Below are 56,561 nucleotides of genomic sequence, written 5' to 3'. Positions count from 1 at the left end.
CGAGCTCGCGCCCGGCCTGGCCGACCGCGACCACGAAGCAGAGGTCGAAGAAGAGTTCCAGGGGGGTCGCCACCCGGTGCGGCTCGTCGCGGTCGCGCGGGACCATCCGGCGCACCGGGCGCGGATCGACGTAGTGCGGTCGCGGTGCTGCGGCGGCGGAATCGCTGGCCATCGGTGCTGCTCCACAGGGTGCCGGGGTGGGCTGTCCCGCGCATCCTGGCAGCGGCGGGGGCCGGACGCACGCACCGGCGCGACGCGCCGCAGCGACCCGAACACCCGCGTCAACCCGGCCCGAACACGGTCGAGATGATGGAGAATGTCCCTTTTTTCCTTACCGTCAGCCGTAGTTGACGGCGCGGTGCGCGAAGTGGGTGACAGCCCGGCGGGTTTCCGGGCGCGCCCGGCGCGCGCTGCGGCGACCGGCCGGAGCACCCCGCTACATTCGTGCCCGGTTGGAAGCGAGCGCGGGCCCCGCGGGGCCCCACGACACGGGCGGCCTGCGGGCAACGCGGAAGGTCAAGGCTGGTGGCGGAACGGCGGGGGCGGCGCGACCGACCCTCCGCTGCCCGCGCCACCCGCCTCGTGATCACCGCGCTGCTCGCCAGCGCCCGCCGTGCCGTCCACCACCACCGCTTCCACCAGCACTTCGACCGCCACCCCGGCGTCCGTCGATCACTCGCGGTCACCATCCGGATACGATTCGGCGGATCGGCCGGGCGGCATGTAAGGTCTTCCACGTCAGCAAGCGCCGCTAGCTCAGTTGGTTAGAGCAGCTGACTCTTAATCAGCGGGTCCGGGGTTCGAGTCCCTGGCGGCGCACCCGACAACCTCAGACCGTCCACTCCGGTGGGCGGCCTGAGGCGTTTCCGGGGCGGGTAGTGCTAGTCCCCATGACCTCCTTCGACACGCGCCCCCTGGCCGAGGACCTGCTGCTGCTCTGCGCCGAACCGACGACCGGACGGCTTCGGCTCCCCACCACCTTCCCGACCGTGATCGCCGGCGCCGCCCTCGCCGAGCTGCACCTGGGCGGCGCGATCACCCTCGACGGCCGCCGGATCACCGGCTTCCGGGCGCCGGGCGACCGCGACGAGTTCGCCCCCGGGGTGCTGGCCGAGCTGGAACGGGCGGGCGAGGCCCGGCGGCCGACCACCCTCGACCACGCGCTCCGCAAGCTGCCCCGACGCGCCGGCCCCCGGTACCACCTGGACCGGCTGACCGGGCAGGGCGCGCTCACCGTCACCACCCACCGATTCCTCGGACTGCCCCACCGCCGCTGGACCGCCGTACGGCCGGACACCGCGGCGCTGATCGCCGGGCGGGTGGCGGCGACCCTGGCCCGCACCGCCGACTCCGGCCCCGCCACCCCGGCCGAGGAGCGGGACCACCAGCTGGCCGGGCTGATCGGCGCGGCCCGGCTGGACCGCCGGCTCTACCCGGGAGCGGCGGGCGCCCCGACCCGCCGGGCGGTGCGACAGCTGGCCCGGAGCCTGCCGGTCGCCGGCGCGGTGAAGCGGGCCCTGGACCGGCGCCGGTCCGCGGCGAGCGCCTGAGGCCGGCGTCCGCGTCGCCCCGGGGGCTCAGCCCGTTTCGAGGACGGCGGAGGCCACCGCGTCCGGGCGGTCGAACATCACCAGGTGCCCGGCCGGGGCGGTGCTGCGGTACTCGGCGCCGAGCAGCGCCGCCAGCTCCCGCTGCTCGGCCAGCCGGGCCTCGGTGCGGCGGTTGCGGCAGCCGTCGTCGGCCGCCAGGACGGTGACCGGCAGCCCCGGGGGCAGCGGCCGGGTGCGGCGCAGCCCGTCCAGCTCGGCGGCGACGTCGAGGTAGCGGGCGTTCTCCCGCAGCAGCGCGCGCAGCGCCCGTCCGGTGCGGTAGCAGTGCCGGGCCAGCGGCGCCGGGGCGAGGTCCTCGTGGCGGACGGTGGAGAGCCGGGCCGCCGCCCGGCGGGCGGCCGGGCCGAACAGGTAGGGCACCGCGACGGCGGTGGCGGCCCCGGCGAGCGCGCGGACCGCGAGGTCGCGGGCCCCGGGCGCGGGGTACGGGCGGGCCGCCGGCTCGACGCTGCCGTCGACCAGCACCAGGGCGGCGGTCCGCTCGGGGTGCAGCCGGGCGAAGGCCTCGACGTGGAAGCCGGCCAGCGAGTGGCCGACCAGGGTGCAGGGCCCGGGCAGCCCGAGGCCGTCCAGCACGGCCCGGATCCGCTCGGCCTCGCCGGCCGCCGTGGGCGCGGGCCCTCCCGCGGCGGGCTCGGGGGCGCTCAGCCCGTAGCCGGGCCGGTCGAAGCGGACGACGGTGCGGTAGGGCGTGAGGAACGGGACGACCAGGTCCCAGTCGAACCAGCTGCTGCCGAGGCCGCCGGTGAGCAGGCACACCGGGCCGCTGCCCTCGGTGCGCACGTGCAGCGGCACCCCGCCGATCCGCAGGAAGCGGGCCCTTTCGTCGTGCAGGTCCGGGGAGGGGAGCGACGGCTCGCGGTGTGCTGGCCGGGGGCTGGGCACCGTTCCACCCTAGCCCCGGGCCGACTCCACCCCAATCGGCAGGAAAGGGATGATTCGGACGGCCGTGGCCCCGGATGGTCCGGAGCACCCCTCGGAACCGTGTATTGTTTTCCAGGTCAGCAGGCGCCGCTAGCTCAGTTGGTTAGAGCAGCTGACTCTTAATCAGCGGGTCCGGGGTTCGAGTCCCTGGCGGCGCACAGACATCGGGGAGCCTCTCGCAGCAGCGAGGGGCTCCTCGAATTTTTTTGGCCCTCGACGTCCGTTTTGCGTGTGATGTCGGTCTCGATCGCCGCTCGGGCGGAGCCATTCGGCCCGCCGGGTCGTCCTGGGCAGTACACCGGAATCGGGACGAAGGTCCCCGTACCGTCGCCCCCAGTCTGTGCAGGCCGGCGAGTCCGCCCGCAGGAAAGGCCGCGCTTTGTCCCGAAACGCCCAGGGCGGCCGGATGCCGTCGATCAGTCTCCGGCCGGTCAAGCGGCTCAAGCGGTCCACCGGCCCGGCCGTCGGCGGCAAGAAGCCGCGCCGCCCCAAGCGCACCGGCTGGCGCCGGCTGATACCCACCTGGCGGATGACGCTGCTCGGCTTCGTCTGCGCGCTGCTGCTCGGCGTCGGCCTGTTCGCGCTGGGCATCGCCCTGGTGAAGGTGCCGGACGCGAACGCCACCGCCGTCGCGCAGAGCAACACCTGGCTGTACTCGGACGGTTCGGTGATCACCCGCACCGGCCAGACCAACCGGCAGAACGTGACGCTGGACAAGGTCTCCCCCGCCGCGCAGCACGCCGCGCTGGCCGCCGAGGACCGCAACTTCTACAACGAGGGCGCCGTCAACGTGCAGGGCCTGGTGCGGGCCGCCTTCAACACCGCCAAGGGCGAGGGCACCCAGGGCGGCTCCACCATCACGCAGCAGTACGTGAAGAACACCTACCTGAACCAGAAGCAGTCGATCAGCCGCAAGGTGCAGGAGCTGTTCATCGCCGTCAAGGTGGACGCCACCGAGAGCAAGGACGACATCCTCGCCGGCTACCTGAACACCTCCTACTACGGCCGCGGCGCCTACGGCATCCAGGCCGCCGCCCAGGCCTACTTCGGCCTCGACGCGTCCGCGCTCAACCCGGCCCAGGGCGCCTACCTGGCGACCCTGCTGAACGCGCCGAGCGCCTACGACGTGGCCACCGCGACCCCGGCCGGCAAGCAGAACGCCGTCAACCGGTGGAACTACGTGATGGACGGCATGGTCAAGGAGAACTGGCTGTCCGCCGACGAGCGGGCCAAGGCCGCGTTCCCGGACGTCAAGGACCCGCAGCCCAACCCGGGCCTGTCCGGCCAGGCCGGCTACCTGGTGGACGCGGCCACCCAGTACCTCACCTCGAACGGGATCATCAACGAGACCGAGCTCGCCAAGGGCGGCTACACGATCAAGCTGAGCATCGACCCGGCCCGCCAGCAGGCGCTGCAGGACTCCGTCCAGGCGCAGCTGCACGACACCCTGAACCCGGACAAGCGGAAGAAGGACGCGGCCGCGCAGGCCGGCGCCGCCTCCGTCGACCCGAAGACCGGCGCGGTCGTCGCCCTGTACGGCGGCGTCGACTACGTGAAGCACTACGTCGACAACGCGACCCGGCGCGACTACCAGGCCGGCTCGACCTTCAAGGCGATCGCCCTGGCGGCCGCGTTCGAGAACAACGCCAAGACCCAGGACGGCCGCACCGTCACCCCGCGCACGGTCTACGACGGCACCAGCGGCCGCAAGGTCCGCGGCGGCAAGGGCACCCCGTACGCGCCGCCGAACGAGGGCGACAAGAGCTACGGCCAGATCAGCCTGCAGCAGGCCACCGACTGGTCGGTCAACTCGGCCTTCGCCCAGCTCGCCCAGGACACCGGGCTGCAGAAGGTGAAGGACACCGGCATCGCGCTGGGCCTGCCCGCCAACACCCCGGGGCTCGACCCGGTGCCGTCCATCCCGCTGGGCGCGGCCACCCCGAGCGTGCTGGACATGGCCGGCGTGTACGCCGCGCTGGACAACGGCGGCAAGCAGATCACCCCGTGGATGGTGCAGTCGGTGGACCGCGAGGGCGAGGCCGTCCAGCTGCCCGCGCACAAGACCACCCAGGCGATCAGCACGGACACCGCGAACCAGGTCACCTCGATGCTGCAGGGCGTCGTGAGCGACCCGGGCGGCACCGGCTGGCGGGCGAAGGCACTGGGCCGTCCGGTGGCGGGCAAGACCGGCACCACGGACGACCAGAAGTCCGTCTGGTTCGTCGGCTACACCCCCGAGCTGGTCACCTCGGTCGCGCTGTTCGGCCAGGACCCGGGCACCGGCGCCCAGGTCTCGCTCAGCGGCGTCGGCGGGATCGACGGCGCGGCGGGCGGCCAGTACCCGGCGCAGATCTGGACCAGCTACATGAAGGCCGCGCTCAAGGGCCAGCCGGTGAGCGACTTCGCGACCCCGGCCGACGACGCCGGCGACGCGGGCGCCACCGACCTGCCGACCGCGCCGAGCACGCCGACCGGCACCCCGTCCACCGGCCCGACCGGCGGCGCCAGCACGCCGCCGAACGACGGCACCGGCTGGAGCGGCAACAACGGCACCGGCGGCGGGGCGACCACGGCCCCGACCACGCAGCCGACCACCCGGCCCACCACCCGGCCCACCACCCGGCCGACCCCGACCGGCCAGCCGACCACCCCGCCCACCACCCAGCCGACGACGCAGCCGACCACCCAGCCCACGGGCGGCACGGACACGGGCACCGGCACGAACACGGGTGCCGCGGCGGGCAACTAGGTCCCCCGTAGTGGCGTGGTCGCCGGCCGCCGGCGACCACGCCACTACGGACAGTTCAGAGCAGGACCGAATGACGGAATGGCACCTTACCGAGGTGCCGGTACGACTGTCAGAATGCGTCGGTGCTCAGCTCAACCGCCTCGTCGGCCCGGCCCTCGGGCCGCACCCTCGGCCTCACCCTCGCCCTGGTCTCCGCCGTCGCCTTCGGCGGCTCCGGCACCGCCGCCAAGCCGCTGATCGAGGCCGGCCTGTCCCCGCTGCACGTGGTGTGGCTGCGGGTCACCGGCGCCGCCGTCGCCCTGCTCCCGATCGCCTACCGGCACCGGGACGCCGTCCTGCGCCGCCCCGGCCTGCTGCTCGGCTTCGGCCTGCTCGCGGTGGCCGGCGTCCAGGCCTGCTACTTCGCCGCGATCTCCCGCATCCCGGTCGGCGTCGCGCTGCTCATCGAGTACCTCGGGCCGCCGCTGCTCATCGGCTACGTCAAGTTCGTCCAGCGCAGGCCGATCGGCCGCGGCGCGGCCATCGGCGCCGGCGTCGCGGTGACCGGGCTGGCCTGCGTGGTGGAGGTGTGGAACGGCCTGAGCTTCGACGCGCTGGGCGTGCTCTTCGCCCTCGGCGCGGCCTGCTGCCAGGTCGGCTACTTCGTGCTCGCCGACGCCGGGCGGCGCGGCGAACGCCCCGTCGACCCGCTGGCCGTCAGCGCGTTCGGGCTGCTCATCGGCGCCGTGCTGCTCACCGCCTTCACCCGGCCCTGGCAGGCCGACTGGAGCCCGCTCGGCGGGTCCGTGGTGATGAACGGGCACACCCTGCCCGCGCTGCTCCCGGCCGCCTGGATGGTGCTGGTCGCGACCGTGCTCGCCTACCTGACCGGCGTGGTCTCGGTCGGCTACCTCTCGCCGCCGGTCGCCGGGGTGGTGGCCAACCTGGAGGCGGTGGTCGCCACCGTGCTGGCCTGGGTCCTGCTCGGCGAGCACCTGGGCCTGCCGCAGATCGCGGGCGGCCTGCTCGTCCTGGCCGGCGCCTTCGCCGCCCAGACCGGCAAGGCGCCGGAAACGACGGACGTCCCGGCGCCGGAGCGGGCTTCGGTCTAGGCGATCAGCCAGGCGATCAGCCAGACGATCAGCCAGGCGGTCAGCGACCGACCCAGCCGAACCAGTCGAAGTGGCCGACCGGCCACACCACGGCCGCGACCGGACCGACCACGTTGTCCACCGGCACGGCGCCGCCGCCCGGGCCGCGCTGGTGGTAGCGGGAGTCCGCCGAGTCGCTGCGGTGGTCGCCCTCGACCCAGATGTGGTCCGCCGGCACCGTCACCGGGCCGAAGTCCAGGCCCGCGCAGGAGTCGTCGCCGGGGTGCAGGTACGGCTCGTCGACCTTCTTCCCGTCCACGGTCAGCGTGGTGCCCGAGCACTGCACGGTCTGGCCGCCGGTCGCGATCACCCGCTTGACCAGGTAGTTGTCGTCCTTCGGCGGGACCAGCCCGACGAAGGAGAGCACCGAACTCGCCGCGCCGGTCAGCGGGTTCGAGTCGGCGGGCTGCGGCGGCAGCCAGCCGCCCGGGTCCTTGAACACCACCGGCTGCCCCGGCTCCGGCTTCCAACCGGTCAGCGGCGCCAGCTTGTTCACCCCGACCCGGTCGCCGACCCGCAGCGTGTTCTCCATCGAGCCGGACGGGATGGTGAACACCTGGAACAGGCAGGTCTTGATCAGCAGCGCGACCGCCAGGCCCACCACCACCATCACCGGCAGCTCGATCCACCACGGCCGGGGCCTGCGCCCCGGCCGCCCGGCCTTCCGGCCGCGGATGCCGCGGGCACGGCGCCGGGCCTCGGCCCGGCCACCGGGAGCGGGACGCCCGGCGGCCTCGGCGGCGACGTCCGGGGCCGGACCGGGGTCGGACCCGCTGGGCGTTTCGGGCAGGTTCACCGCCATCGTCGCTGCTCCACCTCTCCGGCTGGGGAAACCTGCACGCTACGCCAACCCCGGAGCGTGGAGAAATCGGGCGTTTAGCCGCCCCCGACATCCCGGGGCGGGTCAGGCGCGGGCGATGGCCTCGTGGTGCCGGATCACCTCGGCGATGATGAAGTTGAGGAACTTCTCGGCGAAGACCGGGTCCAGCTTCGCCCCGGCGGCGAGCTCGCGCAGGCGCTTGATCTGGTCCCGCTCGCGCACCGGGTCGGCCGGCGGCAGCTTGTGCTCGGCCTTCAGCCGGCCCACCCGCTGGGTCGCCTTGAACCGCTCGGCCAGCATGTGGACCACGGCCGCGTCGATGTTGTCGATGCTCTCGCGCAGGCTGGTCAGCTCCGCCCGCACGGCGTCGTCGATCCCCTCGGTCGGGCCGGCGGCGGGGGTCGTGGGGTGGTCCGTCATCGGGGCGGCTCCCGGTGTCTGGGTGGGGCGCCCGACCGTACGGCGGCCGGGCTCGGGCCCGGGCAAATCTAACAGGGCACCCGCTCCGGATCCCCATGCCGGACGGCCCGGTTCCAGCATCCGGACACGTCGCTGGACCGGTGGTGCGCGCACGGCCCGTAGGCTGTTGCGCGCATGACCGGATGCGACGACCCCGCAGTCCCCGTATCAGCAGTCCCCCCAGTGATGGAGGTACCGATCGTGGCAACCACCCGCACCGCGCACACCGAGTGGGAAGGCAACCTGCTCGACGGCAAGGGCCTGGTGACCTTCGACTCGTCCGGGATCGGCGAGTTCCCCGTCTCCTGGCCGGCCCGCGCCGAGCAGCCGAACGGGAAGACCAGCCCGGAGGAGCTGATCGCCGGCGCCCACTCGGCCTGCTTCTCGATGGCCCTCTCGAACGGCCTGACCGGCGCCGGCACCCCGCCGGCCAAGCTGCACACCAAGGCCGACGTCACCTTCCAGCCCGGCAAGGGCATCACCGGCATCCACCTGACCGTCGTCGGCGAGGTGCCCGGCCTGGACGAGGCCGGCTTCGTCAAGGCCGCCGAGGACGCCAAGGCCAACTGCCCGGTCAGCCAGGCCCTGACCGGCACGACCATCACCCTGACGGCCTCGCTGGGCTGACCCCTCCGGGGGGGGCGCGAGCCCCCGCCGGACGCGCCCGTCCGATCCGGCCCGTTCCGGCGCGCGACCGGCGCCCGGGGGCGCGGCTTCGGCGCGCACACTCCCGGCGCACGTCATGTGATGTGCACCGGGAGCGTGCGCGCATACCGCCACACATGATCACAAAGCGGTTGAATCACCCTGGCGGCGGTCACCGCGCGTTGCCGTCGCGGCCTATGATCGGCCGCAGCGCCCTGTTCTTCACGCGGGTCACCGCGCGACAGCGCCCCACGGCGGGCGCCCCGCCGGCGGACCGACTCCGAGGACCGCGACAGAGTGCGGAGCCGGCCGCCGGAGCCCCGTTCGGCCGGCCTGACCAGCATCGAGCGTCAGCAGCGGACGGGAGCATGCCGTGCCGGGCCAGAACGAGGGGGCCGACGCACACCACTCGGGCGTGCAGCACGAGGAGCCACCACACCACCGCCCCGGCACGGCCGGCGCGGGCGCGGCCTGCGGCACGCTGGAGGAGCCGGAGGTGCTGCTCTGCCCCACCTGCTCGGCCCCGCTCACCGGCGGCGCGCACCCCAGCCCGTCCGACCCGTCCGGCGAGGCGGCCCCGCTGGCCGCGCTGCGCGCCAGCGAGTCCCGGTTCCGCGCCGCCTTCTGCGACGCCGTCATCGGCATGGCGCTGATCGGGCCCGACGACCGGATCATCGAGGTCAACCCCGCCTTCGCCGCCCTGGTCGGGCGCAGCGTCGGCGAGCTGGTCCGCACCCACCTGCACGAGATCGTCGACCCGGAGGGCATGCCGAGCAGCCTGTTCCCGGAGCTCGTCGACGGCGGGCGGGAACGGTTCCGCGTGGAGAAGCAGCTCCGGCACCGGGCCGGCCACACGGTGTGGAGCAAGCTCACCGTCTCGCTGATCCGGGACGGCGCCGGCGAACCGCTCTACATCCTCGCCCTGGTGGAGGACCTGACCGAGCAGCGCCGGCTCGGCGACCGCCTGGAGTACCAGGCGCTGCACGACCCGCTGACCAGGCTGCCCAACCGGACGTCCTTCTTCGAACGGCTCGACGCCGCCTGCCTCACCGCCGCGGACGCGACGGCCGACGGCTCCGGAAGCGCGGACGGGCGCCGGGTGGGCGTCTGCTACCTGGACCTCGACGGCTTCGCGGCGATCAACGAGACCCTCGGCCACCACATCGGCGACCAGCTGCTGATCGCCGTCGCCGCCCGGCTGCGCAGCGGCTTCACCGGCCCCGGCGCCCCGCTGGTGGCCCGGATGGGCGGCGACGAGTTCGCCCTCCTGGTCACCGACAGCCTCGGCAACGAGCAGCTGACGGCGGTGGCCGCCCGGATCCTGGAGCTGCTGGAACGTCCCTTCGACATCGCCGGGCACCGGCTGGTGGTCACCGCCAGCGTCGGCGTGGTGGAGCGGTCCGTGCACGAGACCACCCCGACCGACCTGGTCAAGGACGCCGACGCCACGCTGTACTGGTCGAAGGCGGACGGCCGCGCCCGCTGGACGCTCTACGACCCGGACCGCGGCGCCCACCAGCTCACCCGCCAGCTGCTCGCCACCGCGCTGCGGCCGGCCCTGGAGCGGGGCGAGTTCACCATCGAGTACCAGCCGCTGGTCGGCCTGGCGGACGGCACCGTGCACGGCGCCGAGGCCCTGGTCCGCTGGCGGCACCCCCGCTACGGGACGCTCTCGCCGGACCGTTTCATCCCGCTCGCCGAGGAGTCCGGCGCGATCGTGCCGCTCGGGAAGTGGGTGCTGGAGGAGTCCTGCCGGCAGGCGCGGCGGTGGCTGACCGAGTTCCCCGAGACGGAGACCTTCGTCAGCGTCAACCTGGCCGCCCGGCAGATCTGGGACTCCGACGTGGTCGCCGACGTGGCCCGGGCGCTCGAGCGGACCGGGCTGCCGGCCCGGCTGCTCCAGCTGGAGATCACCGAGAGCGCCCTGCTCGGCCCGGGCGGCCGGCCCTCGCAGGCCCTCCAGGCGCTCGCCGACATGGGCGTGCGGATCGCGATCGACGACTTCGGCACCGGCTACTCCAACCTGGCCTACCTGTCCCGGCTCCCGGTGCACGTGCTGAAGCTCGACGGCACCTTCATCAAGAGCTTCCGGGACCCGGCCCCGGCCGCCCGGCCGAACCTCCCGGGGCCCGGGGCCCGGCGCAGCGACGCCGACGAGCAGATCGTCGGCGCCATGGTGCAGCTGGCCCACACGCTGGGCCTGACCGTCACCGCCGAGGGGATCGAGAGCGCCGCCCAGGCGGAGCGCCTGCGGCTCACCGGCTGCGACACCGCCCAGGGCTGGTACTTCGCCCGGCCGGGCGAGGCCGAGCTGGTCGCGGCCATACTGCGCGAGGGCCGGCCGGCGGCCGCCTCCTAAGCGGACGCCTCCGCAACGGACGCGGTCAGGCCGTACGCCTCGGCGATCAGGCCGTAGGAGCGGAGCCGGGCCTCGTGGCCGTGGACGTGCGAGGTGACCATCAGCTCGTCCGCGCCGGTGCGCTTGCGCAGCGCCTCCAGGCCGTCCGCGACCCGGCCGGGGGCGCCGAGCACCACGTTCTCGAACCAGGTGTCGACGAAGTCCGCCTCGGCCGGGCTGTACGGGTACTCCTCCGCCTCCTCCGGGGTGGGGATCGGGCCGGGGGTGCCGCGCCGCAGCCGGAGCATCGCGAGGGCGGCGGAGCGGGCCAGGCGGCGGGCCGCCGGTTCGTCGTCGGCGGCGACGGCCGTCACGCCGATCAGCGCGTACGGCTCGGAGAGCACCGCGGAGGGGCGGAAGGACGAGCGGTAGAGGTCCAGCGCGGGGATCGTGTTGGCGCCGCTGAAGTGGTGGGCGAAGGCGAACGGGAGGCCGAGGCGGCCGGCCAGCTGGGCGCTGAAGCCGGAGGAGCCGAGCAGCCAGACCGGCGGGCGGCCCTCGCCCTTGGGGACGGCGGTCAGCCCGCGGTACGGGTGGCCGGCGGGGAAGTCGCCGTCAAGGAAGTGGGTCAGCTCGGCGAGCTGCTGCGGGAACTCGTCCGGGCCGTCCGTGCGGCCGCGGCGCAGCGCCCGGGCGGTGGCCGGGTCGGTGCCGGGGGCACGGCCGAGGCCGAGGTCGATCCGGCCGGGGTGCAGGGCCTCCAGCAGGCCGAACTGCTCGGCGACGGTCAGCGGGGCGTGGTTGGGCAGCATGACGCCGCCGGAGCCGAGCCGCAGGGTGGTGGTGCGGGCGCCGAGGTGGGCGAGCAGGACGGGCGGGGAGGAGCTGGCCACGCCGGGCATGCCGTGGTGTTCGGCCACCCAGAAGCGGTGGTAGCCCCAGCGCTCGGCCTCCCGGGCCAGCGTCGTGGTGGCGGCCAGGGCCTCGGCGGGGGTGTAGCCGGAGCCGACCGTGGCGAGGTCGAGGATCGAGAGCGGGGCGGGGGCGGTGCCGCGCGCGGTGCCCCGGATCGCCGCCTCGGCTCCCGGCCCGGTTCCGTGCGTCTGCTGGTCCTCGCTGGTCATGCCGTCCGTCCTCCGGGCTGTCCTCGGGCCGGCCTGGCCGCCGGCTCCCGTCGTCGGCGACCGCACGGGCTCGGGTGGCCCCGCGGTCGCTGCTGCCGACCGGGGTCAACCACCGCCGCGGGCCCGCTGTTCCCGCCGTCCGGCGTCGGACCCGGCAAGGATCCGGAAGGGCGGGCGTTGCGTGCGGCACCTCGCCCCGGGGGGGGGCTCGTGCCGTGGTGGAGGGGACGTGTGGGAACACCGCGCAGGAACACCGCGCCGGGACCGTCCGTTCACGCATTGGCCGGGAACCGCGGCTTCCCCGGGGTGCTTCAGGGCATGAAAAGTCGAGACGCTAGCGTTGACCCAGCAGCCACCTGCTCCCCCGGGCGGCGGTGGAGGGAGTTAGGGCCTTGGACTTCGTGGCGGCGATCGGATCCTCGTGGATCTGCGCCCTGGCGCTGTGCGCCGTGCTCGGGGACGCCCTGCTGCCGTTCCTGCCCAGCGGGACGCTGGTGATCCTGGCCGTGCTCAAGACGGCGCGGATCGACGGCGCCCCGGTGCTGCTCGGCCTGGGCGTGGCGGTGGCCTCCTTCCTCGGCGACGTCCTGCTGCTGCACCTGGCCAGACGCGGCGCGCCGCTGCTGCAGCGCCGGCTCGCCCGCCGGCCGAAGCTGGCGGCGAGCGTGGCCCGGGTCCAGCAGGCGCTGGTCGAGCGCCCGCACGGCGGGGCCGCCGCGATGGTGGTGATCGCCCGGTTCGTCCCGGGCGGGCGGACGGTGCTGGACGTGGCCATCGGGCACTCCCCCGCGCATCCGCACCGCTTCCTGCGCTGGTCGGCCGTGGCGGCGCTGGTCTGGGCCGCGTACATCGTGACGCTGGGCTGGCTGAACAGCCACTGGTTCGACACGGCCTGGCTGAGCATGGCGGTGTCCTGCGCGGCGGCGACCGCGATCAGCACCGCGATCGCCCGCGTGGTGCGCCGCAACCGGCGGCTGGCTGCGCTCTGAGGCCGGCCCCGGGGGCCGCGGCCGGAAGTCTGCCCGGACGGGCGACGGATCCTACCGGCCGCTGACGAACCCTGACCGATCCGGACGGACCGGCGGTACCGTACTGCCCTGGCGGTGCGGCGAGCGAAGCGTCACAGGACGGCAACAGACGACCGGTCGCCGCAGCCCGGACCGGCCCGTCCGGCGTGTACACCGTCGTCGGAGCCGTACGACCCCGGGCGACCCCCGGGCGACCTCGGCCGAGCTCGGGCGACCCCCGGGCGGCCTTGGTGGCGGCTTCGACCACATGACATGCTTGCGGCGGAATGTTCATCAATTGCCCGATTTGACCGGTGCGGCCCCCGCCGCCTCACCCACCGGCGTCGGCAACCAGGGGAGACCATGACCAAGATCTCGCGCAGGACGGTGCTCAGTGCGACCGCCGCGACCGCCGCCCTCGGCGCGGTCGCGGCCTGTTCCAGCGGCGGGTCGGGTTCGGGCCAGGGCTCCTCGTCCGCGCCGCCCGGCGGCGACGCGGGCACCCCGCAGGGCGCCACCGGCGACCCGACCAAGGCGCAGGTGCCCAAGGGCACCCCGATCGGCGACGGCTCCAACGCCGACACCGGCCCGCAGCCGAACCAGCCCAAGCCGGAGAAGCTCAAGCCGGGCGAGCGCCCGCCCCAGTTCGTGGTGTTCTCCTGGGACGGCGCGGGCGGCACCGACGACGGCCAGTTCCCCCGGTTCCTGAAGCTGGCGGAGCAGTACAAGGCCACGATGACCTTCTTCCTGTCGGGGATCTACGCCCTGCCGAAGGGCAAGTCCGACCTGTACCACCCGCCGAAGCACTCGGTCGGCGCCTCGGACATCCCGTACCTGTCGGACGGCGCGGTCAAGAGCACCCTCAAGCTGGTCAGCCAGGCCTGGCTGGCCGGGCACGAGATCGGCACCCACTTCAACGGGCACTTCTGCTCCAGCCGCCCGGACAAGAACGGGGTCAACATGTGGACCCCGGAGGACTGGCAGAGCGAGATCGACCAGGCGATCGGCTTCGTCACCCAGTGGCGGACCAACACCGGCTTCACCGACGTCGACCCACTGCCCTTCGACTACAAGAAGGAGCTGATCGGCGGCCGCACGCCGTGCCTGGAGGGCCAGAAGGCCCTGCTGCCGACCATCGCCAAGCTGGGCTGGAAGTACGACGCCAGCTCGCCGGGCGGCCTGCAGATATGGCCGCAGAAGGTGCAGGACGGCAAGGTCTGGGACTTCCCGCTGCAGGGCATCCCGTTCCCCGGGCACACCTTCCAGGTGCTGTCGATGGACTACAACATCCTGGCCAACCAGTCCGCCGGCAGCACCAAGGGCGACCCGGCCAAGTACAACGACTGGCGCACCCAGGCCACCAACTCCTACCTGGCGGGCTTCGACCGGGCCTACAACAGCAACCGGGCGCCGTTCTTCATCGGCAACCACTTCGAGCAGTGGAACGGCGGCATCTACATGGACGCCGTCGAGCAGACCCTCAAGACGATCGCGGGCAAGCCCGAGGTGCGGCTGGTCTCCTTCAAGCAGCTGGTCGAGTGGCTGGAGGTGCAGGACCAGTCCACGCTGCGCAAGCTGCGCTCGCTCGGCGTCGGCCAGGCCCCGGCCGGCGGCTGGGAGGCCTTCCTCGGCACGGCGGGCTGACGCGGCGGGCTGACGCGTGCCACCCCGCGCGCTCCGGCCGCGCACTCGCGCGGCCGGAGCGAATTCGGGCCGCTATCACCTTCGCGCGTCAGGATGGCCTGGAACCATAGTATTTTCACGCCTGAGTGGTGATCATTTTTCCGATCGGTTGCAATCATCCTTGCGTTCCAGGAGAGTTGAACGCGTGGAGGAACAGACGAATAGCTGAACCCGCCGCACGATTCACGTGCTGGAACGCCCGGAAACCGCACTGATGAGTGCAGTTCGCCGGGCGGTGGTCTGTTCCGGAACTTCACGACGAAACACGTCGCAACACTCCGGGGGGAGAGCCACATGACCATGCCGTTCTCACGACGAGGGGACGTCGGAACGGCCCGGGAGAGCAGTGCCGGAGAACGGATCGACCACGCCCTGGCCACCGTTCCCACGCCCGAAGCCCCGTACGACTACGTCCACTTCAGCCGCCTCGCCGGCCCCGCGACCGAACCGGACGACCTCGGCGGCGTCTACCGCCCCGACCCGGGCGCCGCGAAGGCCGCCCCGACCGCCCCCTACCGGGTCCGGTACCGCAGCCTGCTGCGCCGCGAGCCGCACCGCGTCCGCGCCGCCCTGCTGCTGGTGGCGGCCCCGCTGCTGGAGGCGGTGCTGCTGGTGTGGCTGCTGCTGCCGGAGCACTGGCCCGAGCGCGCCGACGAGACGAACGTCCTGGTCCTGCTGGGCGACAAGGTGATGATCGGGATCATCGCCGTCGTCGAGGTGTTCCGGCTGGTCAACGTCGTCTCCAACACCCACGCCACCCTGGCCGCCCGCGATCCGGTGCCCGTGACGCCCGAGGCCGGCACCCGGGTCGCCTTCCTCACCACCCGCGTCCCCGGCAAGGAGCCGCCGGAGATGGTGCGGGCCACGCTGCTGGCGGCGCGCGGCGTGCGGCACGACGGCCCGTACGACGTCTGGCTGCTGGACGAGGGAAACGATCCTGCCATGCAGGCCCTGTGCGCCGAGCTGGGCGTACGCCACTTCAGCCGCCTCGGCCACCCGCACTGGAACCGGCCGAAGGGCCGCTTCCGCGCCGGGACCAAGCACGGCAACTACAACGCCTGGCTCCAGGCGCACGGCGACGACTACGACTTCTGGGTCTCCGTGGACACCGACCACGTGCCGCTCCCGGACTTCTGCGAACGCATGCTCGGCTACTTCCGCGATCCGGACGTGGCATTCGTGGTCGGCCCGCAGGTGTACGGGAACTACCGCAGCTCGGGCTCGGCCGTGACCGCATTCTCCGAGAGCCAGCAGTACCTCTTCCACGCACTCGTCCAGCGCGCCGGAAACCGTTACGGGGCGCCGATGTTCGTCGGCACCAACAACGCCGTCAGAATCCGCGCGCTCCGGTCGATCGGCGGGTTGTCCGACTCCGTCACCGAGGACATGGCGACCGGCCTGGAGTTCCACGCGCGCCGGAACCCGGAGACCGGGGAACGCTGGAAGTCCGTGTACACCCCGGACGTGCTCGCGGTCGGCGAGGGCCCGTCCTCCTGGACCGACTTCTTCTCCCAGCAACTGCGCTGGAGCCGCGGCACCTACGAGACCCTGTTCACCCGGTACTGGCGGCTCGTGTGGCGGCTGTCGCCCGGCCGGCTGCTCAACTACACGCTGATGCTGGCCTTCTACCCGATGGCGGCGCTCACCTGGCTGCTCGGCGGCGTCTCCAGCGTTCTCTACCTGGGCTTCGGATCCTCCGGCGTGCACGTCTCCTCGGAGATCTGGATGATGCTCTACAGCGACGCCGCCGCGCTCCAACTGCTGCTCTACACCTGGAACCGCAAGCACAACGTGAGCCCGCACGAGCCGGCCGGCTCCTCCGGGGTCGCGGGCATGGTGATGTCGGCGCTCTGCGGCCCGGTCTACGCCGCCTCGCTGCTGCAGGCGCTGGTGCGCCGGCGCAACCGCTTCGTGGTCACCCCGAAGGGCCGCTCGGCCAGCGCCGACCGGCTCGGCACCTTCCGCTACCACCTGTTCTGGACGCTGGTGTTCGGCGGCGCCCTCGTCGCGTCCTTCCGCACCGGCTACGACCACGTCGCGATGCGCACCTGGGCCGCGATCGCGCTCGGCCTGACCCTGCTGCCGATCCTGGTGCTGGCCGCCGACGGCGTCCGGCGGCGCCGGAGCAAGCCCACCGCCACCCTCACCGTCACCGGCGCCACGACGGCCCCGGGGGTCGTCCTGGAGAAGCGCGGCCCGCGCCACGCCCGCCCTGCGGGCGCCCGCGCCCCGAAGGCAGCGCCCACCGCGCCGGGTTCGACCGCGCCGACCCCGACCGTGCCCGCCCAGGGCGGTCCGCTCGACAGCCCGACCGTCCCGCTGCGCCTGCCCGCGCCCGACCGGGCCGGCCGCGGACCCCACTGAGCCGGCCCGCCCCACGCCCGGCACCCTGCCAGCCTCCTGAGGGGACCTCAGCACCGTGAAGATCCAGAAGATCCACAAGACCGGCCGGACCAAGCGCTTCGCCCTCGGCAGCACCGTCGCGCTGACCGTCGCCGGGATGAACGCCCCGGCCGTCCTCGGCTTCGCCAACGACCAGTACCACAACTACGTGATCAACCAGCCCGGCTACAAGGCGGAGTACGGCCACTGGCAGACGCTCGGCCTGCCCGCCGAGTTCCGCGTCAACGCCGTGCACGCCACCGTGCTGCGCACCGGCAAGGTGCTCATCGTGGCCGGCTCCGGCAACGACGAGAAGCAGTTCAACGCGGGCACCTTCAAGAGCCTGCTCTGGGACCCGGCCGCGAACACCTACAAGCTGATACCCACCCCCGCCGACATGTTCTGCGGCGGCCACACCTCCCTGCCGGACGGCCGGGTGCTGGTCGCCGGCGGCACCGCCCGGTACGAGAAGCTGGACGGCGCGGTGAAGAAGGCGGGCGGCGTGATGCGCGTCCGCAACGAGAGCCCGGACCGCGCCCGGAGCTTCCCCAAGGGCACCGTCTTCGTCGCCCCGAACGGGCGCGAGTACGCCTCCACCGCGGACGTGACCGTCCCGGCCGCGACGAAGTCCGGCGCCGGCGCACAGACCAGGGTCACCGCCGGCGAGACGCGCGTCTTCGTCGAGGCCCTCGGCGCGGGCCAGGACTGGGTCTCCGGCGCGCCCGCCCAGTACCGGATCAAGGGCCTGGCCGGGGCCGACGCGCACAACCTGTACGGGCAGAGCGCCAAGATCACCCTGGACAAGCAGGAGTACCAGGGCATCCGCTCGGCCTTCGAGTTCAACCCCGACACCGAGCTGTACGAGCAGGTCACCGACATGGCCCACGCCCGCTGGTACCCGACCCTCACCGGGCTGGGCGACGGCCGGGTGGTCACCGTCTCCGGCCTGGACGACACCGGCGAGATCCTCAACGGCAACGACAACGAGATCTACGACCCGAAGACCAGGACCTGGGCCAAGGGCCCCGACCGCTACTTCCCGACCTACCCGTCGATCTTCCTGACGGCGAACGGGAAGCTCTTCTACTCCGGCTCCAACGCGGGCTACGGCCCCGCCGACAAGGGCCGCCAGCCCGGCGTGTGGAACCTCGCGGACAACAGCTTCCAGCCCGTCCCCGGCCTGCGCGACCAGAACCTGACCGAGACCTCCTCCTCGGTGCTGCTGCCGCCCGCGCAGTCCCAGAAGGTGATGCTGCTCGGCGGCGGGGGCGTCGGGGAGTCCCCGCTGTCCACCGCCCGCACCGACATCGCCGACCTCTCGGCCGCCCAGCCCGTGTTCACCCCGGGCCCGGACCTGCCGGCCGGCGGCACCCGCTACCTGAACAGCGTGATCCTCCCGGACGACACCGTGTTCACCACCGGCGGCTCCAGCGGCTACCGCGGCCGCGGCGACAGCGACCTGCTCAAGGCGCAGGTGTACCACCCGGATTCCAACACCTTCAAGAAGGCCGCCGAGCCGACCGTGGGCCGCGACTACCACTCCGAGGCGGTGCTGCTGCCGGACGGGCGGGTCGCCGTGCTCGGCTCCAACCCGCTGTTCGCGGACAAGGCCGAGACCCAGCCGGGCGGCTTCGAGCAGCGGATCGAGATCTACACGCCGCCGTACCTGTACCACGGCGACCGCCCGCAGGTGACGGACGCTCCCGGGGCGGCGAAGCTCGGCGGCACCGTCCGGGTCGGCACCGCGCGGCCGGAGGCGGTGGCCACCGCCAAGCTGATCCGGCCGAGTTCGGTCACCCACGCGACGGACGTCGAGCAGCGCTCGGTGGCCCTGGACATCACCGGGCGGACTGCGGACGGGGTCTCGCTCGCCCTGCCGGCCAACCCCAACCTGCTGCCGCCGGGCTGGTACATGCTGTTCCTGACGGACGGGCAGGGCACGCCCTCGGTGGCGCGCTGGGTCGAGGTGAAGGCGTAGGCCCTCTCAGCGGGCGGCCCGGGCCAGCCCCAGGGCGTACGGGAGCCAGAACTCCCCCGCCCGGGGCTCGCCCCGGCCGCACTCGCCGTCCGACTCGCCCGGGTTCTTGACCCACAGGTAGGCGTCGACCCCGGGCCGCCCGGTGTCGGCGGTCGGCCGCTCGCCGAGCGCCCGCCCGGGCGGGTTGCACCAGGAGTCGCCGCCCAGCGGGCCGTTGCCGTTGCGGCTGGTGTCGATGACGAAGTGCTTCCCGCCCAGGGCGGCGGAGAGCCCGCCGCCGTAGGCCGCGTTCCGGCCGGTCTCGTAGAAGTTGGCGACGTTGACGGCGAAGCCGTCCGCCGCGGCGATGCCGGACTTGCGCAGGGCGCCGGCGAGCTCGGCCGGGTCCTGCGCCCAGCCGGGGTTGCCCGCGTCCAGGTAGACCCGGACGTTCGGGCGCTTCTTCAACTCCTGGACGGCGAAGGCCAGCAGGCCGTACCGCTCGGCGGCCTGGTCGCCCTTGACGCCGCAGCCGTCCAGGGTGTGCGGGACGGCGTCCGGCTCCAGCACCACCCAGGCGCGGCGGTCGGCGAGGGCCTCGGCGACGCCGGTGATCCAGGCGCGGTAGGCGGCGGCGTCGGCGGCGCCGCCGGCCGAGTAGAGCCCGCAGTCGCGGTGCGGGATGTTGTAGGCGACGAAGACCGCCGTGCGGTCCGCCTCGGTGGCCCGGCGGCTGACCTGTTCGGCGATCTCCCGGGCGTCCTGCTCGCCGAGCCACTGCGCGGAGGGCTGGGCGGCGATCCTCAGCAGGCTGTCGGCGTCCGCCGTGCGGCCCTGGCCGCGCAGCGCGGCGAGCTGCCGGGCGGCGTTGGTGCGGTCGGACACGTAGAAGGCCTGGCCGGGGAGTTGGGGCAGTCCGACGTTCGCGGGGGAGGTCGCGACGGGCGGCGCCGCGGCCGGGGCGCTCGGCGCCGCGCCGTCCGAGCCGCTGCAGCCGGACCCCGCCAGTGCCAGTGCGGTGGCCAGCGCGGCCCACCGAAGCGCTCCCGCCCGTCCCAGCACGTGCACGTACCGCCCTTCCCCCGCTCCAGGCCTGGGCCCTGCCGGCACCAGCTAAGCACACCCGGGGCGGCCGCACGGCCCGCATCGGTGAACGCCAAGTGGCCGCGGGCGGACGGAAGTCCACCCGCGGCCACGCCCCCCCGGGGTGGCTCAGACCTGCTTCAGGTTCGGCACCTGCCAGTCGATCGGCTCGCCGCCGAAGCCGTCCAGCGCCGAGTTGATCTGCGAGAACGGGCGGCTGCCGAAGAACAGCCTGGCGGACAGCGGCGACGGGTGCGCGCCCTGCACGACCGCGTGCTTCTCGGTGTCGATCAGCGGCAGCTTCTTCTTCGCGTAGTTGCCCCACAGCACGAAGACCACCGGCTCCTCGCGCGCGCTCACCGCCTTGATCACCGCGTCGGTGAACTTCTCCCAGCCCTTCGCCTTGTGCGAGTTGGCCTCGTGCGCGCGGACCGTGAGCACCGCGTTGAGCAGCAGCACGCCCTGCTCGGCCCAGTGCATCAGGTAGCCGTTGTCGGGGGCGGGGATGCCCAGGTCGGCGTCCAGCTCCTTGAAGATGTTGCGCAGCGAGGGCGGCGTCCGGGTGCCGGGCAGCACCGAGAAGCTCATGCCGTGCGCCTGGCCGTCGTCGTGGTACGGGTCCTGGCCGAGGACGAGCACCCGGACCTTCTCGTACGGCGTGGCCTCCAGCGCGGCGAACTCCTGGCCGCTCGGCGGGAACACCTGGTGCTCCGCGCGCTCGGCCGCCACGAAGTCCGCCAGCTGCGCGAAGTACGGCTTCTCCGCCTCGGCGCCCAGCACCGCGCGCCAGGACTCGGGCAGCTCCAGCCCGCCGCCCGCGCCGGCCTCGACCGCGCCCGCCTCGACCGTCTCCGTCACGACATCTACCTCCCACACCGCGGCTGCTGTGCCGCACGCCCTCTTTCACCCCGAACGCTACACAGGCCCACCGACAGACCGGTCCGCCGGAACGGCCACGGACTCCTCCGCCGCGATCTCCCGGGCAGCACCGGCCGCCGCCCGCGCCACCCGGACGTGCTCCACCGCGTTGAGCGCCACCAGCAGCACGGCCAGCACCACCAGCACCACCAGCGCGGGCAGTCGCACCATCGCGGGCAGCAGCGCCAGCACCAGCGCGGCGGCGACGAGCCGGGTGACGGCCACCCGGCGGAACATCATCCAGCGGGTGTAGCCGAAGGTCAGCAGGTACAGCCCGCAGCCGCCGTACAGCAGCGCCACCGAGCCGGCGCCCAGCGCCTCCCCCGGGTCGGCGACGGTCTCCTCGAAGCCGACCGCCACCCCGATCACCCCGGCGGCCAGGGCCAGGTGGCCGTACTGGAAGATCCGCCGGATGACGTCCCGGCGCGAGTCGGCGGTCTCCACGGCGTGCCGCATCGCGTCCGCCGCGTAGACGAAGTACTGCCACCACAGGCCCGCCGAGATGGTGAACGCGGCCGCCACGGCGGCGAGTTCGGCCGCGTCCAGCCGGGCGGCGGCGGCCGGGCCGCCGATCCCGACGACCGACTCGCCGAGCGCCACCAGCAGGAACAGCGCGAACCGCTCGGGCATGTGCGCGGGGTGGTAGGCCACCACGGCGAGGCGCCGCCGGAACACCAGCGGCGCGGCCAGGTCGCACAGCGCGGCCAGCGACCACAGCGCCAGCCGCGGGCCGTCCGGCAGCAGCCCGCCCGCCCGCCACCAGCAGCGGCCCGCTGACCAGCACGGCCACCCCGTACGGGCCGCGCCAGACACCCGGGAGGCGGGCCACCAGGAGCAGCAGCACCAGCCGGGCCAGCCAGTACGCGACGCCGAGCAGCAGGCCGCGCCGGCCGTACGCGCCGGGGACGGCGAGCGCCATGAACAGCCCGCCCAGGCCGACCAGCAGGATGCCCAGGCGGTCGCGCGGGTTGTCCACGTCCCGGATGTTGGCCTGCACGGTGGTGCCCACCCAGCACCAGTACACCGGGACGAACACCACCAGCGCCTCGGCCAGGCCGACCAGGTCGTGCTGGTGGTGCAGCAGGGCCGAGACCTGGGTGATGGCGAAGACGAAGACCAGGTCGAAGTACAACTCGGCCCAGGTGACCCGTTTCTCCGCCGCCTCCACTGCCGTGCTCATCCGCCCGTTCCTCCCCCACCCGTGACGCGCGGGACCCCGCCCCGGCACTCGGCCGGAGCGGGGCCCGCGATGGCACGGCAGAGGCTAGACGAGCTCGACCAGGTCCGCGATCGACTTGACGACCCGGGTCGGCCGGTACGGGAAGCGCTCGACGTCCTCGGCCGCCGTGAGGCCGGTGAGCACCAGGATGGTCTCCATCCCGGCCTCCATGCCGGCCACGATGTCGGTGTCCATCCGGTCGCCGATCATCACGGCGCTCTCCGAGTGGGCGCCGGCGGTGTTCAGGGCCTCCCGCATCATGAGCGGGTTCGGCTTGCCGACGAAGTACGGCTCCACGCCGGTGGCCTTGGTGATCAGCGCCGCGACCGAGCCGGTGGCCGGCAGCACGCCCTCGGTGGACGGGCCGGTCTCGTCCGGGTTGGTGCAGATGAACCGGGCGCCCTGGTTGATCAGGCGGATCGCCTTGGTGAGCGCCTCGAAGGAGTACGTCCGGGTCTCGCCGAGGACGACGTAGTCGGGGTTGTTGTCGGTCAGCACGTAACCGGCCTGGTAGAGCGCGGTGGTGAGGCCGGCCTCGCCGATCACGTACGCGGTGCCGCCCGGGCGCTGGCCCGCGAGGAACTTCGCGGTGGCCAGGGCGGAGGTCCAGATGCACTCCTCGGGGACCTCCAGGCCCATGCCGGCCAGCCGGGCGCTGAGGTCGCGCGGGGTGTAGATGGAGTTGTTGGTGAGGACCAGGAACGGCTTGCCGGACTCCCGCAGCCTGCGCAGGAACTCCTTCGCGCCGGGAATGGGCGTGCCCTCGTGGATGAGGACCCCGTCCATGTCGGTCAGCCACGACTCGATGGGCTTGCGCTCTGCCACGTAGGTGTCTCCCTCGGTCTTGCAACGGTTCTGAACGATCTCGCACATCGCTCCGGACCGGACACCGTCGGCCGGCCGGGCGCCACAGGCTGCCCCAACGCCGACCAGCGTAGTCGTCCATCGGCGCGGCCCGCAGTGCCCACCGGATCGGTCAGCGGGGCAGCACGGTGATCCCGAGCGACTTCCAGGTGCCGAGCACCCCGGGCCCGTTCCGACCGGCTCGCCGAGCACGCCGGACTGTCCAGCCGTACACGTTGTCGGTGAGGACCAGGAGCGGATTGCCGGATTCCCGCAGCCTGCACAGGAACTCCTCCGCGCCGGGGATCGGCGTGCCCTCGGGCATGAGGACGCCGTCCATCCGGCACCTGGGGAGATACCGGGAGCAATCGGGCGGGGCGTGGTTGAGTGGGCGCATGACTGCTGAGATCTCCCGTCCGCTGCGGGTCGGGCTGGTCGGGTACGGCCTGGCCGGGTCCGCGTTCCACGCGCCGCTGATCGCCGGCACGCCGGGGCTGCGGCTGGAGGCCGTGGTCACCGCCAATCCCGAGCGCCGGGAGCGGTTGGCGCGCGAGCACCCCGGCGCGCGGGCGGTGGACACCCCCGAGCTGCTGCTGGCCGACCCGGAGGCGCTGGACCTGGTGGTCGTCGCCACCCCCAACCGCACCCACGCGCCGCTCGCCCGGGCCGCGCTGCGGGCCGGGCTGGCCACCGTGGTGGACAAGCCGCTGGCCGGTACGGCGGCCGAGGCGCTGGAGCTGTGCCGGCTGGCCGGGGACCGGGGCGTCCTGCTGTCGGTGTTCCAGAACCGGCGCTGGGACGGGGACTTCCTCACCGCGAGCCGGCTGGTGCGCGGCGGCGCGCTGGGCCGGGTGCACCGCTTCGAGTCCCGCTTCGAGCGGTTCCGGCCCAAGCCGAAGCCGGGCTGGCGCGAGCTCGCCGACCCGGCCGAGGCCGGCGGCACGCTGTACGACCTGGGCAGCCACCTGGTCGACCAGGCGCTGACCCTGTTCGGCCCGGTCGAGACGGTCTACGCGGAGATCGACGTGCGGCGCGACGGCGCGGTGGTCGACGACGACGCCTTCCTCGCCCTCACCCACGCCTCCGGCACCCGCTCGCACCTGTGGACCAGCGCCGTCACCCCGCTGACCGGCCCCCGGCTGCGGGTGCTCGGCGACACCGCCGGGTACGTCAAGTCGGGCATGGACCCGCAGGAGGCCGACCTGCGGGCCGGCCTGCGCCCGGGCGGCGGCCGGCCGTGGGGCGTGGACCGGCCCGAGCGGTACGGCACCCTGGGCACCGACGGGTCGGCGATCTCGCTGCCCACCGACCCGGGCGACTACCCGGCCTTCTACGCGGGCGTCGCCGCCGCCCTGGCCGCCCCCGGCACCCCGCCGCCGGTCGACCCGTACGACGCGGTGGCGACGCTGACCGTCCTGGAGGCCGCCCGCGGCGCCGCCGCGACGGGCCTGACGGTCCGGCTGGGCTGACGGGTACGGCTGGGCTCACGGGCCGACCGGGCTGACCGGGCTGACCGGGCTGACGGCTACTTTGCCGGTCCTTTAGGCTGCCCGGATGACTGATCAGCGGGGGTGGCGGGCACCGGCCGACGCGGACGAGCGGCGGCGGCGCGAGCAGGAGTGGGCGGCCGGGCAGAAGGAGCGCGAGAAGGCCTGGAACGCCGAGTTCGAGAAGCGCCAGGCCGCCGGGGAGGCCGAGGCGCGCGAGCAGCAGCGGGTCACCGGCACCGCCCGGGAACGGGAGTCCTGGGGCGGGGGCAGGCGGAGCGGGTCCATCGGCTTCGTCGACGTGACCGGGCCGGACGGGCAGCCGGTGCGGATCGCGGTGGTGTGGCTCGGCCGGTTCCGGGCCACTGCCGGGAGGCTGCACGCCTACGAGCCCATGCGCAACCTCGACGGAGGCGGCGGCACCGGCGAGGGGGTCCTGCTGCTGATCCCCATCGCCCTCCTGGTGGGCCTGAACTTCGGCCTCCGCTGGCTGGTGCTCGCCCTGCTCCGCCGCCCGCGCTGGGCCGTGGCCGCCAAGGCGGGGAGCGAGCGGGGCAAGGCCGGCGGGAACACCGTCCTGCTGCGCAGCCGCGACCGGGCGGAGGCGTACCGGTACGCGGCCGCCCTGGCCGACCGGGTCGAGCGGGACGGCAGCGCCGCCCTCACACCCCGATGACCTCCACCGCCGAGCCCAGCCCGCGGAAGTCCGAGACGTTGCGGGTGTAGAGCGGCAGTCCGTGCGCGGAGGCGACGGCGGCGATCATCAGGTCGATCCGGCGCGGCCTCGGCTGCCGCCCGGCGGCGATGGTGAGCGTGACCAGCGTCCCGTAGCGGGCGGCGGCGGCCGCGTCGAAGGGCAGCGGGTCGAAGTCGGCCATCGCGGCGCCCAGCACCTCCAGCCGGGCGGCGCGGCTGGCCGGGTCGCGGGCCATCGACACGCCCTGCTGCAGCTCGGCGAAGGTGATCGCGGTCAGCTCGGGCACGGCCGGCAGGTCGGCCGGGTTGAGCAGCGCGAGGTCGATGTAGACGCAGGTGTCTAGCACCCCGGCCGGCCGGCGCCGGGACGCGCGGCGGCGCTCAGCCACGCCGGCGCTCGAACGGGTCGTCGCCCTCGTCGCCGATCAGGTCCTCGGGGCCGAAGTACTCCTCGGCCTCCTTGCGCATCTGCTGGTAGTCCACCTTGGGCAGCTTCACGTGCCGGGCGACCAGCTCCTCGGCCGTGAGCCGGCGCCGCCCGGTGACCGGCCGCAGCTCGGCGACCTCGACCCCGTTCCGGGTGATGTGGAAGGTCTCCCCGGCCTCCACCGCGTCCATCACGGCGGCGGAGTTGTTCCGGAACTCCCGCTGGGTAATGGTCTTCATGTCCTCCACGGTAGCCCCGTGTAGCACCGGCGGCTACACCCCGCGCGACAACCCGTTGACGGCGGGAACCCGTCGGGCCGTACGATCGTCGTGCTGAACGCATGCATGGCAGTGGTAACCGGCCGGACACCGAAGGGGGGAGCGCTGTGGGCGTCGTCGCGATGCTGCTCGGGCTGCTCCGGGTGTTGACCGGGGACCTGGTGACCGAAGGCGGCGCGCTGACGTCCGTCGCCGCCGCCGCGGCCGTGGCCCTGGTGGCCGGTGCGGTCGCCGGGGCACTCGCCGGGGCGCGGCTGCTGGGCGCGCGGGCGCCGGCCGTGGTGCGCAGCGGAGTGCTGCGGCGCCGGGCCTTCCGTACGGCGTTCCTTCCGCAGCGTGATCCGGACGCCCGGGGCAGGCGACGCCCCAGGGCACCGGGCGCGGCCCCGGCGGCCGCGTAACCCGTACTCCCCCCGTACTCCCGCACACCTGCTGTCGGCAGCTGCGCGCGGCCGTCCTCCGTCGACCACTCATGTCCTGAGACCCCGGAGGGCTCGCTTCACCATGTCCGTTCTCGCCGTTCTCGACCCGGCCGTCGCCGTCGCCCACGCCGCCGTCGCCGCACTCGCCCACGTCGTCCCGACCGCGCTCGCGATCGTCCTGTTCGTCCTCGTCGTCCGGCTGTCGCTGCACCCGCTGGCGCGGGCGGCGGCGCGCGGGGAGAAGGCCCGTTCGAAGCTCGCGCCGAAGATCGCCGAGCTGAACCGCAAGCACAAGGACCGCCCCGAGAAGCTGCGGGAGGCGATGGCGGAGCTGTACCGGAAGGAGCAGGTCTCGCCGGTCGCCGGATGCCTGCCGGTGCTGGTCCAGATCCCGTTCTTCTCGGTGATGTACCGGCTGTTCACCACCCCGAACGACCTGCTCGACCACACCCTGTTCGGCGTGCCGCTCGGCCTGCACGTCGGGAACGCGCACGGCGCCGGGCAGGTCGCGGTGTTCGCGGTGCTGTACGCCGGGCTGGCGGCGGTCGGGTACGTCAACTACCGCCGGGCCCGGCGTGCGGCGGCGGCGCAGACCACCCCGCAGCCGGGGGCGGCGCTGCTGCCGTACCTGTCGTTCGGGTCGGTGTTCTTCGCGCTGCTGGTGCCGGTGGCCGCGGCGCTCTACCTGCTGACGACGAGCGTCTGGTCGGCCACCGAGCGGGCCTGGCTGTACCGGGGCGTTCCGGCCCCGGCGGCCGCGCTCGCCGTGTAGTCCGGCCGTCTGGCGGTCCGGCTCGTCCGGGCCGTCCGGCTCGTCCGGACTGTCCGGCTCGTCCGGCTCGCTCAGAAGTGGCGCAGCAGCTCCGGGAAGGCCGTGAGCCGCAGCGTCGCCTCGTCCGGGCGCAGCTCCTGGTGCTCCAGCACCCAGGTGTGCTCGTGCGGGATGAAGACGGTGCGTAGGCCGGCCGCGCGGGCGGGGGCGATGTCGGACTTCGGCGAGTTGCCGATCATCCAGGTGCGGGCGGGGTCGAGGGCGAGCTCGGCGGTGAGCTCCCGGTAGGTGCCGGTCGACTTCTCGGCCACGATGTGGATGCCGCGGAAGTGGTGGTCGATGGTGGAGGCCGCCACCTTCGCCCGCTGCTCCTCCTGGTCGCCCTTGGTGAGCAGCAGCAGGTGGTGCCGGCCGGCGAGGGCGGCGAGGGTGTCGGCGACGCCGGGGATCAGCTCGATCCCGCCGCGCCGGGTGAGCGGGGCGAGCAGGTCGTCGATCCGGGCCAGCTCGGCGGCGGTGGGGGTGCGGTCGCCGTTCAGCCGGCTCAGGCAGTCGGCGAGGCTCTGCCGGAAGGAGCCGGCGCCGTAGCCGAGGGTGGGGACGTTGGCGGCTTCGATCCCGGCGAGGAGGGTGCGGGTGCGCTCCCGCTCGGCCGGGGCGGCGACCCAGTCCAGGAAGGCGTCGGTGACCCGCTCGAAGATGACGTTGTTCTCCCAGAGGGTGTCGTCGGCGTCGAAGATGAGGATCTGGTCGGTGTGCATCGGGGGGTCTCTCCGTCGGGCGAGCAGGTGAACGGGCGGGGCGTCAGGCGAGCAGGCGGGCGGCGCGGTCCAGGGTCTCCCGCAGGTTCTCCTCGGTGGTCCGCTCCTTGGCCTCCTCGATGGTCAGCCATTCCAGCGGCGCGGCCGGGTTCTCCGGGCGGGCGTCGTCCGGGGTCGCGGTGGCGAGCAGGAAGCGCAGGTCGGCGTGCTCGTGCGCGGGCTCGACGGGCGAGGCGGGGACGGGCACCACGACGAGGTGGACGAGCGCCGCGTCCGGCCAGGGGGCGAGGTCGGTGAGGCCGGTCTCCTCGCGGCCCTCGCGCAGGGCGATGTCCAGCGGGCTGGTCTCCCCCGGGTCGCCGTGGCCGCCGACCTGCAGCCAGGCCTGCTGGCGGACGTGCCAGCGCAGCAGCACCCGGCGGGTCGGCGGGTGGACGATCAGCGCGGAGGCGGTGAAGTGCAGCGGGGTGGCGCGCTCCCAGGCGTCCGGGGCGTCGGCCCGCGGGCGGACCCGGGCGAGGTCGGCGGTCTCGGCCGGGCCCTGCGGCCGGTGGCCGTCCAGGAGTCGGGCCGGCTCGGGGCTCTGCGGGGCGCCCGTGGTCACCATGGTGCTGTGCTCCTCGTCATCCGCCCCGGGGCCGCGTCGAACCGCCTCAACCGGCGTGCGGGAGCGGGCGATCGGGCCCGGGGGCTCCGGTTCCGGCGAACCCGCGCAGCCTAGCCCGGGGGCCTTGGGCGGCCCACCGGTTTTCGGGGCCGCCGGCGGGCTCCGGGGGCTGGTCGGAGCGCCCTCCCGCAGGCCTTAGCCTTCGTGGTGGTCGTTTCGGGCCAGGTTCCAGAACAGGTGGAGGGAATTCGTCATGGTGGCTGCTCCGGCGCTCGCCGATCTGCGCGAGGTGTGCCAGCCGCAGGCCAAGCTGCAGAGCCGCAACGGTGAACACTGGGCGGGCCGGCTGTACATGCGGGCCCTCTCGCTGCGCACCACCCGGCAGTTGGTACGCACCTCGGTGTCGCCGAACACGCTCACCTGGGTGATGGTGGTGTGCGGGGTCGGCGGCGGCGCGGCCCTGCTGATCCCCGGCCTGACCGGTGCGGTGCTGGCCGCCGTGCTGTTCCAGCTGTTCCTGCTGTTCGACTGCGTGGACGGCGAAGTGGCGCGCTGGAAGCGCCAGTTCAGCATGGCCGGGGTGTACGTGGACCGGCTCGGCGCCTACCTGGCGGACGCCGCGCTGATGATCGGTGCCGGTGTCCGGGCGGCTCGCGGCGGTTCGGACCTGTGGGTGTCGGCGGGCCTGGCGGCCGCGCTGGGCGTGGTGCTGCTGAAGGCCTCGACGGACCTGGTGGACGTGGCCCGGGCCCGGAGCGGGCAGGCGCCGGCGGACGAGGAGTCGACCCAGCCGCGCTCGCAGGGCATCGCGACGGCCCGCCGGCTCGCCTCGATCTTCAAGATCCACCGGGTGACGAACGGCATCGAGGCGTCCCTGGTGCTGCTGGCGGCGGCCGCGGTGGACGCGGGGCTGCACAACCTGGACGCGACGCGGTGGACGCTCGCCGGGATCACGGCGATCACCTGGGGGATGGTGGTGGCGCACCTGGCGTCGATCCTGTCCTCCTCGCGGCTGCGCTGAGCGGCCGCACTGAGCAGCTGCACCGAGCGGCTGCACGCGCCCGCCCCCGTTACCCCACGGCGGCGCCGAGCGGCCCGGCTCCCGGGTGGAGGCGGCCCTCCCCCACCGGGGGGAGGCGGCGGCGCGAAGCCCGTCGCAGGTCGGAGGCGGCGGTGCCGGTTCCGGTGGGAGGCTGGAGGCATGACGACGGGCCAGCGTGCCGCCGTCACCGTCGAGGCCACCTCGACCACCTGACCGGAAGCAGGCGCCGGCCCGCTTCCCTTCGACCGATGACCTCGGCCGCCACCCCCGTGCGGCCGGGGTCGTCGGCTTTCCGCGCACCGGCCTTCCGCTCACCGGCCTTCCGGTCGCCGCGCCGAGCCGTCAGGCCCCGCCGCCCTCCTCGGCCTCCTGCGCCTCCTGCGCCTCCTCCGCCGTCCGGGCGTGGGCGGCGAGGATGCTGTCGAGCAGGCCGGGGAAGCGCTGTTCCAGGTCGACGGCGCGCAGGGCGCTGAACCGGCGGTTCCCCTCCTCCCGCTGGCGGATCAGGCCGGCCTCGCGCAGCACCTTGAAGTGGTGGCTGAGCGTGGAGGGCGCGACGTTCACCGGGAAGGTGCCGCAGACGCGCTCCGGCTCGGCGCGCAGCACACTCACGATGGTCATCCGAGTGGGGTCGGAGAGCGCGTGCAGAACGTCGAAGAGATCGATCTGCTCGGGCTCGGGGTGCGCGAGCGCCGGTCGGCGGCGGGTGCTTCGGGGCATGTGACGACCTCTCTGAGCTGCGATGTTCGACAATCACCGAAACGGAGTGGTACCACTGTCGCAACACCAAATTCGATGTTCGTAGAACATCGTAACGGAGGGGGTTCCGACATGCGTGCACTGGTGATGACGGCGGCCGGCGGGAGCGAGAACTCGCAGGTCCAGGAGATCGACGCGCCGCGCCCCGGCCCCGGCGAGGTCACGATCGACGTCGCCTACGCCGGGCTCAACTTCGTGGACGTGATGGCCCGCCGGGGCGACGGCGGCTACACCGCCGCGTGGCCGCACCTGCCGGGCAAGGAGGTGTCCGGCACCGTCCGGGAGCTCGGCGAGGGCGTCACCGGCCTGGCGGTCGGCGACCGGGTGGTGGCCGCGCCGGTCGGCGGCGGGCTGGCCGAGGTCGCGATCGCCGCGGCCGTGCTCACCGTGCCCGTTCCGGACGGGGTGCCGCTGCGCGAGGCCGCCGCCGTCCCGCTCGGCCTGGCCACCGCGATGCTGCTGCTCGGCGACGCCGGCCGGTTCGCCGCCGGGGACACCGTGCTGGTGCACTCGGCCGGCGGCGGGATCGGACACGCGATCGCCCAGCTCGTCCCGCTGCTCGGCGGCGGCCGGCTGATCGGCACGGTGGGCCGCCCCGAGAAGGCCGCCGCCGCCGTCGAGGCCGGCTACGACCACGCCTTCGCCCGGGACGCCGACCTGCTCGACGCCGTCCGGGAGGCGACCGGCGGAAAGGGCGTCGACCTCGTGCTCGACCCGCTCGGCACGGAGGCGCTGGACCTCGACCTCGACCTGGCCGCGCACGGCGGCCGGATCGTCCTGTTCGGCAACGCGGGCGGCGGCGCCCTCGACGCCCTGCCCCCGCTCGGCCGCCTGATGGCCGACAACCTCACCGTCACCGGCTTCAGCCACCGCGCCATGGCCGCCGGCGACCCCGCGCGACTCGGCCGCGCGATCCGCCGGGTCCTCGACCTGCTCGCGGGCGGCGGGCTCGACCTGCCGGTCACCGAACTGGCCGGACTGGAAGCCGTCCCGGCCGCGCACGACGCCATGCAGGAGCGGCGGGCGCTCGGCAAGTACGTGGTGCGCGTGTCCGGTTGAGCCGAGGAGCCATGCCGCCACCGGACGACTCGACACCGTGACGCAGGTCACCGGAAAAGGGTGACAGGGTGTTGTCGCGGACGGCTGCGAACGTTCGACGCATGACGATCACAGACGAGGACTGCCTCGCCGAGACCCTGGCCTTCAACGAGCAGTTCGAGACGGCCGCCGCGAGCCGTCCCGTTCGCGGCCGAGCACCGGACGCGGCCCTGCTGGCACTCCTGCGGCGCAACCGGCTCGCCGGCGACACACCGCCGGTGAGACTGCCGCAGGGCCGGGACCGTACCGTCGCGGACGGCGTGAAGGTCCGGACGTTCGTCCCGGATCAGGTCGACGGCGTGTACCTGCACATCCACGGCGGCGGCTGGGCGTTCGGCTCCGCGGACGGGCAGGACGAACGGCTCTGGAGGCTCGCCGTGCAGGCGCGGCTGGCCGTGGTGAGCGTGGAGTACCGCCTGGCGCCGGAGCACCCGTTCCCCGCCGGGCCGGACGACTGCGAGGGGGCCGCCCGCTGGCTGGTGGACCACGCCGCCACCGAGTTCGGCACCGGGCGGCTGCTGATCGGCGGCGAATCGGCCGGCGCGCACCTGAGCGTGCTGACCCTGCTGCGCCTTCGCGACCGGCACGGCATCACCGGCGCCTTCCGGGCGGCCCACCTGTTCTTCGGCCCGTACGACCTCTCGATGACACCGAGCCAACGGCTGTTCGGATCCAGGCGACTGCTGAGCAACACCGACGCGCTGCGCGGCAGTTACGGACTCTTCACACCGGGGATGGGGCCGGAGGAGCGCCGCGACCCGGAGGTCTCGCCGCTCTTCGCCGACCTGGCCGGCCTGCCGCCGGCCCGGATCGTCGTCGGCTCGGAGGACCCGCTGCTGGACGACTCGCTCTTCCTGGCCCAGCGGTGGCGGGCGGCCGGTGCGCCCGTGCAACTCGGCGTCGTCGCGGGCGCGATGCACGGCTTCACCCTGTTCCCGCTGACCGTCACCGAGCGGGAGCTGCGGCGCGAGCGGGACTTCCTGGCCACGGCGTGACGGGCCACGGCGCGCCGGGTCACGGCGCGCCGGTAACGTCGAGCCCCGTGAATCGCACTCCTCGGCTCTACGCACTGGTGGAAGAGCTGCGCGCGGCGGCGCCGCGGCCGTTGACGGTCGCGGCGCTCGCCACGCGGTTCGAGGTCAGCACGCGCACGGTGCAACGCGACCTCCAGGCGCTGATGGACGCCGGCGTACCGGTGCGCGCCACCTCCGGGCGGGGCGGGGGCTGGTCGATCGACCCGGCGATGACCCTCCCGCCGATCCGCTTCACCACCGAGGAGGCCTCGGCCCTGGTCGCCGCCCTCGCTGCGGCCGACGCCTCCGCCCCCTACGCCGGTGCCGCCCGCACGGCCTCCCAGAAGATCGCGGCCTCGATGACCGGCCCCGCCTCGCTCGCCGCCCAGGAGCTCGCCGCACGGATCGTCGCGCTGCCGGCCCGCACCGCCGAGTCCGTCCGAACCGCGGTGGAACAGGCCCTCACCGGCGGCACGGTGCTGCGGCTGGCCTACGTCGACGCGGCCGGGCGGGAGAGCGAGCGCGCCGTGGAACCGGCCGGGCTGCTCACCGCGGACGGCAAGTGGTACCTCATCGCCTGGTGCCGCACCCGGCAGGCGGGCCGGGGCTTCCGGCTGGACCGGATCGCGGCGGCGACCCCGACCAGCGAGCAGGCGCCGCCCCACGACCTGGCCGCCCTGCTGCGCGGCTCGGCTGCCTCCGGCGCGGTGCGGCCCGCGGCGCTGGCTTCGCTCGGCTAGGAATTCGAGGCGTCGCAAGCCCGGCAACTGTCCCTTATTTTATCACGACAATGATCGAAAGTCATATTCCCGCGACGATGGATAATTGATTGGCCATTCGCTAGATTGGCGGCCATGACTTCACGCGCCGAGTTATTCGTCGAATCCGGTGAATTGCGACTCCGGACCGAACGGGTCGGCTCCCCGGACGACCCGGCCGTCCTGCTGGTGATGGGCACGGCCGCGCCCGGCATCGGATGGCCGGACGAGCTGGTGGACGTCCTGGTGGCCGGCGGCCGCCAGGTCATCCGCTACGACCACCGGGACACCGGCCGGTCCACGTGCGTGGACTTCGCCACCCACCCCTACGCGCTGGCGGACCTGGCCGCGGACGCGACGGCGGTGCTCGACGGCCACGGCGCGGCCGCCGCGCACGTCGTCGGAGCGTCCCTGGGCGGCGCGATCGCCCAGTGGCTGGCCGTGCACCGCCCCGAACGCGTGCTGAGCCTGACCGCGATGATGACCGGCCCGATGGGCCACAGCCCGGGCCCGGCCTGGGCCCGCGCCCTGGCCGGCCAGGCACCCGACCCCGACGACCTGCCGCCGCCCGCCGCCCGCTTCCTGGCGCACCTCGCCCACCGCGCCACCCTCCCCCAGGGGACGCGGGACGAGTACGTCGCGGCGAACGTCGAGACGTGGCGCGTGCTCAACGGCGACGCCCTGCCGTTCGACGAGCCCGCCGCCCGCCGCTTCGTGGAGACCTCGTTCGACCTGACCGGCAACCACGCGGCAGCCCTCAACCACGACCTGGCCGGACGCGCCATGACCGAGGACCGCCTGGCCCCGCTGTCCACGATCGAGGCTCCGACCCTGGTCCTGCACGGCACGGAGGACCCGCTGCGCCCGCTCGCGCACGGCCGGGCCCTGGCCGAGGGGATTCCCGGTTCGCGATTCCGGCCGATTCCGGGAATGGGGCACACACTGTTCTCGCCCGGCCTTCCGCAGCGGATCGGCGAATTCATTCGGGAGCACATCGCATAAGCGAGGAAATGCCTGCGTAGGTAGTCGGCCCGGCCACTACCTACGCAGGCGCACACGGCCGGACCGCCTCGTCGGCCCGCTGGACGGCCGAAAAGGTTCGAGACGTCACGCAACCATCGGGTCCGGGTACGAAGTCAGAGGAGACGTGAACTCCGATTCCGACGTGAACTCCGGTGCAGCGGCGCAGGACCGGCCGGCCCGCCCCCAGATCGACCGCAGGCGGCTGCTGCTGAGCGCCGCGGGCGGCGCGGCCGCGCTCGCCGTCGCGGGCGGGGCCCGGTGGTGGGCGCGCCGGGACGCCGCCCGTGGCCCCCGGCTGTGGAGCACGACGGCCGCGAGCGGGCGGGTCGTCCTGTCCGGCGGCCCGCAGGACGGCCTCTTCGTCTCCGGGTACGACGGCAACCTGCGCGCTCTCGACCCGCGCACCGGCGCCGTCCGCTGGAGCCGGGCGGTCGGCGCGGCCGACCCCATGACCGAGAACTACGGCCGCCCGTCGGCGGTCGGGGACGGTGTGCTGAGCGTGGCCGCCCCGACCGGCCTGCAGACCCTCGACGCGGCGACCGGGGACGTGCGCTGGCAGGTGCCGGTCGCGCGGTGGACCGGTCTCACCTGGGGGCAGGGCCCGGTCATCAGGGGCGGCAGCGTGTTCGCGGCCCACGACGGCGCGCTGAACGCCTACGACGCGGCCACCGGCGAGCGCCGCTGGAGCAGGCCGTTGGGCCCCGAAGGCTACCTGGCCCTGGCCGACGACACCGTGTACGCGGTCGGCCGGGAGTACGGCGCCCGCGCCTTCGACGCGCGCAGCGGCGAGCAGCGCTGGGCCCAGGGCTCCGTCCTCGGCGCCTACAACACTCCCGTCCTCCACCGTGGCGCCCTCCTGCTCACGTACGCCACCGAGGACAGGACCGGCACCTGGGTCTGCTCCCTGGACGCGGCCACCGGCCGGGTGCGCTGGCAGCGCCGGCACGGCGCGACCAACTGCGCGGTGTCGGCCGCGGGCGGAACGGTCTGCTTCCTCAGCGGCGACACTCTGAGCGCGATGGACACGGAAACCGGCGAGCCGCGCTGGACGGCCACCACGACCCTCGGCCTGGGCCGCGGGGAGAGCTCGATGACCGTCGCAGACGGCAGTGCGTACGTCGGGACGAACGACGAACGACTGTTCGCCTTCGACCTCGACACCGGCAAGCAGCAATGGCAGGACGCGCCGGACGACCTGCGCTCCGACACCGAGTACACCCGCGTCTCGCTGGCGGCCGCCGGTACGGCTGTCTACCGCAGCACCCGTACCGGCGTGCACGCCCTCGGCACGCTGTCCTGAGACGCCGCGCTGCGCAGGAAGTCGGCGGGGTCGACTTCCTGCGCAGCGGGGGTGGTCAGCGAGGGTGATCAGCGGGTGGTGTCGGGCCAGGGGATCTCGGTGGCCACCGGGGCGGTGTAGTCGATGCCCGGCACCGAGAAGCCGTACAGGCGCTGGACCTCGGCGCGGAACCAGTCGAGGTCGGCGAGACCGGCGATGGAGTCGGTGGTCGCGGCCTCCCAGCGCTCGGCCACGGCCGCCTGGACGTCGTCGGTGAGCTCCCAGGTGTCGAGGCGGACGCGGCCCTCGTCGTCCAGGACCAGCGGGGTGGCGCCGGTCAACTGGTCCCACAGGGAGGCGAGCTGGTGCACCGGCGGGACCAGGCGGTCGCCGAGGACGGCACGCAGCAGGCCGAGGTACAGGGCGATGCCCGGAATGGCGGTGGAGGACTGGGTGACGGCCGCGCCGTTGACGGAGGTCACCGCCCGGCCGCCCACGGTCTTGTCGAGGCGGTCGTCGAGCGTACGGGCGGTGGCCTCCAGGTGGGCCTTGGCCGCGCCGATGGTGCCCTGGCGGTAGATGGCGGCGGTGAGGGGCGAGCCGATGTAGGAGAGCGCGGCGGTGGCGAAGCCCTCGTTGAGCAGGCCGCGACCGGCCAGGTGGTCGATCCAGCGCTCCCAGTCCGCGCCGCCCATCACGGCCACGGTCTGCTCGACGTCGTCGCCCTCGGCCGGGCCGGTCTCGACCTCGCGCACCTCGGGGGCGCCCTGGTCGTCGAAGACCAGGGTCCGGGTGCGGTTGGCCGCGCCGATCGGCTTGAGGACGGAGGAGTAGGTGACGCCGGTGTCCGGGTCGGTGCGGCGGGGTGCGGCCACCGAGTAGATGAGGTAGTCCAGTCGGCCCCCGAAGCGCTGCTCGATGAGGTCGGCGACCTCGTCCTTCATGGCGTCCGAGAAGGCGTCGCCGTTGAGGAAGACCAGGTCTCGGCCGGCGGCGCGGGCGAGGTCGGCGGTGGCGGCGGTGCGGTACCAGCCGGCCGTACCGGTGCGGCGGGCGGTGGGGGCCTTCTCGAAGGAGACCATGACGCCACGGATGCCCGCGCGCTTGAGGCCGGCGACGGTGGCCGCCAGGCCGTACCCGGCAGAGGAGCCGATGATCAGCGCCACCGGGCCGTCGCCCTCGGGGGTGGTGGCGGGCTCGGGGCAGGCCTGCCACATGTCGGCCACCAGCTGCGAGCAGCCCGCCGGGTGGGAATCGAGGAAGAGGAAACCCCGGTTGCGGGGGGTGAGAACGCGCTCGCTCACGATGGCCGTCCTTGGTCCTTGGTCCTTGCGGTCCTGCCAGTCTGCGACAGGGCGGAGACGGGCTGCGGGCGGGCGGGGACAAGGATCGCGAGCTGATCTTGGAGTGTTCCGCTACTCCCGGGCGCCGTCCCGGGTGCGCTTGTACTCGCGCAGGAGCGCGAGGAGGTTGATGAGGGTGCTGGCCGGGATGTTGCCGAGGTTGACCAGGCGGCGGCCGTGCAGGTTGGCCTCGCCGGGCTCGGCGGACGGCCAGAGGAGGCCGAACTCGCGTCCCTCGGTGCGGAGTTCGACGATGAGCTCGGCGATCTCGCGGCCGGTGAGGTGGAAGAGGGCGGGGTCGGCGGGGTGGATCGGGTGGTGGGCGCTCACGCGGCACCGCCCTGGTGCAGCTCGAACCAGACGGACTTGCCCAGTTCCTGGGGGTCGACGCCCCAGCGGTGGGTGAGTCCGGCGACGAGCTGGAGGCCCCGGCCGGTCTCGGAGAGGAGGGAGGTCGGACGCTGCTCGGGGAGGAGCGGGGAGCGGTCGGAGACCGTGACGCGGAGGGTGTCGGGTCGGAGGAGGATGACGACGGCGGGCGAGGCCGTGTCCCCGTGGCGCCAGGCGTTGACGATGAGTTCGACCATGGCGAGCTCGGCGTCGAAGGCGGCCGAGGGCGGCCACCCCTCGCGGGACATCGCGGAGCGGAGCGTGTCACGGGAGAGGGTGAGGGAAGGGGAGTTGAGGTTGCGCACAGGGTCTCCCAGAGGAAGGAGGGATGCGCCGAGCGGCTACTGGCAGCCGCATCGGTGATGGGTGCGTCACTGACTGTAGGGCAGCGGATAGCAAATTTGCTAGCCGACTACGGAAAGTGTGCCTATCTGTTCGCTGGACTCGTCGCGCCCGAACGATGGATGCTGGGGAGATGCCACCTACTCCAACCGCACGCCGGAAGCGCGTCGGCATCGAGCTGCGAAAGATGCGAGAAGCCGCCGGGCGCACGGCTGGAGACGCTGCCGCTGTTCTCGGGCTGGACCGCAGCAAGATCACGCTGATCGAACAGGGCAGCTACCCGATCAGTGGGGAACGGGTCCTCGCGCTCGCCTCCGAGTACGAGGAGGCCGACGCCGTATACGTCGACGCGGTCGCCGAGATGGCCGCCGACCGCACCAAGGGATGGTGGGAGGAGCACAGGGGGCTGGTCCCTGCCGGAATTCTTGAGATCTCCGAGGTCGAGCACTACTCACGGGCATTGGTGACCTATCAGATCTGCCATGTGCCAGGGCTCATGCAGACCGAGGACACGGCTCGGGCGATCTTCCGCGAGGTCTATCCGCCGCTGCGCCCGCTGAACATCGAGGCGCGAGTTGAGAACCGAATGCGGCGGGCCGAGCTCCTGACACGCAGCGACCCACTTGAATACGAAGCGATTGTCCATGAGGCCGCGCTACGCATGGAGTTCGGAGGGTCGGCAGTCGCCAGGGAGCAACTGAAGCAGCTCCTCGCACTCTCCGAGGCCCCCAACGTGACACTGCGCGTTCTGGAGTTCAAGGCCGGCGGATTCAAGGGCGCCGGGCAGGCTGTGCTCTATGCAAGCGGGCCCGTACCCCGGCTCGATACAGTCCAGCTGGACTCCGTAGGATCGCCAGCGTTCCTGACCGAGATGAACCAGCTGGAGAACTACCGCAGCATTCTCGGGGCGATGCGTGATCGTGCGCTCGATCCGTCTGCCTCTCGTGACGCGATCTCCAGCATCATGAACAGCCTGTGAGGCCCCTGTGGAAGACATCGCATGGCGGAAGCCCAGCGCGTGCGGCGATGGCAATAACTGCCCAGAGGTAGCCATCACCTCAGACAGCGTGTACGTCCGCAGCACCCTTCAGCCTGCTGCCATCGCCCAACTCACTCCTGCCGAGTGGCGCGACCTCGTCTCCGCCATCCGCAACGGGGAGTTCGACCTCTAGCCGCCCCCGATTCGATCTACGCCCGCTGAGCTGCTAATCTTCTTCTCGTTGCGAGGGACACGATCCCTCGCCAGGCGTCAGCGGTGCTACCAGAGCACGTCCTACTTTCAGTAGGAAGAGTCCGTGCAACCCGGGCCTGGCGCTCCATCGGACGGGGTCCGACACCTTCTCGGTGTCGGACCCCGTCCTCGTTCCCGGGCATAGATCGCCACTCCCCCGTGTTGCGGCTCGGCATGGGAGAGATTCTTGTCATCGGGGCGAACGGAAGTGTCGGGCGGCACGTCGTCAGCGAGCTCGCCCAAGGGGGCCACTCCGTAAGGGCGTTGGTCCGCGATCCGGCCCGATCGATCGAGGGCGCCACATCCATAACCGGCGACCTCTCCGACCCCGCCACCATCCGTGCCGCCCTGCCCGGCGTCGACCGCGTCTACCTGATGTGGCCCGGCCTTCCCGGCATCGACCCCCGCCCGATCGTCGAAGCGATCGCCGAGCACGCCACCCGGGTCGTCTACCTCTCCACCGACGTCGCCGACCTCGCCGATGACGAGTCACCCTCGATCTTCCACCAGGAGATCGAGCGCCTGATCCGCCGCTCCTCCCTCTCCTGGACCTTCGTCCGGGCCATCGACTTCGCGGGCAACATGCTCGGCTGGGCCGACCAGATCCGCCAGGGCGTCGTCCGCTGGCCCTACGGACAGGCCCGGCGCTCGCTGATCGACGAGCGGGACATCGCCGCCGTCGCCGTCCGCGCCCTCACCGAGGACGGCCACGCGGGCGCCAAGTACCTGATCACCGGCCCCGAATCGCTCTCCCACGCCGAACTCGCCCGGATCATCGGCGAAGAGGCCGGCATCAACGTCCGCTTCGAGGACCTGCCTCCCGAGGTCGCCCGCGAACACCTCACCGCCGCCTGGGGCAACGCCGCCTTCGTCGAATCCCGCCTCCGCGCCTGGGAGTCCTTCACCCGCGAACCCGAGCGCGTCACCGACACCGTCGACCGCGTCCTCGGCCGCCCGCCCCGAAGCTTCCGCACCTGGGCCCGGGACAACGCGGCGAGCTTCCGGTGACCCAGGCCTACTGCCAGGATGCACACCATGTCTGAACGCGCCCTGAGCTTCGGAGCGATCGCGGCCGCCTACGAGCGCTACCGCCCCGGCTACCCCGCCGCGCTCCACGACCTGGTGGCGTCCTACGCGGGCCGCCCGATCCGGACCGCGCTGGAAATCGGCGCGGGCACCGGCAAGGCGACCCGCCTGTTCGCCGAACACGGCATCGCCGTCACCGCGACCGAACCCGACCCGGCCATGCTCGCCGAACTGCGCCGGCACGCACCCGTGAACGTCCGCGCGGAGCAGGCCACGTTCGAAGAGATCCGACCCGACCACCCGTACGACCTCCTCTACGCAGCCGCCGCCCTGCACTGGACGTCCCCGGACGGCCGGTGGGAGCGGGCCGCCGCCCTGCTGGAGCCGGGCGGCGTCTTCGCCTCCTTCGGCGGGCCCGTCCAACTCGCCGACCCCGCCGCGCAGGAGGCCGTCAGCGCCGCCCGGGCGCCGTTCCTGGCCACCGACGAGATCCCGTCCCCGGACGGCACCCCCTGGGACGCCGCGATGCTGTGGCCCGGCACCGAACTCCAGCGGTCCGACAGCTTCACCGACGTCCAGCAGCACGTGATCGAGCGCCGGTTGACGATGCCCGCCCACGACTACGTCGGCCACCTCTCCACCGTCTCCGCGTACCTGATGCTGCCGCCCGCCGACCGGCAGCAGGTGTTCGAGCGGATCCTGGCGGCCCTGCCGCCGCAGGTCGAGGTGGCCGCCGACGTCACCGCCCACCTCGCCCGCCGCCGCGACGGCTGACGGCCCGTGCGTTCGCCGCACCCCCGTGACGGCGAACGCACGGGCCCACTGCCCGTTCCGGGCGGTTCAGTCGGCCAGGTGGACGATCATCTTCCCGGTGTTGGCGCCGCGCATCACGCCGAGGAACGCGTCCACCACCCGGTCGAAGCCGTCCACGACCGTCTCCTCCGCCACCACCGCGCCCGAGCGCAGGTGGGGGACGAGGAAGTCGTAGAGCTCGGGGCGGGCGTCGAGGTGGTTGCGGACCAGGAAGCCCTCCAGGCGCAGGCTCTTGCCGACCACGTCGTACAGGTTACGCGGCGCGGCCGGCGGGTTCCGGAGGTCGTCGTACTGGGCGACGGCGCCGCACCAGGCGATGCGGCCGTGGTCGCGCAGGGCGCCGATCGCGGCTTCCAGGTGGTCGCCGCCGACGTTGTCGAAGTAGACGTCCAGGCCGTCCGACGCGGCCTCGCGCAGGCGGTCCGCGAGCGGGGCGTCGTGGTAGTCGAAGGCGGCGTCGAAGCCGAGGTGGTCGACGAGCCGGGCGGCCTTGGCGGCCGAGCCCGCGCTGCCGACGATCCGTCCGGCGCCGAGCAGCCGGGCGAGCTGGCCGGCGGCGGTGCCGACGCCGCCGGCGGCCGCCGAGATGAAGATCGACTCGCCGGGCTGGAACCGGGCGATCCTGGTCAGGCCGACCCACGCGGACAGGCCGGTGCCGCCGAGGACGGACAGGTGGTTGCTGAGCGGGACGCCGTCGAAGACGGGCAGCAGGTGGGCGCGCTCGGGGGTGACCACCGCGTGGGTGCGCCAGGCCTGCCGGTGGAAGACCAGCGCGCCGACCGGCAGGGCGTCGGTGCGGGACTCGACCACCCGCCCGAGGGTGCGGCCCTCCAGCGGGGCGTGCAGGTCCCAGCCGCCCTCGTCCATCTCCTCGCGCATGTACGGGTCGACGGACTGGTACAGGTTCTCGACCAGCGCCTCGCCGGACTCCAGCGCGGGGACCCGCTCCTCGACGAAGGCGAACTGCTCGGCGGTCGCCGCGCCGGTGGGACGGGCGACGAGGTGGACGGCGCGGGCGGTGGGGCGGGACATCGGGTGGCTCCGAACTGACGGTGGCTTCTGTCGTTGACGGTGCTCACGCTAGGAACCGGGCCCACCCCTCGGGCAGGGGTACGCGTCGATGGAACAGCCGCTTCCATGAGCGGGATCGATGGAACCCGATAGGGTCGGCGCATGACCGACCTCGCCCCGCACGAGCTGCGCGTCCTGGTCGCGGTCGAGGAGGAGGGCACCTTCACCTCCGCCGCGACCCGCCTGGGCACCACCCAGTCCGCCGTGTCGCACGCCGTGCGCGGCTGCGAGCGCAAGCTCGGCGCGGTGCTGTTCGAGCGCGGACGCCACGGCGCGCGACCCACCGAGGCCGGCGCGCGGGCGGTCGGGTACGCCCGGCGCGTCCTGCGGCTGCTGGCCACGATGGGGGCGGAGGTCCGGGGCGCGGGCGCGGACGGGCCGCTCACCGGCACCCTGCGGATCGTCGCCTTCCGCAGCGTCGCCGCGCACCTGCTGCCGCCCGTCCTCGCCCGGCTCGCCGAGCGCCACCCGGGCCTCGGCACGCGGGTGCGGATCGTCCGGGAGATCGGGCGCGGCACCGCCGGGGAGGTCGCGGACGGCCGGGCCGACCTCGGGCTCGCCACCCTCCCCGCCGAGGGCCCGCCGCCCGTGCCCGGCCTGGTCACGGCCCGGCTGTACGAGGAGGCGTACGCGCTGGCGCACCCGCAGGGCCACCCGGATCCGCGCCGGCTGCCGCTGGTCGACTGGGACGAGAACTGCGGCTCCTACACCCGGCGGTGGTGGCGGGAGCAGGACTGGATCCCGCCCGCGACGGTCGACGTCGAGGACGACGCGGTGGCCGTCTCGATGGTCGCCCAGGGCCTCGGCATGGCCATCATGCCCGCCACCGCCCTCCTCGGCGCCCCGCCCGGCCTCGCGGTCACGCCCCTCGACCCCAACCCGCCCACCCGCCTGGTGGGTTACGTCACCACTCCCGAGCTGGCCCCCACCCCGGCCGTCCGTGCCCTGATCCGCGAGCTGCGCGATCTCCCGCTCCCGGAGGGTCTGGCCCCGGCCCGGACTCAGCCCGCCCGGCCCGGCGCCACTCGATAGGCCACGGCCCGGGCGGCGGATGGGTCCGCCGCCCGGGCCGTGGGCATCCACCGGCCGTACCCCCGTCACCGCCGGTAGAAGACGCTCCGCGACCAGAAGAAGCCGGCCAGCGTCAGCGCGGTGCACCAGCCGAGGGAACTCCACGCGCTGACGGCGCCGATCTCGGTGCCCATCAGCAGGCCGCGCAGGGTCTCGATGATCGGGGTGAAGGGCTGGTACTCGGCGAACCAGCGCAGCACGGTGGGCATCGAGTCCGGCGGGACGATCGCGCTGCCGAGGAACGGCAGGAAGGTCATCGGCAGCGGGGTGTTGCTCGCGCTCTCCGGCGTCTTCGACACCAGCCCGATCCCCGCGGAGATCCAGGTCAGCGCCAGCGTCACGAACAGCAGCAGCCCGGCGGCCGCGAGCCACTCCACCGGGCCGGCGCTGGAGCGGAACCCCATCGCGAAGGCCGCGCCGGTCACCAGCACCAGGGCGATCACCGTCTGGATGACGCTGCCGATCACGTGCCCGGCCAGGAACGCCGACCGGGATATCGACATCGTCCGGAACCGGTTGACGATGCCCTCCGTCATGTCGACGCAGACGGCCACCGCGGTGGCGACCGCCCCCGAGGTCGCCGTCATCAGCACGATGCCCGGCGTCACGTAGTCGATGTAGCTCCCGCCGCCGATGCCCGCGCCGAGGGCGCCCCCGAAGGCGTAGTTGAAGAGCGCCAGCATCATCACCGGCATGACCACCACGGAGAAGGTCATCGCCGGATACCGCTGCGCGCGCCTGAGGTTGCGCCGCAGCAGGGTCAGCGAGTCGCGCGCCGCGTAGTTCATGGTCAAACTCATTGCCCACCCTCCCCGGTGAGTTGCAGGAACACGTCGTCCAGGTCGGCCGTCTCCACGACCAGCGATTCCGCCCGTACCGAGGCGTTGTCGAGCGTGTCCAGCACGGCCTTGACGGTCAGCACCGAGTTGTCGCCCGGTATGTCGAGCCGCAGGGCCTCCGCGTCGACGGTGGCGTAGTCGAACAGCGCGGCGGCCGCGCCGAGTTGGGCGGCGTCGGCGAACTGGAGCCGGATCCGCCCGCCCGGGACGATCCGCTTCAGCTCCTCGGCCGTGCCCTCGGCGACGATCCGCCCGCCGTCCAGGACGGCGATCCGGTCGGCGAGTTCGTCGGCCTCGTCCAGGTACTGGGTGGTGAGGAAGATCGTCACCCCGTGGTCGGCGACCAGGCTCCGGATGATCTCCCACATGGTGCGCCGGCTGCGCGGGTCCAGCCCGGTGGTCGGCTCGTCGAGGAAGATCACCTTCGGGTCCCCGACCAGCGTCATCGCCAGGTCGAGCTTGCGCCGCATGCCGCCGGAGAACGTGGTGGCGGGGGTGCCGGCGACATCGGTGAGGTCGAAGCGCCGCAGCAGCTCCTCCGCCCGCCTCCGCCCCTCCCGACGGGGGAGGTGGTGGAGGTCGGCCATCAGCATCAGGTTCTCCTCGGCGGTGAGGAGGTTGTCCACCGCCGAGAACTGGCCGGTCACCCCGATCGCCTTCCGCACGCCGTCCGCTCCCCGGACGAGGTCGTGGCCGGCCACCTGGGCCGAGCCGCCGTCCCCGGGGATCAGGGTGGAGAGGATCTGCACGGTGGTGGTCTTGCCCGCGCCGTTCGGCCCGAGCAGGGCGAAGACCGTGCCGGCCGGGATCTCCAGGTCGATGCCCCTGAGCACCTGCTTGTCGCCGTAGGACTTGGTGAGTCCGACCGCCGAGATCGCGAGGGCGGTCGAGACCGCCGTCGTCGGGATCGCCGCCATCAGGCCCTCCGGATCACGATGCTGCCGACCTGGGTGCGGCCGTGGACCTCGACGGTCTCCCGGGCGTCGCCGGGGCCCTCGGTGGTGCCGAGGTCGCTGCGGACGGCGCCGAACTTGCTGTGCACGTCGAGGAAGGCCGCGGTGCCCTCGGCGACGCCGACCTCCACGTCCCCGACGCCGGCCTGCAGGAAGACCTTGCCCCGGACCACCTGGCCGACCCGGATGTGGCCGTTCGCCGTCTTGGCGTCCACACCCGCCTCGGCGAGGCCGACGTGGATCCGGCCGTTGGAGGCGTTGGCGGTCAGCTCGCCGTGCACCTCGTCGACCTCGGTGTCGCCGTTGCTGTTCTTGACCGTCAGCGTGCCGGTGACGGTGCCGATCTCGATCCGGCCGGCGCCGGACACCTCGGTGTCCCCGGCGACCGTGCCGAGCCGGATGTCGCCCATGTCGGCCTTGAGCCGCACGCTGGTGGCCCGGTCGACCTGGACCCGGCCCATGGACGTCTTCAGCCGGAGGTCGCCGAGCGGGCCCTCGGTGACGACGTCCGCCATCGGGCTGTCGAGCTCGACCTCGGAGCCGGCCGGCAGCTCGACCTGGAGGTCGATCGAGCCCTTCTTGCTGGAGAACACGGTGCGCTGCTTGGGGCCCTTGACGACGAGCCGGCCGCCGGTGAAGTCGACCTGGGTCAGCTGGGCGGCCTTGACGTCCGCCTCCCGGGAGTCGCTGGTGGGCCGGACCTCGACCACGGCGTCGGCGCGCTTGCCGGCGGTGATCCGGACCGTGCCGATCTCGAAGTCGAAGGTGGCGGAGATCGGTCCGTTGGTCTCGTACGAAGGCATGGCTGTCCCGTCCTCTTGGCTCGTGTGGGTGTTCCCGCTGGTCGGAGCGGGGGTGACGTCGAAGGTGCGAGGGGTCTGGAAGGTGCGGGGGCTACGGAGGTGTCAGTGGACCCAGCCGGTGAAGCTCTGGCCGCCGATGCCGCGCGGGGAGCGGCCGCCGAGGTCGGTGGCCGGGCGCGCGGCCGGCCTGCCGCCGTCCAGCGCGCCGGCCACGGCCCGGACCAGCCAGGCGTTGAGGGAGAGGCCCTCGCGCCCGGCGGCCTCCTCCGCCCTGGCCTTGAGGTGGGCCGGCAGGCGCAGGTTGATCCGGGCGGTGCCCGACTCGTCCGACTCCGGCACCGCCGATGGCGCCACCGGCGGTGCCACCTGCGCCGCGGACGGCACCACGGGGCCGGCCTGCGGCGCCACCGGCGGCACGTCGCCGTGGAAGGCGTCCGAGCCGGGCGGCACCGTCACCACGAACTCGGGGTCGAGTCCGCGCAGGCGCACGTCCACCGAGCCCGGGGCGAGGTCGCGGGTGACTTCGCCCATGGCGGCCGAGAGCGCGTTGAGCAGGGTGAGCCGCGTGGCCGACTCCAGCGGAAGGGTCAGCCGCTCGGCCAGCGCGCGGGCTTCGTCCCCACCGGCGGCGGCGGCCACCGCGAGCTCGTTCCGGAGGTTTTCGACGTACGGCGTGAGGTCCATGGCTCAAGCATGGCACGGCGATGGCACCACGTCCAGCCCATTTGGCGCCACAGTGGCACCATCACTCGAAAGAGTGTGGCACCAACGACGGAGCCGCCCCGCCGACCGAGGTCGACGGGGCGGCTCACCAGCGAAAACGCAGGAGGAACGCGGGAAGGGCGTCAGCGCTGCCAGCCCGCCAGGTAGGTGTCGATCTCGCCGACCAGCCGCTTCTTCCCGGCCTCGTCCAGGAAGGAGGCCTCGACGGCGTTGCGGGCCAGCGCCGCCACCCCGGCCTCGTCCAGCGCCAGCAGCCGGGCCGCCACCGCGTACTCGGTGTTGAGGTCGGTGCCGAACATCGGCGGGTCGTCGCTGTTGACGGTGACGAGCAGCCCGGCGTCGACCATCTGCTTGATCGGGTGGTCCTCGATCCGCTCGACGACCCGGGTGGCGATGTTGGAGGTCGGGCAGACCTCCAACGGGATCCGGTGCTCACCGAGGTAGTCGACCAGCGCCGGGTCCTTGACGGACTGGGTGCCGTGCCCGATCCGCTCGGCGCCCAGTTCGCGGATCGCGTCCCAGACCGTCTGCGGCCCGGTGGCCTCGCCGGCGTGCGGGACGGAGTGCAGGCCGATCGCCCGGGCCCGGTCGAAGTAGGGCTTGAACTGCGGCCGCGGCACGCCGATCTCCGGGCCGCCGAGGCCGAAGCTGACCAGGCCCTCGGGGCCCAGCTCGGTGGCCAGGCGGGCGGTCACCTCGGCCGACTCCAGACCGGCCTCGCCCGGGATGTCGAAGCACCAGCGCAGCACCACGCCGAGGTCCTTCTCGGCGCGCAGCCGGGCGTCCTCGATCGCCTCCATGAAGGCGACCTCCGGGATGCCGCGCCTGACCGAGGAGTACGGGGTGATGGTCAGCTCCGCGTACCGGATGTTCTGGCGGGCCATGTCCTCGGCCACGCCGTAGGTGAGCGCGCGGACGTCCTCGGCGTCGCGGACCAGGTCCACGACGCTCAGGTAGACCTCGATGAAGTGGGCGAAGTCGGTGAAGGTGAAGTACTCGGCGAGCGCCGCCGGGTCGGTCGGCACCTTGGAGCGCCCGGCGTGGCGGGCGGCGAGTTCGGCGACGACGCGCGGCGAGGCCGAGCCGACGTGGTGGACGTGCAGTTCCGCCTTCGGCATCCCGGCGATGAACGCCTCGATGCCCCGGTCGCTCCCGGCGCTCCCGGCGTTCCCTGCGTTCCCGGTGGGGTTTCCGATCCGACTTCCGTCCGGCTGGACCACGGTGGGTTCCCTTCTTCCTTCTTCGTCGTCTCCGCGCGTGCCCGCGCGCCGCCAGCGTACGCTCAGCCGCCGAGCGCCACCGCGACGGTGTGGATCAGCAGCCCGGCCAGCGCGCCGACCACGGTGCCGTTGATCCGGATGAACTGCAGGTCGCGCCCCACGTTGGCCTCGATCTTGCGGGAGGCGTCGTCGGCGTCCCAGCTTGCGACCGTCTCGGAGATCAGCGAGGTGATCTCGGCGCGGTAGGTGTCGACCAGGTACTGGGCGGCGTCCTGCAGCCAGCCGTCCGCCTTGGCCTGCAGCTTGGCGTCGGTGGCCAGGCGCTCGCCGAAGCGGCGCACGCCCTCGCGGATGCGCCGGCGCAGTTCGCTGTCCTCGTCCTCGGCGGCGCCCATCACCAGGGTCCGCACGGCCGCCCAGGTGGAGTTGATCAGGTCCTGCACCTCGGGGCGGGCCAGCAGGTCGCCCTTGGCCCGCTCGACCCGGGCGATGGTCTCCGGGTCGGTCTGCAGCTCGGTGGCGAAGTCGGCGAGGAAGTTGTCGACCGCGCCGCGGGCCGGGTGGTCCGGGTCGTCCCGGATGTCGGTGACGAAGCGCAGCAGTTCCTTGTAGACCCGCTCGCCGACCTGGTGGTCGAGGAACTTCGGCGTCCAGCCGGGGGTCTTCTGGGTGACCTTGCGGACCACGTCCTCGTGGTTGGCGGTCAGCCAGTCGTGCGCCCGCACGGCGACCAGGTCGACCACCCCGTGGTGCCCGCCGTCCGCGACCACCTTGCCCAGCATCCGGCCCATCGGCTCGGCCACCGAGGTGGCGGCCGCCCGCCGGGTGACGGCCTCGGCGACGACCGCCCGCACGTCGTCGTCGCGCAGCACCGCGAGCACGCCGCGCAGCGCGGCGGAGGCCTCCTTGGTGACGCGCTCGGCGCTGCCCGGCGCGGCCAGCCAGTCGCCCAGCCGGCGGGCGATGCCGAGCGAGGCGAGGCGGGTGCGCACCACGTGGCCGGCCAGGAAGTTCTCGCCGACGAAGTCGCCGAGTGAGCGCCCGAAGGCGTCCTTCTTGGTCGGGATGATCGCGGTGTGCGGGATCGGCAGGCCGAACGGGCGGCGGAACAGGGCCGTCACGGCGAACCAGTCGGCCAGCGCGCCGACCATGCCGGCCTCGGCGGCGGCGGCCACGTACCCGGCCCAGGAGCCGGCGCCGGCCGCCTTGGCCCAGGTGGAGAGGGCGAAGACCAGGGTGGCGAAGGCCAGCAGGCCGGTCGCGATGGTCTTCATCCGGCGGACACCGCGCCGCTTCAGCTCGTCGGCGGCGGTGAACCGGACCCCGGGGCCGGTTCTGCTGAAGGCTTCGTCAGTCACTCCGCCAGTCTGCCCGCTGCCCGGCGCGAACGGAGGCGCGGACGGCGATCACGCGCCGCCCCGCCCCGAGCCGAAGGGCGCGCCGGTGCCGAAAGCGAGGAGCGACAAGCGACCGACGAAGGAGGGAGTGCCGGAGCGACGAGTGTCGGCGCCGGGCCAGAGCGCCCGGAGGCGAGCGGGCGAGCAGCAGCCCTCTCCTCACGCCCCGCCAAGCACGATCCGCCGCACCCCCGGCCCCGCCCAGCGCGCCGGGTCGGTGCAGCGCCGCCCGTCCAGCAGCACCCGCACCCCCGGCAGGTCGGCCGGCGCCAGCTCCCGGTACTCCGGGTGGTCCGCCTGCAGCACCGCCGCCACCACCGGCTCCCCGCCGTACGGGGGCAGCCCGAGCGCCGCCAACTCCTCCGCCCGGTACAGCGGATCGGCGACGTACGGCCGCGCGCCCGCCGCCCGCAGCGCCGCGACCAGCGGGAACACCCCCGAGTACGCGGTCTCCTTCACCCCGCCCCGGTAGGCGGCGCCGAGCACCAGCACCCCCTGCCCGGCCAGGCCGCCGGGCACCGCCCCGGCCAGCACCCCGGCCGCGTACCCGGGCATCTCCAGGTTGGCCTCGCGGGCGGCGCGGACCACCGTCGCCGCCGGGTCGTTCCACAGGTACAGCCGCGGGTACACCGGGATGCAGTGCCCGCCGACCGCGATGCCGGGCCGGTGCAGGTGGCTGTACGGCTGCGAGTTGCAGGCGTCGGCGATCTCGGCGAAGTCCACCCCGACCCGGTCCGCGTACCGGGCGAACTGGTTGGCCAGCGCGATGTTGACGTCCCGGTAGGTGGTCTCGGCGAGCTTGCTGAACTCGGCGGCCTCGGCCGAGGCCAGCTCCCACACGCCGTTGGGCCGGGCCAGGTCGGGGCGCGGGTCGAAGTCCAGCACCGCCCGGTAGAACGCGGCGCCGCGCCGGGTGGAGCGCTCGTCGAGGCCGCCGACCAGCTTGGGGTAGCGGCGCAGGTCGGCGAAGACCCGGCCGGTGCGGACCCGCTCCGGGCTGAACACCAGCGCGAAGTCCCGCCCGGCGGCCAGCCCGGAGCCGGCCGACAGCCGGGGCGCCCAGCGCTCCCGGGTGGTGCCGACCGGCAGGGTGGTCTCGTAGCTGACCAGGGTGCCCCGGCGCAGCCCGGCCGCGACCGCGTCGGTGGCCGCGTCGAGCAGGGCGAAGTCCGGGGTGCCGTCCGCGCCGGTGACCAGCGGGACGACCAGCACGACGGCCTCCGAGGCGGCCACCGCGGCGGCGGTGTCGGCGGTGGCGCGCAGCCGCCCCTCGGCGACCACCCGCTTCAGCGCCTCGTCCAGGCCCTCCTCCCGGGGGAACGGCGGCACGCCCAGGTTGACGCTGCGGACGACCTCGGGCGCGATGTCCGCCCCCGTCACCCGGTGGCCCTTGAGCGCGAACTGCACCGCCAGCGGCAGGCCCAGCTTGCCGAGGCCCACCACGCAGACGTCCAGGCCCACGTCCTTGCCCGCGTCCGTGCCCACGTCCGGGCTCCCGTCCGGGTTTCCGTCCGGCCTCATCCCCGGCCCCCGTTCACCGAGTCGGCCAGCCGCCGCCACACGGGGTGGCGGCGCAGCCCGCGCCGCAGCTGCTCGGGGACGAGGCCGCGCCACAGCTGCTGGGCGAGGTTGAGCGGCACGGCGGCCACGGCGGGCGGCTCCTCGCGCAGCAGGAACAGCTCGTCCGGCAGGCCGAGCCGGGCGTCCCGGAACGCCGGGTAGCCCGCGTAGTGCCGCCGCCCGTCGCGGACGGCCGGCGGCTCGCCGTGCGCGGCCTCGTAGCGGATCTGGTCGCGCAGCGCCTCCGGCCGTCCGGCGGCGGCGAGTTCGAGCCGCAGCCGGACGGCGACGGGCAGCCGGTCGTAGACCTCGCGGGCGCCGAAGCGCTCGACCAGCCGGGCCACCTCGGCGCACACCCGGCCCTGCTCCGCGCCGTCCAGCAGCAGGAAGCCGTCGGCCAGCAGCCGGGGCACGTCCCAGGCGAAGCTACGGGCCCGGATGGCGTCCAGCTCCCCGCCCGGCTCGGCGATTCCGGCGGCGACCTGCTGGAGCGCGGCGATCCCGCGCAGCCGGTCCAGCACCCCGGCGCGCTCGGTGACGTTGCCCCGGTCCTCGCGCAGGACGAGGTGGTAGCAGTCGTAGGAGGCGAGGACGGAGACCTTGCGGGCGCGCAGGCAGGCTTCGAGGGTGAACGGCTGGTCGGAGAAGACCTTGAGCGTCTCGTCGCGGCGCAGCCCGTGGCGGCGGATCAGGTCGAGCCGGAAGAGCTTGGTGTCGGCCAGGGCCCAGGCCAGGGCGGAGTCGGTGAAGCGGACGGACTCGGCGTCGGCGTGGAAGATGCCCTGCGGCACCAGTCGGCCGTTCACGCCGACCTGCTTGGGCACCACGACGTCCGAGCCCCAGGCGTCGGCGGCGGCCACCAGGCGTTCGAGGGCCTCCTCGCCGAGCCAGTCGTCCGCGCCCAGGAAGAGCACGTAGCGGCCGCGGGCCAGGTCCAGGGCGCGGTTGGTGGGGGCCGCCGGGCCGCCGGAGTTGGCCTGGTGCACCACCCGGAACAGCCCGGGGTGGCGGGCGGCGTACTCGTCCAGCAGCTCCCCGCCGCCGTCCGTGGAGCCGTCGTCGACGGCCACCACCTCCATCCGGCCCGGCTGCTGCGCCAGGGACTGCCCGACCAGCGAGTCCAGGCAGGCGGTGAGGTAGGGCAGGGTGTTGTAGACCGCGACCACCACGGTCACGTCGGGTACGGTCATCGGGCGGCGGGCCTCCGGTCCTGGTGCGGCGTGTGACGCATGGTCAACTCGACACGCTCGTGGAGGGTCACGTCCGTCACCCGTATCGGTGACGGTCTTCGGCGACAGGGGGAACGACGTGTACGTGCACCGCGACCACCGCTCGGGGCCTGTCGAGTGTTACGTCGACGGCGCCGCCTCCCGCGTCCTGGCGGGCGGCGCCGCGCTGCTGCTGCTCCTCACCGACTGACGGGCTTCCCCGGCTCAGCAGCAGCGCATCCGCTCAGCCGATGGCGACCTCCGCGTACATCCGCGCGATCACGTCCTCGATGGCCGGCTCGCGCACGGACAGGTCCACCAGCGGGTACCGCGCGGCCACCGCCGCGACGATCGGCGCCGCGCTCTCCTGCGCCGGGAAGGCCAGCCACTGGCGAGGCCCGTCGACCTTCGCCACCCGGGCGCCGGGCACCTCGATCGGGGGCCGGGCCTCGGCGAGGTCGACCACGAGGGTGCGTTCGCTGCGCCCGGCGGCGTGCAGCCCGTCCAGGCCGCCGTCGTGGACCACCCGGCCGTGGTCGATCACCATCACCCGACCGCAGAGCTGTTCGATGTCGGTCAGGTCGTGGGTGGTGAGCAGCACGGTGGTGCCCTGCTCGCGGTTGACCTCGCGCAGGAACTCCCGCACCCGGCCCTTGCTGACCACGTCGAGGCTGATGGTCGGCTCGTCCAGGTAGAGCACCTGCGGGTCGTGCAGCAGCGCCGCGGCGAGGTCGCCGCGCATCCGCTGGCCGAGCGAGAGCTGGCGCACCGGGGTGTCCAGCAGGCCGCCGAGGTCGAGCAGGCCGATGCAGCGGTCGAGGTTGGCGCGGTAGCGCTGGTCGGGGATGCGGTAGATCCGGCGGGCGAGTTCGAAGGAGTCGCGCAGCGGCAGGTCCCACCACAGGGTGGTGCGCTGCCCGAAGACGACGCCGATCCGGCGGGCCAGCGCGACGCGTTCGCGGGCCGGGTCGACGCCGGCGACGCGCAGCCGGCCGCTGCTGGGGACGAGGATGCCGGTGAGCATCTTGATGGTGGTGGACTTGCCGGCGCCGTTGGGGCCGATGTAGCCGACGCACTCGCCGGCCTCGACGGTGAAGCTGAGCCCGTCCACGGCGCGCACCTCGCGCTTGGTCCGGCTGAACCGGCCGGTCCGGGTGCGCACGGTGAAGCTGCGGCGGACGTCCTGGAGTTCGATCAGTGCCACGGTTCTTCCTTACGGGAGGAGGGTTCAGCTGCCGGTGCCGCGGTAGGCGCGCAGCCCGGCCCGCCAGGCGAGCCCGGCGGCGGTGACGCAGAGCGCGGCGGCGACCGGCGAGGCGTACTGGAAGGCGGTGGGCAGGCCGAGCGGGTCGGGCCGGTCGAGGATGCGCAGGCTGGGCAGCCAGTTGACGAAGGCCAGTGGGATGCCGAAGACGACGCCGGCGACGAGTTCCTTGGCGAAGACGGTCGGCGGGTACTGCAGCAGGGTGGCGCCGCCGTAGGTGAAGGAGTTCTGGATCTCCTTGGACTCGCCCCACCAGAACTGCACGGTGGCGCCGCCGACGAAGACCGCGCCGAAGATGGCGGTGCCGCAGACCAGCAGGACGGGCACCAGCAGCACCCGGTCCCAGGTCCAGTGCACGTCGAGGGCCGTCAGCGCCCAGACGAGCACGATCGCGGCCTGGAGCGGGCGGCCGAGGCGGCGCAGCGAGAAGCGTTCGGCGCACAGCTGGGAGAGCGCGGGCGCGGGCCGCACGAGCATGCTGTCCAGGGTGCCGGCGACGATCCGCTGGCCGAGCGCGTCGGCCGAGCCGACCAGCAGGTTGGCGACGCCGAGGGAGAGGGCGGAGGTGCCGTAGAGGAAGGCGATCTCCGGCAGGCTCCAGCCGCCGAGGGTGTCGGTGTGCAGGAACATGATCACCAGCACGGCGAAGTCGAGCGCGTGGATCGCGATGCCGGAGAACACGCCCAGCACGTAGGAGGCCCGGTAGGCCGCCATCGAGCGCATCCACATCCGGGCGCAGAGCCACCAGGAGCGGACGGCCCAGGCCGTACGGGCGGCGAGGCCGTCCGCGACGATCAGCCGCTCAGCCACCCTGCACCACCACCTTGCGGGTGGCGAGCCACTGCGCGCCCCGGCCGGCGGCCAGCAGGGCGGCGGCCCAGCCGAGTTGGAAACCGAGCGCGCCGGCCAGCGTGGCGCCGGAGGACCGTTCGAGGAAGACGTCGGTGGGCACCTTGACGAGCGAGGCCCAGGGCAGCGCCTCGCCGAGCGTGCCGAGCCAGCCGGGGAAGAGGGCGATCGGCAGCAGCATCCCGGAGAAGAACATCGAGACCACCACCATCACCGAGCGGATCCCGTCCGAGTCGTGCAGCCAGAAGCCGGTGATCGAGACCAGGAACCGGATGCCGAAGCTGACCAGCACCGCGAGCAGCACCGAGAGCAGGAAGAACACCCAGGTCAGTGGCTGTTCGGGCATCCGGGTGCGGAACACCAGGGCGCCGAACAGCAGCGGCACGGTGCCGCGGACGAGCACCTGGAAGCCGGCCCGGCCGAGGTCGGTGGCCAGCCACCAGCCCTGGAAGTCGACCGGGCGGTAGAGGTCGACGGCGATGTCGCCGCTGCGGAAGCGGTCCTGCACCTCGTCCTGGAAGCCGCCGCCCCAGACGGCGACGGTGACCAGCAGGCCCTGGCTGACCCAGATGTAGGTGACGGCCTGGCTCTGGTCGTAGCCGCCGAGGTGCGGGCGGGCCTGCCAGAGGGCGAGGAAGGAGGAGGCCAGGATGACGCCGAAGACGGTGTTGGTGAAGGTGCCGGCCAGGGTGGCGGCCCGATAGGTGGAGTAGCGGCGGAAGGCGCCGCGAGCCACGGCGGCGTAGAGTATATTGTCTCCTTATCGACAAATGTGGGCGCAGAGAGGTACGCCTCGACGGGCGGACGCCCGACCGGTGCCGACGGCGTCCGCGCACGCCCCAACGGCTCCGACCGGCCGACCCCGGGGGTACCGGGCCGAACGGGCGGAGCTGCCGAAACGGGTTCGCTATGCGGTTTGCATCTTTCACCGTACCGCCGGGCTCCCGGGCCCGCACCCGGTTTTCCCGGAGCCGCGCACCCACCCCGCCCGACACTGATCGCACGTCAAATAGCACATAATCGCGGCATGAGCATCGCGACCCGACGCCAGGCCAAACGAGCCGCCCGCCGCGCGGCCCGCCGCGCCCTCCCCCGCTGGCGCCGGCTGCTCCCCACCTGGCGGATCACCCTCGGCACCCTCACCGGCCTGCTGCTGCTCGCGGTCGGCGCCTTCGCCGTGCTCTACGTGATCGTCCCGGTGCCCGACCCCAACGCCCACGCCGTCGCGCAGAACAACATCTACCTCTACGCCGACGGCACCACCGAGATCGCCCGCACCGGCGCCGTCAACCGCACCGACGTCACCATCGACCAGATCCCGCTGCAGACCCAGCAGGCCGTCGTCTCCGCCGAGGACCGCACCTTCTACCAGAACCGCGGCATCGACCTGAAGGGCATGCTCCGCGCCGGCTGGAACAGCCTCACCGGCAAGGGCATGCAGGGCGGCTCCACCATCACCCAGCAGTACGTCAAGAACTACTACCTGACCCAGGACCGCACCGTCGAACGCAAGGGCCGCGAACTCCTCATCGCCCTCAAGGTCGACCAGCAGCGCAGCAAGAACGAGATCCTCGCCGGCTACCTCAACAGCAGCTACTACGGCCGCGGCGCCTACGGCATCCAGAGCGCCGCCCGCGCCTACTACGGCGTCGACGCCTCCCAGCTCACCCTCGGCCAGGGCGCCTACCTCGCCTCCCTGCTCCAGGCCCCCAGCATCTACGACGTCAAGACCGCCACCCCCGCCAACCGCGAGAAGGCCGTCGCCCGCTGGAACTACACCCTCGACGGCATGGTCCAGATGGGCTTCCTCACCGCCGCCGACCGCGCCGCCACCACCTTCCCCGAACCGCTCGACCCCCACCCCGCCACCGGCCTCTCCGGCCAGGCCGGGTACCTCGTCGGCGTCGCCGACGACTACCTCGTCTCCACCGGCACCATCGACGCCGCCACCCTCAAGGCCGGCGGCTGGCGCATCACCACCACCTTCGACAAGCCCAAGCAGGACGCCTTCGTCAAAGCCGTCCAGGACGAACTCACCGACGAACTCGACCCCCAGAAGCGCCCCGACACCGACACCGACGTCCGCGTCGCCGGCGCCTCCGTCGAACCCGCCACCGGCCGCGTCGTCGCCGTCTACGGCGGCCCCGACTACGCCAAGCAGCCCTTCAACGACGCCCTGCGCCAGGACAACCAGATCGGCTCCACCTTCAAGCCCATCGACCTCGCCGCCGGCCTGGTCGCCCAGCACACCCTCGACGGCCGCCCCATCACCACCGAGAGCCGCTACGACGGCAGCAGCGAACGCGCCGTCACCGGCGGCCCCACCCCGTACGCCCCGCCCAACGAGGACGGCGTCGACTACGGCAGCATCACCCTGCGCTACGCCATGGTGAAGTCCGTCAACTCCGTCTACGCCCAGGAAGGCGTCGACGCCGGCCTCGCCCGGGTCCGCGACACCGCCGTCAAACTCGGCATCCCCGACAGCGTCCGCGGCATGGACCCCGCCAACACCTCCATGACCCTCGGCACCGCCACCCCCAGCGCCCTCGACCTCGCCGGCGCCTACGCCACCCTCGCCAACCACGGCCAGGCACACACCCCGTGGTCCGTCCTCAAGCTCGAACGCGTCAACCCCGGCGGCGCCGTCGACGTCCCCAAGATGCCCGAGCACAAGGCCACCGACGCCGTCGGCCGCAACGTCGCCGACAACGTCACCGACGTCCTGCGCGACGTCGTCAGCCCCCGCGGCACCGGCGCCGCCGCCCTCGACCTCGGCCGCCCCGCCGCCGGCAAGACCGGCACCACCGACTCCAACCTCTCCGCCTGGTTCGCCGGCTACACCCCCGAACTCACCACCACCGTGGGCCTGTTCCGCGAGAACCCGAAGACCCACGCCAAGGAACCGCTCGCCGGCACCGCCGGCCTCACCCGGATCAACGGCGGCGCCTTCCCCACCAAGATCTGGACCGCCTACATGGCCGCCGCCCTCGACGGCACCCCCACCCAGCAGTTCGACCTGCAGAACGGCCGCGGCAACCAGGACACCGGCAACTGGCCCACCGCCACCGGCACCAGCAGCCCCAGCGCCACCCCCAGCGCCGCCCCCACCAGCGCCGAGCCGGCCCCCACCCACGCCCCCGAGCAC

General features: G+C 73.5%; 55 protein-coding genes, 2 tRNA genes and 1 pseudogene (1 of these 58 running past the window's edge). 27 read left to right on the top strand and 31 right to left on the bottom strand.

The features are described 5' to 3' along the window. Nucleotides 1-172: the 5' end (the start) of a low temperature requirement protein A gene (locus tag VM95_RS20275; protein WP_045698835.1), read on the bottom strand. It extends 1,034 nt beyond the left edge of the window; 172 of the gene's 1,206 nt are visible here — the first part of the coding sequence; the start codon lies at nt 170-172; the stop codon falls past the left edge of the window. A 573-nt stretch (nt 173-745) separates the two neighbouring features. On the opposite strand from VM95_RS20275, the gene VM95_RS20270 reads away from it, so the two are divergent. Continuing rightward, a tRNA-Lys gene (locus VM95_RS20270) sits at nt 746-819 on the top strand. A 71-nt stretch (nt 820-890) separates the two neighbouring features. Beyond that, on the top strand, nt 891-1,550 hold the full coding sequence (locus VM95_RS20265) for a GOLPH3/VPS74 family protein (RefSeq protein ID WP_045698833.1): 660 nt from the start codon (nt 891-893) through the stop codon (nt 1,548-1,550). Nucleotides 1,551-1,577: 27 nt separating this feature from the next. On the opposite strand, the gene VM95_RS20260 is transcribed toward VM95_RS20265, so the two are convergent. Next, entirely contained in the window at nt 1,578-2,444 is an 867-nt protein-coding gene (locus VM95_RS20260; RefSeq protein ID WP_045698883.1) for an alpha/beta fold hydrolase, read from the bottom strand. A gap of 174 nt (nt 2,445-2,618) precedes the next feature. Between VM95_RS20260 and VM95_RS20255 the strand changes: the two genes are divergently transcribed. The 3 genes from VM95_RS20255 to VM95_RS20245 all read left to right on the top strand — a co-directional run bounded on the left by VM95_RS20255 (nt 2,619) and on the right by VM95_RS20245 (nt 6,374). Next, nucleotides 2,619-2,692 (top strand) — tRNA-Lys (locus VM95_RS20255). Between the two features lie 248 nt (nt 2,693-2,940). Further along, nucleotides 2,941-5,283, top strand: a complete 2,343-nt coding sequence (locus tag VM95_RS20250) for a transglycosylase domain-containing protein (RefSeq protein ID WP_045698882.1) — start codon at nt 2,941-2,943, stop codon at nt 5,281-5,283. Between the two features lie 122 nt (nt 5,284-5,405). After that, nucleotides 5,406-6,374, top strand: a complete 969-nt coding sequence (locus VM95_RS20245) for an EamA family transporter (protein ID WP_045698831.1) — start codon at nt 5,406-5,408, stop codon at nt 6,372-6,374. Nucleotides 6,375-6,414: 40 nt separating this feature from the next. On the opposite strand, the gene lepB is transcribed toward VM95_RS20245, so the two are convergent. Together lepB and VM95_RS20235 are read right to left on the bottom strand one after the other, a co-directional pair. Continuing rightward, nucleotides 6,415-7,215 (bottom strand): signal peptidase I, encoded by an 801-nt coding sequence (lepB, locus tag VM95_RS20240; RefSeq protein ID WP_052707468.1) that lies wholly within the window; start codon nt 7,213-7,215, stop codon nt 6,415-6,417. 102 nt (nt 7,216-7,317) lie between these two features. Then, on the bottom strand, nt 7,318-7,653 hold the full coding sequence (locus tag VM95_RS20235) for a chorismate mutase (RefSeq protein ID WP_045698828.1): 336 nt from the start codon (nt 7,651-7,653) through the stop codon (nt 7,318-7,320). A gap of 240 nt (nt 7,654-7,893) precedes the next feature. On the opposite strand from VM95_RS20235, the gene VM95_RS20230 reads away from it, so the two are divergent. Beyond that, nucleotides 7,894-8,319: an OsmC family protein gene (locus VM95_RS20230; protein ID WP_045698880.1), complete on the top strand. Its 426-nt coding sequence runs from the start codon at nt 7,894-7,896 to the stop codon at nt 8,317-8,319. A 391-nt stretch (nt 8,320-8,710) separates the two neighbouring features. After that, on the top strand, nt 8,711-10,696 hold the full coding sequence (locus VM95_RS20225) for a putative bifunctional diguanylate cyclase/phosphodiesterase (protein WP_078860222.1): 1,986 nt from the start codon (nt 8,711-8,713) through the stop codon (nt 10,694-10,696). Here VM95_RS20225 and VM95_RS20220 read toward each other — a convergent pair. Continuing rightward, complete coding sequence (locus tag VM95_RS20220; RefSeq protein WP_045698826.1) at nt 10,693-11,799, bottom strand: LLM class flavin-dependent oxidoreductase; 1,107 nt, start codon at nt 11,797-11,799, stop codon at nt 10,693-10,695. The genes VM95_RS20225 and VM95_RS20220 overlap by 4 nt on opposite strands. Before the next feature lie 401 nt (nt 11,800-12,200). Between VM95_RS20220 and VM95_RS20215 the strand changes: the two genes are divergently transcribed. The 4 genes from VM95_RS20215 to glxA all read left to right on the top strand — a co-directional run bounded on the left by VM95_RS20215 (nt 12,201) and on the right by glxA (nt 18,849). Next, nucleotides 12,201-12,788 carry a DedA family protein gene (locus VM95_RS20215; RefSeq protein WP_244178860.1) on the top strand — a complete coding sequence of 196 codons (588 nt, stop codon included), beginning with the start codon at nt 12,201-12,203 and terminating at the stop codon, nt 12,786-12,788. A gap of 381 nt (nt 12,789-13,169) precedes the next feature. After that, entirely contained in the window at nt 13,170-14,450 is a 1,281-nt protein-coding gene (locus VM95_RS20210; protein ID WP_045698822.1) for a polysaccharide deacetylase family protein, read from the top strand. Between the two features lie 333 nt (nt 14,451-14,783). Further along, nucleotides 14,784-16,853 carry a glycosyltransferase family 2 protein gene (locus tag VM95_RS20205; RefSeq protein ID WP_052706506.1) on the top strand — a complete coding sequence of 690 codons (2,070 nt, stop codon included), beginning with the start codon at nt 14,784-14,786 and terminating at the stop codon, nt 16,851-16,853. Between the two features lie 55 nt (nt 16,854-16,908). Next, entirely contained in the window at nt 16,909-18,849 is a 1,941-nt protein-coding gene (glxA, locus tag VM95_RS20200; protein WP_482259666.1) for a radical copper oxidase GlxA, read from the top strand. Between the two features lie 6 nt (nt 18,850-18,855). Here glxA and VM95_RS20195 read toward each other — a convergent pair whose 3' ends face one another. The 6 genes and pseudogenes from VM95_RS20195 to VM95_RS45650 form a co-directional block, all read right to left on the bottom strand. Next, entirely contained in the window at nt 18,856-19,896 is a 1,041-nt protein-coding gene (locus tag VM95_RS20195; RefSeq protein ID WP_063773529.1) for a glycoside hydrolase family 6 protein, read from the bottom strand. Between the two features lie 144 nt (nt 19,897-20,040). Continuing rightward, on the bottom strand, nt 20,041-20,769 hold the full coding sequence (locus VM95_RS20190; RefSeq protein WP_244178858.1) for a uracil-DNA glycosylase: 729 nt from the start codon (nt 20,767-20,769) through the stop codon (nt 20,041-20,043). Nucleotides 20,770-20,826: 57 nt separating this feature from the next. Then, complete coding sequence (locus VM95_RS20185; protein ID WP_052707467.1) at nt 20,827-21,642, bottom strand: low temperature requirement protein A; 816 nt, start codon at nt 21,640-21,642, stop codon at nt 20,827-20,829. A gap of 52 nt (nt 21,643-21,694) precedes the next feature. After that, nucleotides 21,695-22,009, bottom strand: a pseudogene (locus tag VM95_RS45655) (low temperature requirement protein A); the annotation flags it as partial. An 84-nt stretch (nt 22,010-22,093) separates the two neighbouring features. Continuing rightward, the gene (locus VM95_RS20180; RefSeq protein WP_045698865.1) at nt 22,094-22,873 is read right to left on the bottom strand and encodes an HAD-IIA family hydrolase; all 780 of its coding nucleotides are present in this window, start codon (nt 22,871-22,873) and stop codon (nt 22,094-22,096) included. A gap of 151 nt (nt 22,874-23,024) precedes the next feature. Beyond that, a complete protein-coding gene (locus VM95_RS45650; protein WP_045698820.1) occupies nt 23,025-23,231 on the bottom strand; it encodes a hypothetical protein in 207 nt (68 codons plus the stop codon). Nucleotides 23,232-23,286: 55 nt separating this feature from the next. On the opposite strand from VM95_RS45650, the gene VM95_RS20170 reads away from it, so the two are divergent. Further along, a complete protein-coding gene (locus VM95_RS20170) occupies nt 23,287-24,360 on the top strand; it encodes a Gfo/Idh/MocA family protein (RefSeq protein WP_078860220.1) in 1,074 nt (357 codons plus the stop codon). Between the two features lie 85 nt (nt 24,361-24,445). After that, nucleotides 24,446-25,054: a hypothetical protein gene (locus VM95_RS20165; protein ID WP_045698815.1), complete on the top strand. Its 609-nt coding sequence runs from the start codon at nt 24,446-24,448 to the stop codon at nt 25,052-25,054. On the opposite strand, the gene VM95_RS20160 is transcribed toward VM95_RS20165, so the two are convergent. Together VM95_RS20160 and VM95_RS20155 are read right to left on the bottom strand one after the other, a co-directional pair. Beyond that, nucleotides 25,041-25,463 carry a type II toxin-antitoxin system VapC family toxin gene (locus tag VM95_RS20160; protein ID WP_045698813.1) on the bottom strand — a complete coding sequence of 141 codons (423 nt, stop codon included), beginning with the start codon at nt 25,461-25,463 and terminating at the stop codon, nt 25,041-25,043. The two genes, VM95_RS20165 and VM95_RS20160, sit on opposite strands and share 14 nt — an antisense overlap. Further along, nucleotides 25,456-25,740, bottom strand: coding sequence for a type II toxin-antitoxin system Phd/YefM family antitoxin (locus VM95_RS20155; RefSeq protein WP_045698810.1), 285 nt, complete (start codon nt 25,738-25,740; stop codon nt 25,456-25,458). Before VM95_RS20155 ends, VM95_RS20160 begins: the two co-directional genes overlap by 8 nt. A gap of 146 nt (nt 25,741-25,886) precedes the next feature. Here VM95_RS20155 and VM95_RS20150 point away from each other — a divergent pair, with 146 nt between their 5' ends. Both VM95_RS20150 and VM95_RS20145 read left to right on the top strand, forming a co-directional pair. Then, entirely contained in the window at nt 25,887-26,180 is a 294-nt protein-coding gene (locus tag VM95_RS20150) for a DUF6412 domain-containing protein (RefSeq protein ID WP_244178857.1), read from the top strand. A 103-nt stretch (nt 26,181-26,283) separates the two neighbouring features. Beyond that, nucleotides 26,284-26,973, top strand: coding sequence for a YidC/Oxa1 family membrane protein insertase (locus VM95_RS20145; RefSeq protein ID WP_045698806.1), 690 nt, complete (start codon nt 26,284-26,286; stop codon nt 26,971-26,973). 71 nt (nt 26,974-27,044) lie between these two features. Here VM95_RS20145 and VM95_RS20140 read toward each other — a convergent pair whose 3' ends face one another. After that, nucleotides 27,045-27,734 carry an HAD family hydrolase gene (locus tag VM95_RS20140; protein WP_045698803.1) on the bottom strand — a complete coding sequence of 230 codons (690 nt, stop codon included), beginning with the start codon at nt 27,732-27,734 and terminating at the stop codon, nt 27,045-27,047. Nucleotides 27,735-27,777: 43 nt separating this feature from the next. Beyond that, on the bottom strand, nt 27,778-28,341 hold the full coding sequence (locus tag VM95_RS38940; protein ID WP_045709848.1) for an NUDIX hydrolase: 564 nt from the start codon (nt 28,339-28,341) through the stop codon (nt 27,778-27,780). Nucleotides 28,342-28,594: 253 nt separating this feature from the next. On the opposite strand from VM95_RS38940, the gene VM95_RS20130 reads away from it, so the two are divergent. Beyond that, the gene (locus tag VM95_RS20130; protein WP_045698801.1) at nt 28,595-29,362 is read left to right on the top strand and encodes a CDP-alcohol phosphatidyltransferase family protein; all 768 of its coding nucleotides are present in this window, start codon (nt 28,595-28,597) and stop codon (nt 29,360-29,362) included. A gap of 363 nt (nt 29,363-29,725) precedes the next feature. Here VM95_RS20130 and VM95_RS20125 read toward each other — a convergent pair whose 3' ends face one another. Beyond that, nucleotides 29,726-30,103, bottom strand: a complete 378-nt coding sequence (locus VM95_RS20125) for an ArsR/SmtB family transcription factor (protein ID WP_045698799.1) — start codon at nt 30,101-30,103, stop codon at nt 29,726-29,728. A 111-nt stretch (nt 30,104-30,214) separates the two neighbouring features. Here VM95_RS20125 and VM95_RS20120 point away from each other — a divergent pair, with 111 nt between their 5' ends. The 5 genes from VM95_RS20120 (at nt 30,215) to VM95_RS20100 (ending at nt 35,334) form a co-directional block, all read left to right on the top strand. After that, nucleotides 30,215-31,201 carry a quinone oxidoreductase family protein gene (locus tag VM95_RS20120; protein WP_045698797.1) on the top strand — a complete coding sequence of 329 codons (987 nt, stop codon included), beginning with the start codon at nt 30,215-30,217 and terminating at the stop codon, nt 31,199-31,201. 101 nt (nt 31,202-31,302) lie between these two features. Continuing rightward, nucleotides 31,303-32,235, top strand: coding sequence for an alpha/beta hydrolase (locus tag VM95_RS20115; RefSeq protein WP_045698795.1), 933 nt, complete (start codon nt 31,303-31,305; stop codon nt 32,233-32,235). A 47-nt stretch (nt 32,236-32,282) separates the two neighbouring features. Beyond that, complete coding sequence (locus VM95_RS20110; protein ID WP_045698793.1) at nt 32,283-32,993, top strand: helix-turn-helix transcriptional regulator; 711 nt, start codon at nt 32,283-32,285, stop codon at nt 32,991-32,993. A 114-nt stretch (nt 32,994-33,107) separates the two neighbouring features. After that, entirely contained in the window at nt 33,108-34,013 is a 906-nt protein-coding gene (locus tag VM95_RS20105; RefSeq protein ID WP_045698790.1) for an alpha/beta fold hydrolase, read from the top strand. A 163-nt stretch (nt 34,014-34,176) separates the two neighbouring features. After that, nucleotides 34,177-35,334: an outer membrane protein assembly factor BamB family protein gene (locus VM95_RS20100; protein WP_167352940.1), complete on the top strand. Its 1,158-nt coding sequence runs from the start codon at nt 34,177-34,179 to the stop codon at nt 35,332-35,334. 68 nt (nt 35,335-35,402) lie between these two features. Here the strand turns inward: VM95_RS20100 and fabV are convergent, their stop codons facing one another. The 3 genes from fabV to VM95_RS20085 all read right to left on the bottom strand — a co-directional run bounded on the left by fabV (nt 35,403) and on the right by VM95_RS20085 (nt 37,351). Beyond that, entirely contained in the window at nt 35,403-36,617 is a 1,215-nt protein-coding gene (gene fabV, locus VM95_RS20095) for an enoyl-[acyl-carrier-protein] reductase FabV (RefSeq protein WP_045698786.1), read from the bottom strand. A 111-nt stretch (nt 36,618-36,728) separates the two neighbouring features. Next, nucleotides 36,729-36,986 carry a hypothetical protein gene (locus tag VM95_RS20090; RefSeq protein ID WP_045698784.1) on the bottom strand — a complete coding sequence of 86 codons (258 nt, stop codon included), beginning with the start codon at nt 36,984-36,986 and terminating at the stop codon, nt 36,729-36,731. Next, nucleotides 36,983-37,351 carry an ATP-binding protein gene (locus tag VM95_RS20085; protein ID WP_052707465.1) on the bottom strand — a complete coding sequence of 123 codons (369 nt, stop codon included), beginning with the start codon at nt 37,349-37,351 and terminating at the stop codon, nt 36,983-36,985. The genes VM95_RS20090 and VM95_RS20085 overlap by 4 nt, the downstream gene beginning before the upstream one ends. Nucleotides 37,352-37,506: 155 nt before the next feature. On the opposite strand from VM95_RS20085, the gene VM95_RS20080 reads away from it, so the two are divergent. The 4 genes from VM95_RS20080 to VM95_RS20070 all read left to right on the top strand — a co-directional run bounded on the left by VM95_RS20080 (nt 37,507) and on the right by VM95_RS20070 (nt 40,419). Beyond that, nucleotides 37,507-38,367 (top strand): helix-turn-helix domain-containing protein, encoded by an 861-nt coding sequence (locus VM95_RS20080; protein ID WP_341846020.1) that lies wholly within the window; start codon nt 37,507-37,509, stop codon nt 38,365-38,367. Between the two features lie 7 nt (nt 38,368-38,374). Next, entirely contained in the window at nt 38,375-38,560 is a 186-nt protein-coding gene (locus VM95_RS40475) for a DUF397 domain-containing protein (protein WP_078860217.1), read from the top strand. 233 nt (nt 38,561-38,793) lie between these two features. Further along, a complete protein-coding gene (locus VM95_RS20075; RefSeq protein WP_045698780.1) occupies nt 38,794-39,627 on the top strand; it encodes an NmrA family NAD(P)-binding protein in 834 nt (277 codons plus the stop codon). A gap of 27 nt (nt 39,628-39,654) precedes the next feature. Then, entirely contained in the window at nt 39,655-40,419 is a 765-nt protein-coding gene (locus VM95_RS20070) for a class I SAM-dependent methyltransferase (RefSeq protein WP_045698778.1), read from the top strand. A 66-nt stretch (nt 40,420-40,485) separates the two neighbouring features. Here VM95_RS20070 and VM95_RS20065 read toward each other — a convergent pair whose 3' ends face one another. Next, on the bottom strand, nt 40,486-41,490 hold the full coding sequence (locus VM95_RS20065; RefSeq protein ID WP_045698776.1) for an MDR family NADP-dependent oxidoreductase: 1,005 nt from the start codon (nt 41,488-41,490) through the stop codon (nt 40,486-40,488). A gap of 141 nt (nt 41,491-41,631) precedes the next feature. Between VM95_RS20065 and VM95_RS20060 the strand changes: the two genes are divergently transcribed. Beyond that, nucleotides 41,632-42,561: a LysR family transcriptional regulator gene (locus VM95_RS20060; protein WP_045698774.1), complete on the top strand. Its 930-nt coding sequence runs from the start codon at nt 41,632-41,634 to the stop codon at nt 42,559-42,561. Nucleotides 42,562-42,626: 65 nt separating this feature from the next. Here VM95_RS20060 and VM95_RS20055 read toward each other — a convergent pair whose 3' ends face one another. The 11 genes from VM95_RS20055 to VM95_RS20005 form a co-directional block, all read right to left on the bottom strand. Next, complete coding sequence (locus tag VM95_RS20055) at nt 42,627-43,400, bottom strand: ABC transporter permease (protein ID WP_045698772.1); 774 nt, start codon at nt 43,398-43,400, stop codon at nt 42,627-42,629. Then, entirely contained in the window at nt 43,397-44,356 is a 960-nt protein-coding gene (locus tag VM95_RS20050; protein WP_208615491.1) for an ATP-binding cassette domain-containing protein, read from the bottom strand. The genes VM95_RS20055 and VM95_RS20050 overlap by 4 nt, the downstream gene beginning before the upstream one ends. After that, nucleotides 44,356-45,195, bottom strand: coding sequence for a DUF4097 family beta strand repeat-containing protein (locus VM95_RS20045; RefSeq protein ID WP_045698770.1), 840 nt, complete (start codon nt 45,193-45,195; stop codon nt 44,356-44,358). The genes VM95_RS20050 and VM95_RS20045 overlap by 1 nt, the downstream gene beginning before the upstream one ends. A gap of 102 nt (nt 45,196-45,297) precedes the next feature. Beyond that, on the bottom strand, nt 45,298-45,879 hold the full coding sequence (locus tag VM95_RS20040; protein ID WP_045698768.1) for a toxin-antitoxin system HicB family antitoxin: 582 nt from the start codon (nt 45,877-45,879) through the stop codon (nt 45,298-45,300). Nucleotides 45,880-46,040: 161 nt separating this feature from the next. After that, a complete protein-coding gene (locus VM95_RS20035; protein ID WP_078860228.1) occupies nt 46,041-47,114 on the bottom strand; it encodes an adenosine deaminase in 1,074 nt (357 codons plus the stop codon). 86 nt (nt 47,115-47,200) lie between these two features. Beyond that, complete coding sequence (locus VM95_RS20030) at nt 47,201-48,496, bottom strand: DUF445 domain-containing protein (protein WP_045698765.1); 1,296 nt, start codon at nt 48,494-48,496, stop codon at nt 47,201-47,203. 198 nt (nt 48,497-48,694) lie between these two features. Further along, nucleotides 48,695-49,990 (bottom strand): nucleotide sugar dehydrogenase, encoded by a 1,296-nt coding sequence (locus VM95_RS20025; protein WP_045698858.1) that lies wholly within the window; start codon nt 49,988-49,990, stop codon nt 48,695-48,697. A 62-nt stretch (nt 49,991-50,052) separates the two neighbouring features. Beyond that, entirely contained in the window at nt 50,053-51,285 is a 1,233-nt protein-coding gene (locus VM95_RS20020) for a glycosyltransferase family 2 protein (RefSeq protein WP_052706905.1), read from the bottom strand. Nucleotides 51,286-51,547: 262 nt separating this feature from the next. Beyond that, nucleotides 51,548-52,507, bottom strand: coding sequence for an ABC transporter ATP-binding protein (locus VM95_RS20015; RefSeq protein ID WP_045698763.1), 960 nt, complete (start codon nt 52,505-52,507; stop codon nt 51,548-51,550). A 24-nt stretch (nt 52,508-52,531) separates the two neighbouring features. After that, nucleotides 52,532-53,377 carry an ABC transporter permease gene (locus VM95_RS20010; RefSeq protein ID WP_244178856.1) on the bottom strand — a complete coding sequence of 282 codons (846 nt, stop codon included), beginning with the start codon at nt 53,375-53,377 and terminating at the stop codon, nt 52,532-52,534. Next, nucleotides 53,370-54,152 (bottom strand): ABC transporter permease, encoded by a 783-nt coding sequence (locus VM95_RS20005; protein ID WP_244178855.1) that lies wholly within the window; start codon nt 54,150-54,152, stop codon nt 53,370-53,372. The genes VM95_RS20010 and VM95_RS20005 overlap by 8 nt, the downstream gene beginning before the upstream one ends. Before the next feature lie 291 nt (nt 54,153-54,443). Here VM95_RS20005 and VM95_RS20000 point away from each other — a divergent pair. Then, nucleotides 54,444-56,561 (top strand): transglycosylase domain-containing protein (locus tag VM95_RS20000; RefSeq protein WP_045698759.1); only part of this gene is annotated, 2,118 nt, incomplete at its 3' end.

It is taken from the genome of Streptomyces rubellomurinus, from assembly GCF_000961885.1.
Taxonomy (GTDB): Bacteria; Actinomycetota; Actinomycetes; order Streptomycetales; family Streptomycetaceae; genus Kitasatospora; species Kitasatospora rubellomurina.
The sequence above is the reverse complement of the archived record's forward strand: the minus strand, read 5'-3'. Positions and strand labels throughout refer to the sequence as shown.

Bases quoted from the DNA above. Each gene is read 5' to 3' on its own strand.
- VM95_RS20265 (WP_045698833.1), top strand. From the start codon at position 891: ATGACCTCCTTCGACACGCGCCCCCTGGCCGAGGACCTGCTGCTGCTC.
- VM95_RS20250 (WP_045698882.1), top strand. From the start codon at position 2,941: ATGCCGTCGATCAGTCTCCGGCCGGTCAAGCGGCTCAAGCGGTCCACC.
- lepB (WP_052707468.1), bottom strand. From the start codon at position 7,215: ATGGCGGTGAACCTGCCCGAAACGCCCAGCGGGTCCGACCCCGGTCCG.
- VM95_RS20235 (WP_045698828.1), bottom strand. From the start codon at position 7,653: ATGACGGACCACCCCACGACCCCCGCCGCCGGCCCGACCGAGGGGATC.
- VM95_RS20220 (WP_045698826.1), bottom strand. From the start codon at position 11,799: ATGACCAGCGAGGACCAGCAGACGCACGGAACCGGGCCGGGAGCCGAG.
- VM95_RS20210 (WP_045698822.1), top strand. From the start codon at position 13,170: ATGACCAAGATCTCGCGCAGGACGGTGCTCAGTGCGACCGCCGCGACC.
- VM95_RS20205 (WP_052706506.1), top strand. From the start codon at position 14,784: ATGACCATGCCGTTCTCACGACGAGGGGACGTCGGAACGGCCCGGGAG.
- VM95_RS45650 (WP_045698820.1), bottom strand. From the start codon at position 23,231: ATGGACGGCGTCCTCATGCCCGAGGGCACGCCGATCCCCGGCGCGGAG.
- VM95_RS20170 (WP_078860220.1), top strand. From the start codon at position 23,287: ATGACTGCTGAGATCTCCCGTCCGCTGCGGGTCGGGCTGGTCGGGTAC.
- VM95_RS20165 (WP_045698815.1), top strand. From the start codon at position 24,446: ATGACTGATCAGCGGGGGTGGCGGGCACCGGCCGACGCGGACGAGCGG.
- VM95_RS20155 (WP_045698810.1), bottom strand. From the start codon at position 25,740: ATGAAGACCATTACCCAGCGGGAGTTCCGGAACAACTCCGCCGCCGTG.
- VM95_RS20145 (WP_045698806.1), top strand. From the start codon at position 26,284: ATGTCCGTTCTCGCCGTTCTCGACCCGGCCGTCGCCGTCGCCCACGCC.
- VM95_RS20140 (WP_045698803.1), bottom strand. From the start codon at position 27,734: ATGCACACCGACCAGATCCTCATCTTCGACGCCGACGACACCCTCTGG.
- VM95_RS38940 (WP_045709848.1), bottom strand. From the start codon at position 28,341: ATGGTGACCACGGGCGCCCCGCAGAGCCCCGAGCCGGCCCGACTCCTG.
- VM95_RS20130 (WP_045698801.1), top strand. From the start codon at position 28,595: ATGGTGGCTGCTCCGGCGCTCGCCGATCTGCGCGAGGTGTGCCAGCCG.
- VM95_RS20125 (WP_045698799.1), bottom strand. From the start codon at position 30,103: ATGCCCCGAAGCACCCGCCGCCGACCGGCGCTCGCGCACCCCGAGCCC.
- VM95_RS20120 (WP_045698797.1), top strand. From the start codon at position 30,215: ATGCGTGCACTGGTGATGACGGCGGCCGGCGGGAGCGAGAACTCGCAG.
- VM95_RS20115 (WP_045698795.1), top strand. From the start codon at position 31,303: ATGACGATCACAGACGAGGACTGCCTCGCCGAGACCCTGGCCTTCAAC.
- VM95_RS20105 (WP_045698790.1), top strand. From the start codon at position 33,108: ATGACTTCACGCGCCGAGTTATTCGTCGAATCCGGTGAATTGCGACTC.
- VM95_RS20080 (WP_341846020.1), top strand. From the start codon at position 37,507: ATGGATGCTGGGGAGATGCCACCTACTCCAACCGCACGCCGGAAGCGC.
- VM95_RS20075 (WP_045698780.1), top strand. From the start codon at position 38,794: ATGGGAGAGATTCTTGTCATCGGGGCGAACGGAAGTGTCGGGCGGCAC.
- VM95_RS20070 (WP_045698778.1), top strand. From the start codon at position 39,655: ATGTCTGAACGCGCCCTGAGCTTCGGAGCGATCGCGGCCGCCTACGAG.
- VM95_RS20065 (WP_045698776.1), bottom strand. From the start codon at position 41,490: ATGTCCCGCCCCACCGCCCGCGCCGTCCACCTCGTCGCCCGTCCCACC.
- VM95_RS20060 (WP_045698774.1), top strand. From the start codon at position 41,632: ATGACCGACCTCGCCCCGCACGAGCTGCGCGTCCTGGTCGCGGTCGAG.
- VM95_RS20055 (WP_045698772.1), bottom strand. From the start codon at position 43,400: ATGAGTTTGACCATGAACTACGCGGCGCGCGACTCGCTGACCCTGCTG.
- VM95_RS20050 (WP_208615491.1), bottom strand. From the start codon at position 44,356: ATGGCGGCGATCCCGACGACGGCGGTCTCGACCGCCCTCGCGATCTCG.
- VM95_RS20045 (WP_045698770.1), bottom strand. From the start codon at position 45,195: ATGCCTTCGTACGAGACCAACGGACCGATCTCCGCCACCTTCGACTTC.
- VM95_RS20040 (WP_045698768.1), bottom strand. From the start codon at position 45,879: ATGGACCTCACGCCGTACGTCGAAAACCTCCGGAACGAGCTCGCGGTG.
- VM95_RS20020 (WP_052706905.1), bottom strand. From the start codon at position 51,285: ATGACCGTACCCGACGTGACCGTGGTGGTCGCGGTCTACAACACCCTG.